Origin of the sequence: Yersinia thracica (genome assembly GCF_902170565.1) — a bacterium.
GTDB lineage: Bacteria > Pseudomonadota > Gammaproteobacteria > Enterobacterales > Enterobacteriaceae > Yersinia > Yersinia thracica.
The window spans coordinates 57,672-115,342 of the sequence record NZ_CABHXX010000030.1 but is presented as its reverse complement, the minus strand read 5'-3'; the positions used below and the strand labels follow the sequence as shown (position 1 = coordinate 115,342).

Here is a 57,671-nt window from a genome sequence, read left to right as displayed (position 1 = left end):
TTATTGGGGTTGGCACAGAGGGAGTTGTTTAAATTGCCGCCAGGAATACAGGCGGCGCTGATCAAAGCTTTGGATGAGTTAGAGGCTTATGGTCACGAGTTACGGGAGCCTGTAGTTCGGGATTTAGGAAAGGGATTGAAAGAACTGAGGGTCAGTGCAAAGGAGGGTGCCGGGCGTGGCTTTTTCTTTTATCAGGCTGACCGGCAGGTTTATATCATTCATATTTTGCAGAAGAAAACACAAAAGACTCCCAGAAGGACACTGATGTTGGCTTATCAGCGTATGAAGGAACTCAAACGGAGATTGCAGCCATGAAAAAACAAGATGATTTCGATATTATTCCTTTTTCTGAGGTTAAAGCAGCGGCTTTACATCATCCTCAGGTAAATGAAGCATACTCAGACTTACTGATTAGACAAACCATGATGACGGAGCTGAAAGCAGCCCGTCAGCAATGTAAGCTGACCCAACAAGAGGTTGCTCAGAGAGCAGGGCTGAGAAAACAAAATATTAGCCGGATGGAGAAAGGCATTATTTCGCCGAACCTGACAACGTTAAGTCGATATGCCGCAGCATTAGGGGGGACTTTTGTTTTCAAATTTAATCAAAAGCCCCATAGTGCAGATAAGAAATAATGGGTAATAAAGTCCCTCTATTAGCCCATTAATCTATTTCGCAGAAATAACCTGTATTATTTGGCTGCTTTATTTGCGAGTGTTTTTAACCGGCCTTTTATGGCAGTGACTGCCAAAGCTCGGTTATCCGCGAGATAACGGTCTTTAGCGGCGGGAGCGGAACTTTGAATCGCAATCAAAGACCACTTTTCGCCATTTTTCAACAGTAGGGGCGAGCCGCTGTCACCGGGTAATGTATCACACTGATGAGAAAGCACGCCTTGCTGTGCCCACCCTGTAATCAGACAATCTTCATGGCGATAAAGTGTGTCCAGGTGATCCAGGGGGTAGCCTGCTTGAGTGATTTTACGATCAACTTGTTTAAGTGCTTGAGTTAATTCGCTCGCAGTTCCATCCCACAGTGGCAGTGGTTTGATTGGAATAGTTTTTTTACTCGTTAATCGAATAAGTGCATAGTCATAAGCTGCGGCGGCGGGTGGAACTATCCAACCATCACCATCAGGCTTGAGTTTTTTACCCAATTTAGCATCAACCAGTGTTTCCAGGCTGGTTGTTTGGTACTTCCAATGACCATTTTGAGAAATAAATCGTAAGGCCACGGCCCGGTCAATTTTACCCGGAGGGGCCAATACACAATGACCTGCTGTCAGAGCCAGGCGAGGGGAGATTAATGTTGCAGTACAAAGGTTGCCGCTGGCCGTTTCAACTTGGCCAATAGCTTGCCATGGCCATTCGAGGCTATCAGTTACCGCTGTACGGTCATCTTTACCGAAGAACAGAGTTGTTTGATCTGCAATACTGGCGTCATCATTTTGCGTGTCTGTCGGTGGGTGGGCTAGAGCCGCAGAAAGAGGTAACAGACTTAATAGTAATAATGAAGATAAACGCATAAATAGTTAGCCTGCCTTATTATTCCCTAGAGGGTTATCTATTCACAAACCTGAGTTCGACTGATTAAACTGTTCATCATGAATGTCCTTACCGCTAACTATAGACATAATTAGTGATATATTGTGTTGCCAACATTTGATTTTTCAATAATTTTAGAGCGAAATAGGCATTGTTGTTATAAATAAAAAAACAATGTAATCAGCCCGCAAATAATTAATGTAGACAGAGTGATTTCAAATAAATAACGGCGCAGCATTATCAGCACTCCCGATAAAAAACACCCGGAGGACCGGGTGTTGAGTGAATTCAGCTGTTTGAAGAGCTGGCTTCAGCTTTTTTAGCCGCTATTTTACGGCCGGTACTGCTGCTGGGGCAGACTTAGTATGCGCCGCTTTTTTGTGGTGTTTTTTAGCCGCTTGCGCTTTTTGTACCGGGGCAGTTTTATCTGCTTTCTTCACCTCTTTCTTCACTTTTTTGTGATGCATGTTTTTGGTGACTGGAGCGCTATGGGCTACGGGTGCAGTAGCCATTGGAGCTGCTGGCGGGGCAACTGTGTCGGCAGCGAATGCTATGGAAGACATACCCAAAGTTGCAGCAACAATCAGAGCTAATACTGTTTTCATGATTTATTCCTCAGTGTTCTGTTTGTATATCGACCCGTTGGGTCGTTGTAATGAGAGTAGAGGAAATGATTAATGGCTTCCGTGAGTCATTGGTTTCGGCATGTAACCGATTGTACAGGGCTGATTGTTATGACGAATAGACCACTCAGTATGCAAATTATCACGTGCGTATGAGCACCGTTTATGGTGGATATTCAAAGGAATGAAACCGTCAGAGAAAACCGCTAATTTCTCACTTTAGTTACAACATACACTTAAAGGGTAAAGAGCTGAGCCTCATGAAACTAACTGCAAATTTGCAGCTAAACCAAAATTTATGTTTGGCAGGTAATACAGCCTCTCAGAGCGAGAGGCTGGCAATAGGGGCAATCGGATACTGAAAGGGATTATAAATAGCGGCGCTCTAAATGCTCGTGGAAAAAGCGAGGATTAAGTGGTTCACCTGTCGCTTTGGTGATCAGCTCTGCGGTTGAATAACGGCTACCCTGTTGCCAGATATTTTGCTGCAACCAATTGAATAGGGCACTAAGGTCACCATTGGCAATATTCTTATCTAATCCAGGGATAGCACTTCGCGCCGTTTGGAAAAGCTGGGCAGCATACATAGCACCCAGTGTATATGTCGGGAAATAACCAAAGGCACCGTCGGTCCAGTGAATATCTTGCATACAGCCATTACGGTAATTACCTTCGGTGTTAATCCCAAGATATTGCTGCATTTTTTCATTCCATAAGGCCGGGATGTCATCGACCTCGATTTCCCCGCTAATTAATGCTTTTTCGATCTCGTAGCGCAAAATCACATGGGCAGGGTAGCTGACTTCATCGGCATCAACTCGGATAAAACCGGTTTTAACACGTTGATTCAGAGCAATGAAATTTTGTTCTGCTAATGCGGGTTGTTCACCAAATTGCTGTATGACCAATGGGCGAATGACTTGCAAGAATTCTTTGCTGCGGGCTAATTGCATTTCAAACAGTAGGCTTTGAGATTCATGAATTGCCGTTGAGCGTGCATGTGATATTGGCTGGCCCAGCCATTCACGCGGCAAATTTTGCTCATAACGTGCATGACCTGTTTCATGAATAATCCCCATTAATGCACTGAGAAATTCTTGTTCATTATAACGTGTAGTAATGCGTACATCTTGCGGTATACCACCGCAGAATGGATGGACACTAACATCGACCCGGCCGCCATCAAAGTCGAAACCGAGCACTTTCATCACATTGAGTCCAAGTTGGCGCTGGTTTTCCTGGTCAAATGGCCCCTGTGGTATCAGGCAGGGTTCATCCGCTTGCTTAGCTGTCACTTTTTGCAAGAGATCAGGTAACCACTGTTTAAGATCGCCAAATATACGGTCCAAATCGGCACTATTGGTTCCCGGTTCATATAAGTTCAGCAATGCGTCATAGCGCGATGTTCCGGCGGCTTGAGCACGAATTGCCGCCTCTTCGCGGCTGAGAGTGACCACTTCACGTAGATTTTCAGCAAAACCATTCCAGTCATTTGCGATGCGCTGCTGTCGCCAGGCATGTTCGCAGCGGGCACCTGCTAGTGATTTCGCCTCAACCAATGCTTCCGGCAGCAACACGGCATTATTGTAGTGCCGGCGCATTTCACGCAAATTTGCTTGCTCGACATCATCCAGAGTTTCTTGTTCCGCTTGCTTCAACCATTCACCAACATCGTTGGCCGTTAGTATTTGATGTTGCAATACATTCAGCTCCGCCATCGCCTCTGAGCGGGCAAGATTACCTTTTGGCGGCATCATAGTTTGCATATCCCATCCGGCAATGGCCGACAAATGCTCAAAGCGAGAAAGGCGTGTAAACGTAGCGCGCAGGTGTTGATAAGCTGTGGTCATAAAAAACTCCATTAAACTTATAGGCCGACTTGTTTTATTAAGGCTAATATTTGAGCAAAATCATTGTGTAGGCAAAACCATTATTTAGAGTCATCTTGGTCGATAGTGAGTGAGTAAAGATCTTTTACTGGCCAACAAAATCGGAAACTCGCGCCTCCTAACGAACTGGCATCAACGGAAATACTCCCCTGATAAGCCAATGCAATGGAGTGAACGATTGCCAGGCCCAATCCACAGCCCCCGGTGGCGCGATCCCGGCTAGGGTCCAGCCGGACAAAAGGCTCAAATACTCGGGCGCGTTCTTCTAATGGAATCCCCGGCCCGTCATCTTCAACTTGTAAACAAGCATTATCGCCATCAAACCACAGCCCAATTCGCAGCCGTTGGGTCGAATAGCGCAGGGCATTATTGACCAAATTATCCAATACTCGCTCCATCAGGCGTAAGTCAACTGCGCCGAAATCGCCACAATGAGGAATATCGAGTTCTATCACGCGCTCACTATGAATTAAGCGCATATCCATAACTTTTGCAGTGAGCCAGGCCGGTAAGTCGATAGGTTCCAGATTGAGTGAGACTTGCGGACGGTCTAGCCGCGCATAGGTCAGCAGTTCGTCAATCAATGCTTCCAACTGGCCAATATCGCGATTCAAAGCCAGTTGCTCACTTTCAGTCAGGTTATCACTCATGGCTAATCGATAGCGCAGACGAACCAGTGGGGTGCGCAGCTCGTGAGCAATTCCATCAATAAGCAGTTTCTTGCTGACAATCAAGGTGCTGATGTTGTCAGCCATTTGGTTAAACGCGACACCTAAGCGGCTTAAACTTGAAGTGGGGTCAAAATGCGTGCGCTCGTCCAGATGGCCCGACCCTAGCCGCTGGGCGGCATTCTCCAATTTAAGCAAATCTTTCCAATGGGGGCGCATCCAAAGAAATACCGGTAGAGCCAAAGAGAGGCCAATCAGGATAAGTAAGGCCAAATCAAGCAGCCGCATTTGATGCAAATAAAATAAATAGGGGACTGGACCAACAGCAAGGACATAGTGGCTGCGGGGGATTCGTTGCAGGAAAGTATATTCATCATCCAAAGCAATAATTTCACCGGCACGCAGGCGCTTATTCAAGCGATTACCGAGATCTCGCTTATCGAGAGGTTCGATATGTAATTGAAATGAAAGGTTTAAATCTAAAGTGGCAATGGTTTTATTCCAATCTTTCAGTGGAATTTCCCGCAGCTCACTGCGCATCAATGAAAGCGAGCTTTTCATCAAATCATCTAATGACTGGCGACCAGCGCGTTCAGCTGTCACTTTATAAACCAGCCCAACCAACATCGCCATCACCATAAAGCAGACGAACAGTAATAAGAAAAACTGAATAAATAGCTTCCTCATTGCTGCACAGACTCCCAGGCATTCGGGGCGAACAGGTAACCTTTATTGCGGACGGTTTTGATTCTGAAAGGTTCGAGGGCATTGTCGTAAAGTTTGCGACGCAAGCGCGATATCGCAACATCGATACTGCGGTCCATCCCGTCATAGCTGACGCCACGTAAATTCTTCAATAATGCTTCCCGGTCCATGATCATCCCGGCATGGGTTGCCAGCTCCCACAGCAAGTCAAAATCTGAAGTTGATAAAGTAATTTCTTCATCACTGAGATTAACTTGTCGATTAACAGGATCAATGCAGAGCAAACCGAAGTGAATTGCATTATACCCAGTGAGTGGCGGGTTGATGGTTTCTTTGGTTTGTTGTTGATTATGCTGGCGTAAATGCAAACGTAACCGCGCCAACAACACCGCAGGGGGCGTTGTTTTCAGGATATAATCATTCGCCCCCATTTCCAGGGAAAGGATATGGTTCATATCACTGTCAAGCGAGGTCAACAGCACGATAGGGCCTTCATAGCTTGGCCGCAGGTCACGGCACAGCGTCATCCCATCTTTCCCTGGCAGCATGATATCGAGCAACACCAGGTCAGGTTGTTGCTGTTCAATAACGGCTTGTGCAGTATCACCTCGCGGTTCAACAAACACATCAATGTCATGTTTGCCAAGGTAGGCTGCGATCAGTTTTCCGACCTCCGGGTCGTCTTCTACAAAAACAATTTTGGTCATGTTTTTCAGTTTATAAAAGTGCCGGAATTCAGCATAGCGCGCTGTTGGTAGCAATACTATGCACGTTACTTGATTATTAATGCCAATGAGTTATCAATGCCTATGACTGATTGGTAGACAACCGGCAAAGCATTTCATTATATTAATGGGAGTGATTGTATCGTCATCTCTATTTAGTTGCGCCTATCGTTTATATATCAATATTTATGATTAATGAATAGCTGTGTCAATCAGCTAAGGACTGAGGGATGAGTGGCGAACACATTGGTGTGCCAGCGCACAATGAAAAAGTCTGCTTCGATTACACGGAATTTTTAGCGGTTTCTTGCAAGAAACGGTGGGGTTTTATTGATGCTATTTATGGCGTCATGCCGATTTTTGGTATGGTGGTAAAGTCGCAAACCGCATTGGAGAAAACGCCTCAGGAGCGGCTGACGGCCTTAGCGCTACAGGTATTATCGACCCAACTTAGCGATGAAACGAATATTATTCGATTGATTCGTCTCGCTGAACAGCAGGGGATAACTGTATTGGAGATCCAATTACCTTACCCTCTGGAAACTGCACAACTCGGTGAAATTAAACAAAAATTCCCGCTGTCGATGCGGCTAAGTCAGATGGGCGAATGCTTATCGGTGGACATATCGGGAGAATAAATCGTCTTTGTAGATGATGAGTTTATCTGCAACCAATATTCAAATGGACAGCCAGTGTCACTGGCGTGCCATTTTCGGGTGTTTCCGACTTAATGCATTACCATCCAGGTTGCTGGAATGGTCGCAATCAGCACCAGGCCAATCGCCGCGCGTTCCACTGTATTGAGTAGCCGAAGACCTTCATGCCCTTTACGTGCATAAATAAATACCAGTAAACCGGGGGCATATAATAGGGCGGATAACAGCAAATACAGCAAGCCAGCCGCATAAATCAGCCACAATCCATACAAACAGGCGCCACTGGCGGCAATAATCAATCGCCAGTCCTGACGTTTCAGGGCCACTTTAAATAAGAATGCACCCACCAGGAAATAGGGCACTAAAATCATCTCTGATGCAATGGTCAGCAAGGTGTTGTAGTTACTGCCCGTCAGCCAGATAAGAATCAGCGCCACTTGCACGGCACAGTTAGTCAGCCATAGTGATTTCGCGGGGGCATTGTGTTTATTCTGCTGTCGGAATATTTTAGGAAATGCCCCATGTTTAGCCGCCACCATAGGGACTTCTGCGGCCATAATGGTCCAGCTAAGATAAGCGCCGCACACCGAAATAATCAGCCCGGTGGCAATAATCACTTCCCCCCAAGGCCCGATCATCTCCACCATAATGCCCGCCATGGATGGGTTCCGCATACCCGCTAATTCAGCGCGCGGCACCACCCCAAGAGACAATAAAGTGATTAGCAGATAAACACATAAAGCTGAGATAACCGCCAGCATTGTCGCCCGGCCAACATCTTTTTTATTGCGCGCTCTGGCAGAAACAACAACAGCGCCTTCCACACCAATAAAGACCCATAATGTGATTAGCATAGTGTCTTTCACTTGCTGCCAAACCGGGGTGTGTAGGGCAATACCCGTAAAATCAACGCTAAAGGTATCGAGACTGAACGCCATGCCGGCTAAAACAATAAAGCCGCCGATGGGCAACAGTTTTGCCAGTGTCGCGGCCAGGTTGATACTGGCGGCAGTTTGAACGCCACGCAATACCAATGCATGAACCATCCACAACAGGAAAGATGCGCCCAGTAGCGCCTGCCAGGTATTTCCCTCGCCAAAGACAATGCTGCCAGACTTATCGGTAAAAAAGCTCAATGCGGCAAAAACAATCACCAAGTAAGAGACATTGGCAATGACGGCGCACAACCAGTAACCCCACGCGGAGAAAAAGCCAATAAGATCACCAAAGCCTTCTTTGGCATAGGTGAATATTCCGCCATCCAGATCTGGGCGCAGGCGCGTTAACAGTAACATGGCAAAAGCCAAAAAAACGATCCCCACCCCGGTAATACCCCAGCCAATGAGCAAGGCCGCTGGGCTGGCAACTTCAGCCATATTTTGTGGCAAACTGAAGACACCTGCACCCAGCATTGAACTGAGAACCAGCGCGGTGAGCGCCGTCAGGCCGAGTTTTCTTTCCAATTATGAATCCTGGTTTTTAGAGTATTAATGAATGGTTAATGGCTTGTAAGTAGCATTATATGAGGCTAATTTATCAATAATTGACAGATAATAGCCCTATAATTTTCGGGCGATTTTACGGAGTGGGAGGCGATCATGCAATGATTGGTTATGCGATTTGGGCAAAAAATTATTCAGTCGGCATTCATCAGGTAAATCGCCCGCGCTGACAGATAAAAAAAGGGTAGCTAATGGCTACCCTCAGACTGCTGACAAAATCAAATGAAGGGGAATCGTGCCGTTGGGGTCGTAGTCGCGTAAGCGACCGAAGCGCCCCTAGGTGCGGTAAACCCTTAAATCACTGAGTTATCCAGAGCTTTGTCATTAACCTGAGGGTAGCTAATGGCTACCCTCAGACTGATGACGAACCCCGATGACTCGATCTCGGGTGGTGAGAACGGGCAGAAGAGTAAAGCGTCCGCGCCAGGGATGGCGCGGCTCGAGCCTACATGGATGTATTGACGGCGTCTTTACGATCTGCCTGTTTTCACCGCTGCGGGCACTTTGTCAATAACCTCAGGACAGCCAATGGCTGCCCTTAGGATGACGATCGCCGCAAACTTATTTAAACAAGTCAGCGCTAATACTCAGGTTACCACCGCTTTGGTTCTGCCACTGGCGAGTAACATGATAATACTTCGCTCCTTTAGCCGCAGCGCGCTTAGCCACTTCATGGGAAACGTCGGTCATGCTGTTGTAGTGACCGCTGAAGGTAATAGAGTCAAACGGCACCATCTGCGCGGCAGTGGTATTGTTTAATTCCTGAATCTGAGTACCATCATTCAGCGTGACGGTGTAACGCTTACCTGTGGATGATTGCGTCTCAAAGAAACGGCCCACATCAGCACTTGGTGTACCTGAAGAGGCGACGCCCGGAATTTCAACATTTGCCGCAGCAGCGCCACCAGCCGCCAGTGCTGCGCGGCCAGCATCTGAATCTGCAGGAATCACATCTGGGCTTTGCACTGTGCGTTTGGCCGCATCTTCTTTATAAACATACGCCGTCACGAACTGGTTGCCACCTTGGTTAGCATCAACCTGGCGCACGATGAAGAAGGAGTATGCGCCTTTCTCTTTTGCTGCTTTGGAAATAGCATCGTTAATATCTGGCTGGCTACGGAAGAAACCACTGACAGAGACGGTGTCATAAGGTTGCAAAATGTAGGCTTCTGTTTTTGGTAATTCTTTGATGCCATTAAAGATACGATACTGAGTCTCTTTGCTCACTTCCTCGGCATCTTTATGATAAACATCGGCCGTTACACGCCAGTTGCCACCATTGCCGTTGCTGTTGAGATCTTGAATATAGAACGAATCAGCGCCCAACTTATCAGCACGACGGGATACTGCATCGGCGGCTTCATTGATTGCATTAAATCTGCCGGTAATAGTAATACGATCAAATGGCTTAATGGCTGCTGCTTGCTCTGGTGTGAGCTCTTTTGCCGCATGTGCAGCAGAAAGCGCCGAGAGTGATAGCAATGCCGACGCGATGATCGTGTATTTCAGCTTCATAAAAAATCCTTTCGCCTTGCGCATTAACGTTGATACATGCGGAACAATTGATGTGTAACAGAATAGCAGATGATTATTACATGTAATAATGGCGGGTGTCTCCGCAATTTATATGACTAAATAATTTATATGACTAAATATATGAACTCCGAAGTTAGACCGGCTAGCACTTTACATGAAGAATAGAGATAAGCTTTACGAATAATGGCTTTAACGTCATAAGCACGGATTATTTACATTATTCTAACCTGATGCCGTACCATCACTGGGTTGCCTTATTATACTAATGATTATTATTTTGGCTCAAACTTGCAGGACAAGCCGCTAGTAAATATTATTTTTATAGTGAATTATACAGAGTTCTTTCCGCCTGCCAGTTTTAGTGCAAAAACTGCTTCAGAACTGCATACAGATATGGATCATAAGTCACATTTTCAGTAGGTTATAGGGAGCCGTAACTAAGCAGGTTTGTCAGTAACCAAAAGAACTGAGCATATCCGAATTAATTGGCGTTACAGGTAGGTCGCTCCCGATGCACTGACATAAATCATTGATGTGAGTCAATGAGCGCCGCTAACACCCATAACTTCAATTAAGAAGGGTATGGCAATCTTCATCATTAAAGATAGGTAAAGGGAACATTATGCGTATTGGTGTACCAAGAGAGCGGTTGGCCAATGAAGCCCGTGTTGCAGCAACGCCGAAAACGGTAGAACAATTGCTGAAATTAGGTTTCACCGTGGCGATTGAAAGCGGAGCTGGCCATTTAGCCAGTTTTGACGATGCGGCGTACCAGGATGCGGGTGCCACCATTACGGATACCACCAATGTGTGGCAATCCGACCTTATCCTCAAAGTAAATGCCCCATTTGAGGACGAAATTGCCCTGATGCGTGCCGGAAGCACTTTGGTCAGCTTTATCTGGCCAGCTCAGAACCCGGAATTACTGCAAAAATTAGCAGAGCGTCAGGTCACTGTATTAGCGATGGATTCTGTGCCGCGTATCTCGCGCGCGCAATCCATGGATGCCCTCAGCTCAATGGCTAACATTGCGGGCTATCGCGCAATTGTCGAAGCTGCACATGAGTTTGGCCGCTTCTTCACCGGGCAAATCACCGCGGCGGGTAAAGTCCCCCCAGCAAAAGTGATGATTATCGGGGCCGGTGTTGCAGGGTTAGCTGCCATTGGCGCGGCAGGGAGCTTAGGTGCTATCGTCCGTGCTTTTGACACCCGTCCGGAAGTCAAAGAACAAGTCCAAAGTATGGGCGCTGAATTCCTCGAACTCGATTTTGAAGAAGAGGCTGGCAGTGGCGATGGCTACGCGAAGGTCATGTCTGAAGCCTTTATCAAAGCCGAAATGGCGCTATTTGCTGCACAAGCGGCCGAAGTGGATATCATTGTTACCACTGCATTGATTCCAGGTAAACCCGCGCCCCTCTTGATAACTAAAGAAATGGTTGCGTCGATGAAGTCCGGTAGCGTGATTGTCGACTTGGCCGCGCAGACCGGCGGTAACTGTGAATTGACAGTGGCTGATAAAGTGACAGTGACCGAGAATGGCGTGAAAATCATCGGTTATACCGACTTGCCAAGCCGTTTACCGACACAGTCATCCCAGCTTTATGGCACCAACCTGGTTAACTTGCTGAAATTACTCTGTAAAGAGAAAAATGGCGAAATCGATATTGATTTCGAAGATACCGTCATTCGCGGTGTTACCGTGGTCAAAACCGGTGAAGTTACTTGGCCGGCTCCGCCAATTCAAGTTTCAGCTCAGCCTCAGGCCGCTAAAGCAGCGCCGATTGTCAAAGAAGACGCAAAACCTTCATCGCCTTGGCCTAAGTACATCATCATGGCACTGGCTATCGTGCTGTTTGGTTGGTTGGCAAATGTGGCACCGAAAGAGTTTTTATCTCACTTTACGGTCTTTGCTCTGGCATGTGTGGTTGGGTATTACGTGGTGTGGAACGTCAGCCATGCGCTACATACCCCACTGATGTCAGTCACTAACGCCATTTCCGGCATTATTGTGGTGGGCGCATTGTTGCAGATTGGTCATGGCGGCTGGGTGAGTGTCTTATCCTTTATTGCCGTATTGATTGCCAGCATCAATATTTTTGGTGGCTTTACTGTCACCCAGCGCATGCTGAAAATGTTCCGTAAAAACTAGTTTTCCCGGTGAAAACTCAGTGGGTATAACACCATGACTTATAAGAATGAAGGGGTAACTGATGTCTAGTGGTCTCGTTACAGCTGCGTACATAGTTGCTGCGATTTTATTTATTTTCAGTTTGGCTGGGCTGTCGCGCCACGAAACATCCAAACAAGGTAACACTTTCGGTGTAACCGGTATGGCCATCGCACTTATCGCGACCATTCTGGGGCCAGATTCAGGGAATGTTGCCTGGATTATCATTGCCATGGTAATTGGTGGGGCGATGGGTATTTATCTGGCGAAGAAAGTCGAAATGACCGAAATGCCGGAACTGGTAGCGATTCTGCACAGCTTCGTGGGTCTGGCAGCCGTTCTGGTTGGCTTTAACAGCTATCTGGATCATGGTGCCGAGGTCATGGATGCGGTGATGGTGAATATCCATCTAACCGAAGTGTTCCTGGGTATCTTTATCGGGGCGGTAACATTTACTGGTTCAATTGTTGCCTTCGGTAAATTACGTGGAATTATCTCATCCAAACCGCTGATGCTGCCACAACGCCATAAGTTAAATCTGGTGGCGCTGGTTGTTTCATTCCTGCTGATGATTATGTTCGTCAAGACAGATAGCGTGGCCCTGCAAGTGGTTGCATTACTATTGATGACCGTGATTGCTTTGGGCTTCGGTTGGCATCTGGTGGCATCCATCGGTGGTGCTGATATGCCGGTTGTGGTTTCGATGCTGAACTCCTACTCCGGTTGGGCCGCGGCGGCCGCAGGTTTCATGCTCAGCAATGACTTGCTGATTGTGACCGGTGCGTTAGTGGGTTCTTCCGGTGCTATCCTGTCGTACATCATGTGTAAAGCGATGAACCGTTCGTTCATCAGCGTGATTGCCGGTGGCTTCGGTACCGATGGTTCTTCCACCGGTGATGCTGAAGAAATGGGTGAATACCGTGAAACTAACGCGGAAGAAGTGGCCGAGCTGCTGAAAAATGCCAGCTCGGTCATCATCACCCCTGGATATGGTATGGCGGTGGCACAGGCACAATATCCGGTGGCTGACATTACAGCAAAACTGCAAGCACGGGGTATCAAAGTGCGTTTTGGTATTCACCCAGTAGCAGGGCGCTTACCAGGCCATATGAACGTGTTATTGGCTGAAGCCAAAGTGCCTTATGATGTGGTGCTGGAAATGGATGAAATCAATGATGATTTCCCAAGCACTGACGTCGTACTGGTTATTGGTGCTAACGACACGGTAAACCCTGCAGCACTTGAAGATCCTCGCAGCCCGATTGCAGGTATGCCAGTGCTGGAAGTATGGAAAGCGCAAAATGTTATCGCCTTTAAACGGTCAATGAACACCGGCTATGCTGGCGTACAAAACCCATTGTTCTTCAAAGACAATACTCAAATGTTATTTGGCGATGCCAAAGACAGCGTAGAGGCAATTTTACGCGCGTTGTAATGGCGCTGTAGTCTTTGATTAAGGGCCACCGTGGTGGCCCTCAGACTGCTGACAAACCCCAATGACTCGATCTCGGGTGGTGAGGACGGGCAGAAGAGTAAAGCGTCCGCGCCAGGGATGGCGCGGCTCGAGCCTACATGGATGTATTGACGGCGTCTTTACGATCTGCCTGTTTTCACCGCTGCAGGCACTTTGTCAATAACCTCAGGGCCACCGTGGTGGCCCTTTTTTTTGGATTTAATCAGAGGAGCGTGTGAGAAAGGAGTTATTCGATATCTTCTTGGCCTTCATTATTTTCCACCGGGCAAGTAAAACCATCCGGTTTAATCGCTAACAAATCACATTTAAGATGATCGATCACATGCTCTGTTGTATTCCCAATAAAGGCGGCAGATAGTCCTGTACGCCCCAAAGTCCCCAAAACCACTACTCCAGCCCGTAAATGTTCAGCGAGATCAGGAATAACTTCTTCGGGCAAACCTTTTTCTACATGAGTGAATTTTTCATCAATACCAAACTGTTGGCGCAGTGCTTTCATTGCGACCAAATGCTGACCGCGAATAGCATCGTTATAGACACTCGGATCAAAATCAGGTAATTCGATGGCGATATTAATGGGGGTGACCGGATAGGCGCTTATCAAATGCACTTGAGTTTGGTTGAGACTTTCAGCAAGTTCTCGGGTTTCTTTCACTAAACGTAAATTGAGTGGGTCATGCAGCGGGTCTTCGCTTGAAAGGTTGACGGCCACCAGTGCCGTGCCACCTTCCGGCCAAGGTTGGTCTTTTACCATCCACACCGGGCAGGGACATTTACGCAATAAATGCCAGTCAGTCGGGGTGAAGATAATCGACTCCAGACGGTCATGTTGGTGCGCCATTTTTAGCAATAAATCGTGCTTAAATTTCAGGACTTCCTGAATCATGGCTTCGTAGGGCCGATTGTGCCATACCACTTTGATTTCAATCGGTATCCCTTCATCAAGATAAAACCGGCACTGCTCGTTTATCCAAGCTGAGCGTTGGCTGATAACCCCTTTGCGCATAGCGGTGCGCTCATCGGGTGACAGCAGGGTGGTCATATCATAAGACAAATCATAAATAGCTAAAAATGCTTTGATTGTGCCGCCGTTGCGCCGCACAAGATAGACTGCACGTCTTAATGCAGGTTGATCATCCTGATTGGGGTCAATAGCAACCAGAATATTCTGATACTTTGCCATAGAGTCTCCTTACAACCGTGAATTAACAGTATGTTAGTTAAAGAGTAAACCATGAAAGTGAAAGAGGACAGGCGAGAGAATGAACCAGAGCAATAATATATCTGTCAGCTTTAAAGTTGTAGTGTATTGGTTGCCCTTAATCCTCCGAATCACTGACGGGCCTTGACCTTACAATATAAGTCAGCTCACCGGGATTGATGAGCCTCATCCTTGAGACTCACTCTACATATTGGAACTTGGTGGGTATGCTTGAAATTAAAGACCAGGTCTTGGGTTACCCGCCAGCTTAGCCAGTGCTTCGGTATTCTCGATAGTAATATATTTACCTTTCACACTCAGAATATCGCTTTTCTGGAAACGGCCCAACAAGCGGCTGATAGTTTCTACCGTCAGACCCAAATAGTTGCCGATATCGCCACGAGTCATAGTGAGACGGAATTCACGTGGTGAGAAACCGCGCTGAGCAAAACGGCGAGAGAGATTATAAATAAAGGCCGCCAGACGCTCTTCTGCATTCTTTTTAGAAAGCAGTAAAATCATGTCTTGATCACCTTTAATCTCACCACTCATTAGACGCATCATTTGTTGGCGCAGATTTGGCATTTTGCCGGATAAGTCATCCAGTGTATCAAACGGGATTTCGCAAACCATTGATGTTTCGAGGGCTTGCGCAAAGCTTGGATGCTGTAGGTTACTGATGGCATCAAAACCGACTAAATCACCCGCCAAATGGAAACCGGTAATTTGCTCATCACCTTCTTCGGTAATGGTGTAGCTTTTGATGGTCCCGGAACGGATGGCATACAGTGATTTAAGCTCATCACCTGCTTTAAACAGCGCCTGTCCTTTCTGAATAGGTTTTTTTCTTTCAATGATATTGTCGAGCTGGTCCAGCTCGTTTTCATTCAAAGTAAAAGGAATACAGAGCTGGCTGATACTGCAATCCTGACAATGGATTGCACAACCACCAGACTGAATACGTCGGATTACGCGTTTTTCCGGGATCATAGGGTATTCCCAATAATATTGATATGCGTCAATTTTAACATCTTTTCTTGCGTCTGATAAGAGCAAGAATAGTTAGCGTGCTAAAAGATAGCCCTCATGCATTAATAGCCAGCGTTTTCGCTCGATACCACCGGCATAGCCAGTCAATGCACCTTGCTGCCCAATGACCCTATGGCAAGGGACAACAATTGAGATGGGATTCAAGCCATTAGCCATCCCGACAGCCCGCGAAGCTGTGGGGCGGTTAATGCGTTTTGCTAATTCGCCATAAGTCATGGTTTCACCGCAGGGGATTTTACGCAGTTGCTCCCACACCTGACGCTGGAAGTCAGTACCGGCTGTTTTCACGGGTAAATTATCTATAACACTCAGCTCACCGGCAAAATAGCGCTGCATGCAGTCACTTAACCCTCCGGGATTACGTTTCTCCACTAGGGTAAAGGTATGGGTGCCGTAATGATTGCGCAGCAGTTTCATCAGGCGCTCATAATGATCCGTCCAATCAATGGCGCGTAGCCGGTTTTCTTCGTCTGCAATTAATAACAGTTCACCCTGTGGGGTTGCCATCCGATCAATTAAAAACGTTTCCATAGTTCTCCACGACTTTGCGACCACGGCTTAAGTACAAATAAAAATTTGCCGAAGATTATTACATGAAAAATAACATCAATAGAGGACTATCAGGAACGAAAAGTAAAAACCTGCTGTTATTGCGGGGCTAATCGCATAAACCATAAAGTTTAGGTATAAGGTCGGGGTGGGCGAAGTGAGCATAAGCCGCTAGGATAAAAGTCTGTTATTTACGAAATCCATTCATATCAGGTATTCAATTCATGTCCAATGTTACTTTGATTCCTTTATTACGTGATGGCGAACCTCCGGCAGCGGCCATTGAACGCCCAGAGGGCTGCTCACCTTTTATCTTGCTGGCAGACCATGCCGGGCAGCGTATTCCCGCTCAACTTGGGGATTTGGGATTACCTGCCGGGGAAATTGACCGCCATATTGGCTGGGATATAGGCTCATTGGCTACCGCGAAATTACTTAGCCAATATTTGGATGCAACATTGATTCATCAGCGTTACTCGCGCTTAGTGATTGATTGTAACCGCACGCCCGGTATTGCCAGTTCTATTCCTGAAATTTCGGAAAATACGCGAGTCCCACGCAATATTGGTGTCACGGTGGAAGAGGCGCAAGCCCGTCGAACGGAGGTATTCCAGCCTTATCATGACTTAATTACACAGACACTTAATCAGCGCCATGATAGCGGCCAGGCCAGTGTCATTATTTCCATGCACAGCTTTACCCCGTCGTTTAAAAACATTTCACGCCCGTGGCAAATTGGAACTTTGTTTAACCGTAATCCTGAGTTTTCTTTGCAGTTAGTGGCATTTTTACAGCAAGATGGTGCCTTAAATGTCGGCGTTAACCAACCTTACGCCATGACAGATGCCACCGATTTCACTTTGCCATTTCATGCAGAACAGCGCCATTTACCTTATGTAGGAATAGAAATTCGTCAGGATTTTATTGCTCAACCCGATGGGCAGGAACAGTGGGCAAAGCGACTGGCGAGATTGTTACCACAAGTGTTATCCGCCTATAACCATTCAAAATAAGCCGCGATCCATTTATCAACCCAAGAAATATCTGTTGTGCGTTAATTATTTTTCTGAGTTTATGACTGGCCACTATTAATTGGTTATTATCGGTGGCTATAGTTATTTTTAATTCATCACTAATTCATTTATCACACAATAGTAAGGTTGAAAATCTCGTGGAATCCAAACCTGCGCGTATCCTGATCAGTGCCTGTTTGATGGGGAAACCTGTTCGTTATAACGGCAGCGCTCTGTCTGTCCATGATGAAATTATTCAGCGCTGGCAGGATGAAGGGCGGCTGGTGCTAGTTTGTCCAGAACTGGCTGCGGGAATGCCGGTGCCACGCCCACCAGCAGAAATTCAGCAAGGTAATGGCGAGGCGGTATTACAGGGGCAGGCGCGGGTGATTGAGCAATGGGGCAATGATGTCAGCCGGGAATTTCTGCAAGGGGCTTATCAAGCCTTGGAATTGGCTCGAAAACATCAGTGCACATTGGCCATCCTGACGGAAGGTAGCCCATCTTGTGGCAGTAGCCGTATCTATGATGGTCATTTTAATGGCACTCAACGTGCAGGACAGGGAGTAACAACAGCTTTACTGCGCCGCCACGGGATCAAGGTATTCAGTCATCTTCAACTTGAACAAGCTGATGATTTTTTGCGAAGCAGTTCGCAAATCAAGGTTGAAAATTAATCATATGTCATAAAATCCCGCTATACTGTATGAATGTACAGTTCAGGTGTGAGATCGTATCTTTAGTCACTTAATTTTTATTAAAACCATTGAGTCGAGGTAGCGATATGACATTTAAGATAGTCGAAAAAAAAGCGAAAAAGATTGTGGGTATCCGAGTTGTAGGGCCTTATCACGAGACCATTCCAAAAGGATTTGACCAACTATTATCACTTTATACCCAGCACCAAATTCCAGGAAAAGATTGGTTAGCACTTTACTGGGATAACCCAGAAACCAATCCACCGGCTGAATTACGGGCTGATGTCTCCTTATCCGTCGCTGATGACTATACCTTGCCAGTAGAACTTCGTGGCCAGCTAGAGTTACAGGTAATTCCCGCGGGTTTATATGCGGTGTATCACACCCGAGTAACAGATGATGATGATGGCTATGCCAAAGCTTGGGGGGAATTGTATCACCAGCATCTGCCACAAAGTGGCTATCGCCCAGCCGAGGGCGCTTGTTATGAGGTTTACCTCAATGACGGCAGAAGTGACGGCTATTTTGATATCGATATCTATCAATCCGTTGAAAAAGACCAATAAAAGTGGGTTGTAGCCGAGCTGGCTAGCTCGGCTGCTTATGGTGTTCGCGGCATTGCATTTCAACGTTATATCATTGTCAGGAACATGCTGTCAGGAATACTTGGCTCAGCCAGTCACTGAAAATACGCACCCGAGGTGACAATTGTCGATTGCGTGGATACAGAAAAGAAACCGGCATTGGGGGCGGGGCATATTCTGGGAGAATATCAATTAGTGTTCCGGCACGTAAATCTGACTCGATGTGATAACGTGGCACTTGAATAATTCCTAATGCTAGCCGTGCGGCAGTCACGAAACTTTCTGCACCACTAACGGATAGAACAGCCGGTAATTTTACATTTTGAATTTTCATATTTTGAATTTCAGCTGATGAATAGGGTTGTAGCCGTTGATATGAAAGCTCTTTTCTGGCGGAGGGCTGAAATTGTGTACCGATACAAAATTCTAATGGCATTAATCCGCCAGTTGCACTGGAACGAAACCCTACCATCTGATGCCCGGCTAATTCATTAGGTGTGAGTGGTGTTCCATGTTGCTGCAAATAGCGCGGTGCAGCACAAGTTACCTGTGGTAGCAGTGCCACGCGGCGGGCGACCATATCACTGTCTTGCAAATTGCCGACACGCAATACCCCGTCAAAGCCTTCACGAATCAAATCAACCAGCCTATCACCTTCGCTGATAAATAATTCTATATCGGGATATTTTGCTATAAAATCAGTAAGTTGAGGTAATACAAAATGACGAGCCAAGGTGCCTTGTACATCGATTCTCAGTAAACCCCGTGGTTTAGCATTAGCGAACGCCATTTCAGCATCTTCTATATCAGCAATAATTCGCAGGCAACGCTGGTAGTAAGCTTCCCCATCCAGTGTCGGGCTGACATGCCGGGTGGTGCGTTGCAATAAGCGGACATTTAACCGTTTTTCAAGCTGCTTAACGGCATCCGTCACACTAGAGCGAGGTAAATTTAAGTCTTGTGCGGTTTGGGTAAAACTGCGCTGTTCCACTACTCTGATAAACACACGCATTGCATCAATTCTGTCCATACTATTGTTCGGCTTTTTCGGATAGTGTTAACGAATAATAGGTGATTATCCGAATGAGTAAAAGTGGCATGCTCTGTGTACCGGTTTCAGTGGGTGCAGTTTTTGAAAACATGGATTGAGAACTGCCCATAACCCAGTACAAATAATGAAATACATATTCAGGAGAATATTATGACGAATACCACTCAGCAGGTTGCCATTATCACAGGAGCATCACGGGGTATTGGTGCAGCAATAGCCGAGCGTTTAGCCCATGAAGGTTATACCGTTTTTATCAATTACTCTCGGGCTGATGAGGAAGCCGAAGCTTTAGTGCATAAAATTCAACAAGCGGGCGGAAATGCATTGAGTGCCAAAGGGGATATCAGTGATTCTGCCGCTGTCGCTCAATTATTTGCTAAAGCAGAGGCCGCTTTTGGTGGCGTTGATGTCTTGGTCAATAATGCCGGCATCATGTCACTCAGCGCGATTGCCGATAGTGATGATGAACACTTTGACCGCCAGATTGCAATTAATCTGAAAGGGAGCTTTAACGGGATGCGGGAAGCCGCAAAACGCCTTAGAGAGGGTGGGCGAATTGTTAATTTCTCAACCAGTGTGGTGGGTTTAAAATTGGAAAAATACGCTGTTTATGCTGCGACCAAAGCTGCGGTTGAAACAATGACGGCAATCCTGGCGAAAGAATTGCGAGGCCGCAATATTACCGTCAATGCCGTGGCACCGGGGCCCACTGCAACTGACCTTTTCCTTAATGGAAAATCAGCAGAACTCATTGAAAAAATGGCAAAAATGGCACCGTTAGAAAGATTGGGTACACCAGAAGACATTGCTGCGGCAGTGGCATTTTTGGTGGGTAAAGACGGTGGCTGGATTAATGGGCAAGTGCTGCGCGCTAATGGTGGCCTGATTTAGCGCCATTCTGTGAAATGGGGGCGAAAGTTCAGGGGGATAGCTCTGAAAGATAAGGGATAATAATCAACCGCGGTTATTATAAAAGCATTGATTGTTATGAAGGCATTAATTGTTATAAAAGCATTGATTGTATAAATACGTGGATTGCCATAAAAACGGTGGTTGTCATAAAAGCGTCATTTGCCTGTTCTAGTATCCGTTGTAACCAATAAATACAATTTGTATTACTGTTTTACAACAAGGAACTCTACTGATGCAGAACCGCGTATCCACTTTGTCCGGCATAGCGCTATCTACCCTGATGCTGAGCAGCTCTCTATTTGCACCCAATGCTGTCGCGGCCGCCACCGGTTTATATGACCGCAGCGCCCACGGTGATATCACCCAATTTGGTGGCGCTCGCCGTTTGACCGAAGATCAAACTCAGGCTCTTCGTGATTCGCTGTCTAACAAAACAGTAAAAAATGTCATTTTGCTGATTGGCGATGGGATGGGGGACTCAGAGATTACTTCGGCGCGTAATTATGCCATGGGCGCGGGCGGTTTCTTTAAAGGCATTGATGCATTACCGCTGACCGGGCAGTACACGCACTATTCATTAGATAAAAAAACGCAGAAACCTGATTACGTGACTGACTCAGCAGCTTCAGCTACCGCCTGGTCTTCAGGTGTGAAAACCTATAATGGCGCACTGGGTGTTGATGTATTTGGGAAAGATCATGTCACGCTATTGGAACTGGCTAAAAAAGCAGGTAAAGCCACCGGCAACGTTTCAACGGCTGAACTGCAAGATGCCACTCCTGCGGCACAATTTGCTCATGTCACTGGCCGTAAATGTTATGGCCCGGAAGAAACTAGCGAAAAATGCAGCACCAACGCGCTAGAGAATGGCGGCCGTGGCTCTATTACTGAGCAAATGATTGAAGGGCGCGCAGATGTGACATTGGGCGGAGGTTCTAAATCATTCAGCCAACTTGCTAAAGCGGGTGAATGGAAAGACAAATCTTTGCGTGATCAAGCTCTGGCTCGCGGTTATGTAATTGTCGAAAATCTTGATGATCTAAATGCAATCAAACAGGCCGACCAACAAAAACCGCTGTTGGGGCTATTCAGCCCAGGTAATATGCCGGTTCGCTGGCAGGGGCCAAAAGCCTCTTATCACGGCAATATAGATAAACCACCCGTGGTTTGTGAAAACAATGCTGAACGAACTAAAGGCACACCGACCTTAGCCGTGATGACGGAAAAGGCTATCGACCTGCTGAAAACCAATAAAAATGGTTTCTTCTTGCAAGTTGAAGGGGCATCCATTGATAAACAAGATCACGCGGCTAACCCTTGTGGCCAGTTTGGCGAAACCGTCGATCTGGACGAAGCGGTTCAAAAAGCATTGGAATTTGCCCGCGCTGATGGCAATACACTGGTCATTGTGACTGCAGACCATGCCCATTCCAGCCAAATCATTGAAGCGGATGCTAAAGCTCCGGGTTTGACACAGGCATTAACCACCAAAGACGGTGCGGTAATGGCTATCAGCTATGGCAACTCTGAAGATGATTCTCAAGGCCATACCGGCACACAATTACGCATCGCCGCTTATGGCCCACATGCGGCAAATGTTGTTGGCCTAACCGACCAAACAGATTTGTTCTTTACCATGCGCGATGCGATGGCCCTTAAATAAATACCGGCCTATTGGCAGCAGATCCCAGTGCAGTAATGGCTGGGATTTTTCGTTTCTGTTATATATCCATCGTGTTTTTCAACCGCTATTGTAGAATTGGCGTTTATCAGCAGATAATTGATGCGGATGCTTTGATTAAAAAATCAACGATAAAAATTCAATTCTATCATCTGAACACAAATTACCCACCCCCAGCCTTATTTTTTAATTTAATTTATTCTAATCAGACACGAGACAAGCCGAAACTATGGGGTTTATCCTGTGGCTGCAGAGTCTTTACTAGCTGATTGCATAATGAACTGGCATAATTGATTTATTGAAGGTTTTGTCATGCTGTTGTGCCAGGCAAACTGTTATTAACATAAAATATTGACTTACTATTTAATATATAAATTCGACTTAAGTTAAATTTATCGGTTATCTCTATGGTTTTATGCTGCATTTTTCTGGTGTAAAAAGAATTTTTTATTAAAAATTGAGATTAAAGGCAGAATAAAAATTATTATTTTAGGATAGGGGCATATAAATCATCGTGGCGAAAAGAAAGTCTACCGGTACCGGCTGGGTTATCCTGCTGATAGTCGTTTTAGGGCTGATCACCGGTATCCCGAGAGAGGCGTGGATTGCACTGAGTGCGGCTATCTTATGCATGTATTTTGTCTGGCAAAATATCCGCAAGACTAAGGTGCATAGGGGCCAACCGGTTCAGCATAATCGGCCAGAGATTGCGGTGATACCGGATCTGGGCAATTATCAAATAGCCCCGTCACAGTTGGAACCAGAACAAACTACTGCACCCGATGAGGTGAATAAGAAGCCTGCCGCTGAACCTAAAGTAAAACAACCCGATATATCACGGGGTTCTCTCGCCCGTGCATCCTGGCTGCGTCCTGGTGAACTGGCCGTGGTTGCGGGAATAAATTTACCTGACGGTATGGTTTACATTGGTAATAAATACAAAAGTAACCGTACTGGCGCGGAACCCGCCTTTATTAATCCATCAATGGATGTTGCGTCAGAAGAAATAGATATTTCATTGCCTCTGATTGATAGTACACCTGATTATTCAACCTGCTCACCAGAGGCGCGGAAAGGATATTTACAATGGTTATCAGAGGGCCGCAAATCACCCAGCGCAGATATTAGCTATGTTTTCTTATTTTTTTATGGACTAGAACATAGAATACTCATTGATGCAGCTATAGATCCGATAGCAAAAAAAGAACTGCCTATTCTTGAATCTGAAATTAATCGTTTGCTAAAAATATACGGGAAAAATAACGCATTCAATCATTATGCGCAAAACTTATTAGTTTATATCACCAGGGTAAATATAGATGAGAAACTCTATCTTTCTGCCCCCCCGGCAACCCGCGAAGCTTCAACCGAACTGCCGCTGACATTATTAGTTGGATTGGGGCAATTAGCTCTTGACCAGAAACCCTTGCCGGTTGAGTGGGCGCTCGCGTGGGGGGAGGCCGACCCCGCTATTAACCAAAATATATCAATGGCACATTGTGCCGATGTTTTTGCCACATTATTCCGTCAGCGTTATCAAGAACAGTATGGCGATGGATTTTTATTACCCGTTAATAAAACAAAATTACAAATATTCTATCGTCCAGCATCTGCGGGCTTAATGGGGCAAGAATTCTTTCAGCAAATTACTGATCTACCCAATGTTGCTGTGTGCAAAACTCATCGCGATAAACTACGAGCAATATTTGAGGTATGTCAGCAGGAACTTGATATTTACAATCGTTTTGCCAGCATCAACCCGAAGAAAAAAATGTCATTGGAAGGGCAGTTATTAATGCCGGTGGCATTATGGTCGGTGGCATTAAAAACCGAATTAGAGAATATCAAAACCCGAGTGGGTTATGGTTTGCTAATGGTCACTTTGGGTGAATTGTTTCTTCAGCTCAGTACCGCTTGTGGCACCAAACCACTAGAGCGCTTGTCGCGCAGCCATGTAATGGCATTAACCTATGCACTAGCTTCTTTGCAAGTGGGTATCGAACCTGATGTCAGAGCGGATAACCGCACGCCGGTATTGCAAGACACTGTTGCATTGTTTCCTATTGAATCGCTGGTTGCAGAATCGGCTACCTTTGATGCCTATCGTGTCACTATGCTTACCGTCGAATTGGCTTGTGCTGCGGTGATGTTTGATGGGCGTATCGGCGAACCTGAATCCATAATATTGACCCGGCACATTGATGCATGGGGCTTTCTTAGTCCCGGCCAACGTATGCGCTTAAAAGCCTACCTGCAACCGGGTATACGAAAAAATAATACATTGTTGGCACTGAAAAATAATCTGGAGCCACTCTCGTTGGAGAATCGTCGTGTTATTGCGCGTTTCCTCGCACATCTACTGCAAGTTGAAGGGACAATTACACCTCAAGAAGTGAAGTTCCTTGAACGGGTATATAAACGTTTCGCTCTGGACAGTAAATGGGTTTATGCCGATTTGGATAGCCGTGCAACCCCAATGACATTGAGTTTACCATCGGCGGCTGTTGAAGTGGTGACAGATATCGACCCTGTGAACCTGCTGAAAAAAGAAAGCCAAGAATTAGCCAAATTATTGGAGAATTTATTTGTCACGGCCACTGTCGTGGCAGCGACTACGCCAGAGATTAATCCGCAATCTCTGGCAGCCATCACGGCTCATTTACCTGATAGCATTGTGACATTCTTGAAGTTACTGATTTCACGTGATTGTTGGGATCGTGAGAAATTAGTGGATATCACTGCGGATATGGAAATTAAACTTGATGACGCTTTGATTGAAATTAACCGGAAAATATTAGCCGCGTTTGATGCTCCATTAATCACCGGTGATGCCACTATCACGATCAACCGTGATATATCCGCGGCACTCCTTATTTGAAAGAAAAAGTTATTTGAAAGAAAAAGGATGCGTTAGGGATGGAGGGCGTAACTTGAGCTGGGCCACAATACTCGCTACCATAGCGCGCCTAATAATGCCAAATGTCAGAGAGATAATCGTGATGAAATACCAATGGATACTGTTCGATGCAGATGAAACTCTATTTCACTTTGATGCTTATCAAGGGTTAAAGCTCATGTTTTCCCGCTTTAATGTAGATTTCTCTGCACAAGATTTCGACCATTATCAGTTGGTTAATAAACCGCTTTGGGTTGATTATCAAGACGGAAAAATATCAGCGGCCGAATTACAAAGTACTCGTTTTGAAATGTGGGCCGAGAAGCTGGGCGTAACAGCGAATCGCCTGAACAGTGAGTTTTTAATTGCCATGGCGGATATCTGTGCATTGTTACCTGGTGCGCGCGAGTTAGTCGATGCTTTGAGTGGCAAAGTCAATATGGGCATCATTACGAATGGTTTCACCGAATTGCAGACCATCCGATTGGAGCGCACCGGGTTAAAAAATGTCTTTTCTCCGCTGATTATTTCGGAGCAAGTGGGGGCGGCTAAGCCCGATGTTGCGATATTTGAGCATGCTTTCAATTTAATGAATAACCCGGCGAAAGAAGATATTTTGATGGTGGGAGATAACCTCCATTCGGATATTCAAGGTGGTATCAATGCAGGTATTGATACTTGCTGGCTTAATATTCATGGCGCTGTGGCGGATGAAAATATTGCGCCGCGTTATCAAGTCAGTTCACTGGCCGAGTTACAAAAATTACTGCTGGCGTAATTGAGTTATATTTCATGAAATAAGGGCTGTTGACGATATAGTCTCGATAACAGCCCCTTTTATGTCACCGTTGATTGGCGACTAAGTCTTCAACCTGATCAAAAATCGGCATTTCAGAATCAAAGCGGCAAACCTGAAGCACATCTTCGAGTTTTTCTAGTTGGCTTATCATTTGTTGTAAGCGCTGATCATCTAAGACCTGCAACCAGATGCGGCTCTCTTCTCCACCGGCCAGCGGCATACATAATATTCCATCGACGTTAAATGCGCGGCGGGCAAATAACCCACAAATATGGGACATGACTCCAGGATGGTTGCGCACGGTGAGTCGTAGCGTGACGCGCGCAGAAATGACTTGCTGCGGGGCTATTGGCTGAGCTGTCATATTATTCACCTCCAATCATATCGATATTTGCCGCGCCCGGGGGCACCATTGGGTACACTTTTTCATCCACATCAATCAGTGCGTGAATCAGTACCGGGCCAGGGCGGTTTAAAGCCTCATGTAAAGCAGCATAAGGATCGCTGGCCGTATTGAGGTCACAGGTCGAGAAGCCAAACCCTTCAGCAATATGAATAAAATTAGTGCGATAAGGGTAATCCGCAGCAAAAATTCGTTTGCCGAAGAACAGTTCTTGCTGTTGATGGACTAAACCTAATGACTGGTTGTTCATCAAAATAATCTTAACGTTCAGCTGTTGCTCTGCTGCTGTCGCCATTTCTTGAATATTCATCATCAGGCTACCATCACCCGAAAAACACACCACTTTTGCTTGCGGCTTGGCCAGCGCGGCGCCAATTGCAGCGGGCAGCCCAAACCCCATGGTGCCCAGCCCACTGGAGGTCAACCACTGCTGAGGGCGATGCAGAGGGTATGCTTGCGCCACCCACATCTGATGCTGGCCAACATCAGTGGTAATGATAGTGTCGTCATCCAACGCAACGGCGGCCACACGAATCAAACCATAGTGGCACAATGGGTTACCGCTATTGGGCTGATTGAACGGAAATTCGCGCTGTATATCACTGACCATGCCGCGCCATTCATCGCGCGTTTGCCTGTCAACTAAGGGCAGCAAGTGGGTCAATACCTGCTTGATATCGGCATTCATCGCCAGATGTGGGCGGCGAATTTTGCCCAGTTCAGCGGGGTCAATATCAATATGAATGATACTGGCATCTGGGCAGAACTGTTCAGCTTTGCCGATAGCACGATCATCAAATCGCGCACCTAACACAATCAATAAATCAGCTTGTTGCATGATGAGATTGGTTGAGCGCGCGGCGTGCATACCCAACATGCCCAAAGATAATGGATGAAAAGAATGCCAAAATCCAAGATTGATCACAAAGTGACTCGATATGAGGCTAAAATAAGAATTAGTTAATTCATTGAAAAAAAAGAATTATCCGCACTTTTCTGACAATTATCGTGGCGGGAGAATTGTCAAAAAAAGTCTGGTTACTGGCTTGTCATGATTAATCCATTCCATTGAATGGCGTCTTGTTGATGCCTTGTTTAAATTTCAAACAGTAAGGTGGCAATTCTTAGCTTGTATGGAATAACTGGATAAGACGCAAAAGGGACTTATGTATAAATCATTATCTTTGGCTGTAATTGTCGTTTTAGCGGGTTGTGGCGCGAAAAATAACCCTCAAGAAAAAGTTGATATTGATAATTACACGGCTAATCGCATAACTGCTATTATAGAAACACAAGTAAAAACAACCGATAGCCGCCAACCCGGAGAGATTATTAATAAAGTCTCTGCTAATTTTCTGGGAACACCTTATAAGGCGAATATGCTTATTGGCTCACCGACAAAACCTGAAGAGTTAGTGATTGATTTCAGAGGGCTGGATTGTTTTACTTACCTCGATTATGTTAACTCGTTACGTAAGTCTAAGAATACAGCAGATTTTGTTCAGCAGCTTATTGCCACTCGCTATATTGATAGTGATATCAGCTATAAAAATCGAAAGCATTTCTTCACTGATTGGTCTCATCAGCAACCATTAAACGCACAAGATATTACTGCAAAAATAAGTTCACATGCTGTTACCGTGGTTAAATATTTGAATCAAAAAAAGGATGGCGGGGAGTTTATTCCGACATTGAGTACGGTTAAGCGCGATGTTGTTTATATTCCTGCTGAGTTTATTAATGAATCTGTTGTTAGTCAGTTAAAAACCGGTGATTATATTGGTATTTATACAAAAATCAATGGATTGGATGTGACGCACACGGGTATTTTTATCATGACCCCTGATGGGCCAATGCTGCGTAATGCATCTTCACTTAAAAGTAATATGAAAGTTGTTGATTCACCTTTTATTCAATACGTTAAAAATAAGCCAGGGATAGTTGTCCTCAGAGCACTATAAAGTTGACATTAATTTTATATGTATAAAAAGAGGAAATAGTATTAATTAATATATATTGACTGAAATTCAAATTACAAGGAGTTTAATATGTATATGATTGACTATAATAATTTTCGCGCTATCAAATCATTTAATTCCCGTGTGCGATTCTTGGTTTTGCACTACACCGCTGAGAATTTTGAAAACTCCATGAAATCCCTAACGGGTAATAACGTCAGTGTTCACTATTTGGTACCTGACCTTAACGATGAAAGTTATAAGAAAGCTGGGTTTAATGACATGCGGATATTTAACCTGGTAGATGAAAATGCGCGAGCCTGGCATGCCGGGGTCAGTAGTTGGGCAGGGCGCACTAATCTCAATGACACTTCTATTGGGATTGAAATTGTCAATTTAGCCACTGAACATGGCGGCATTTTTAACTTCCCGCCTTATCCGGAAAACCAAATTGCAGCAGTAAAACAATTGGCGGCGAATATTTTACAACGTTACCCAGATATTTCTCCGGTAAATGTTGTTGCCCACTCTGATATTGCTCCCACTCGCAAAAGTGACCCAGGGCCAAAGTTTCCTTGGCAAGAGCTATATAACGATGGCATTGGTGCCTGGTATGATCCGGATACTAAGGAAAAATTCACTCAGCAATTTACCCAGCACGGGTTACCGGCTAAAGCTGACTTACTGAGTCATTTTAGTACTTATGGCTACGATGTTTCTATTGCCAGCAATGATGATGGATATCAGCATCTGATACGCGCATTTCAATTGCACTTTAGACCCGATAATGACCAAGGCAATATTGATATTGAAACAGCCGCTATTTTATATGCTTTAGTGGAAAAATATTTTCCGGCGTCTTGATAGTGAGTATTTAACGCATTAATGACGATGCCCCCTCCTGCTGAATACGGGAGGGAGTTATTATAGTGATGATTTTTACTCGCTATGGGATTAATTAATGCTGGTTTTGTTTGACCAATATTAAGATAGCCGCCAACTGCTCACGATGCTGATCACTGATTTCACTGCTGGCAGAGTAACCCTCATTGTGAATAATCATTTCACCTAAACCGACCAACCAATCATAAATATAAAACGCGGTATTATTAGTCGGTGTCAGGGCCAATTTAGTCAGCCTTTGTGATGGACCCAATGGTGATGATGATTGAGGAGATTGAGCGAAAATCTTATAGCCTCTATTAATACGGCTATCTGGTCGTAGGGATTCATTGATTTGTAAAAAACCAAGCCAGGCGACGAAATCACCTAATAGGGTAAGGGCTCGAGACACTTGGCGATCCGCCTTAGTATCACGATGTAAGCCAACCTGTTCATTATCAGCCAGTATTTTGACTAATTGTCCGGTGATATTTAATCGGATACTGGTCGTTATTAGCTCTGTAGCCAGCAGTTCAATAGTCGGTTTGGCGATGCCCAATAACTCAATGAGGGGGGCATTATCTGGCAACTGCCTCAGGTGATTGATCCAGTAACGTTGTACATTTTTGGCATATTCTGTTTCATAATCGCCACTTGATTGCGTTGCTGCTGACGTCGGCAGTTCAGGCGCTAAAGGTGGGTCGCTGAATAAATCGATATCAATGCCAATACTGAACGGCTCGTGACGACTGACGACTGGGGTGATCAGCTCAACAGCACGATTTTGTTGTCGCAGATAGAGGGCGCGCAACTCATCACGCGAAGGCAATAACCGCTCCAGTAACTCGCCGTGTAAGCCAGTCCGGGTTTGTAGTGCTTTAAGCAATGTTTCGGCGATACGCTGCTTTTGTTGTAATTCGCTGGTTGCAGGTTGGGCCCAACCGACCAACAAATTCTCTGTCAGCTCTCGCTGGAGTTCATGGAGTTGCTCGGTAATACGCTCGGCCTTAATATCACGACGAATTTCTTGTGCCAGATAAGTCACCATGCGCTCAATACCGCGGGTATCCAATGCCAGCATCGTGCCCCAGCTATCACCGGGGTTTCCGACATAGCGTTGCACAGCTTCGTCATGGTTTTTCGCGCCAGCCGAGGAAACGCGTTGATCAAAAGGCGTCAGCGCCCAGATAAGTCCCGGATTCCTGCGCGAACGAACGCTTTTATTTTCGCCCTGAGACTGTTTAACCCAATAGTCCAGCGCCTTACCCACAACTTTTACTTCGGGACGGTTGTTTGCAGCAGTACAGACCAATAACAGGTTTATTTGTTGTTTATCCGTGTAGCGCTCAAGCAGGTAGGTATTCTTAGCCTGTGATAGCGAAGCCGCTAGCGGATAGAGTGTGTGCTCAACATGAGTTTGGACATCGAATACGTCGCTATAATCGGGGAACTCCAATAAGTCGACGGATTCAAACACCTTATCTGAATTAAGTGAATGGCTGGCCGCAGACCTGCGTAGCGGGATCTGTAGCTCAACTGACAACAGAGTTAGCTCCGCGAGTGACACTGTCACGGCGTCTTTTGCAATAATACTCTTTGCAACAGCATTCTCTACAACAGCGTCTTTCAGTGGCAAAACTTGAATCTGAGTGTCCGCCGGGGTGTTCAGGTAGTTGAGTGCGGCAACATTCATGATGCCGTTGGCAGGTAACAATGTATCGTCCACTAATACACTGAGTGGGGCCAATAATTGCGACGCGCCACCCACGTGCTGCAAGGTATAGGCAAAATGGCGATAAGCATCAGTCAGCGGTGGTGATTCGGCCCACAGCAATGAGAATAAAATAGCCCGATCATCAATACTTAAATAAGGTGCTAATTCAATCGCGATGGGCCAAAAATGCGTGTCTAATGTCTTCTGGCGTAATGCGTCATGGCGAATCAAATAATCCCAAAGACTAATGACTTCATCACGGGTAATACCTGCGATGGCTAACGGTTGCCTACGCATCACCAATTGTTGTAGATGATCGCTAATATGTTGTTCATCCAGTGAATACATGCGCATTTCTTGCTGTTTATCTCGCAGAAACGCACTTGCCACTATTTTGGCAAGATCCATTTCATTGAGTAGTGAAAGGTGCACTGGATAGTTTTCATGATTATTGACTGAATCATGGACAACTGAATGGCTAATAACGGCTTGATGGCTAAAGCGAGTCACCAATCCACTAGACTGATATCCGGGTTTAATTTGTTGCCAAAAGTTGAGTGTCTTCCCCGCGAGAGTCGTTTCCAATTGGCCATTTTCACCCGCAATCAATGCAGAAATTAGGTGCTGCTTCCCGGCAGTAGATTGCCCGAAAAAGCCAATGCTCATAGGGGCTAGCGCCATTTCAGACAGATGGTGTGCTTTGTTACGGTGGCGGCGCAGTTTAACCGCCAACTGATCAGCTTCTATGTCCAGACGAATGGCATGTTGGCGCGTATTGTTAATCCAATCAATCGCCTGATCAATGCCTTGAGTCACCTGCTTAAGCTGGCTCTTGAGCTGCTGGTTGGTTAATGATTTCATTTTTTAAATACGCTCCCACTATCAATCCAATAATGGGTTGATGCTGAGCCATTGCTGGCGAGTGTGTTTAGCTTGAGACGCAGATGATGCAACGGGACACGGCTGCCATCTTGCAGTACGGCGTCAGCTATCTCAAAACGTTCCGGGCCACCATTTTTATCAGTAAGTGGCTTATCACCTTTAGTGAGTTTCAATCTGACATGCAGCACGCTATCACCGGCGATTTTGCGAGCCAATTCTTGATCCACAATTGACAAAATATAGAGGGGGGATGGCGGCCAACGGTCATTATCAAGCTGGCGGAATCCAAGGCATAATGTGCCTCTCACCTGAAAATAAGTGTCGGATGGCAAGGCAAAATCAGCACTATCTAGATCGATATCACGATAGTAAACATTTTCATCCGTCAGGGTATCGTTACTGCCCAGCATACCAAGGTAGCGGATGGTCGAATAAGGTTGGAAATCGCCGGCTTTAAAGTAAAAACCCGCCAGCCGTAAATCGAGTGCCAGCAAACACAGCATCGCACCCACCGCGGCAGTGGATTTCGGGTTATCGATTCGGCCCTGTTTGTTAAACGGATACCAATCGCTGGTATGGTATCCATCCAGCGAAAGAATACGATTATTGGGCAGCGGTTGTAGATGGCGGAATAAAGCCTGAATACCGGGGAAGCGCGAAGGGCGACCAGTCAATAGCAGCACGTCACAACTATAGAGCGACACCACTTCGGACAGCGAACGCAGGTTTTGCGTAATACTCATCCGGTTAGACAAAAACTCGCCGTGCAATTTACTTAATTTTAATACCAGCGGGACGTGCAAGATATCAAATTCCCCGGCATCGGCGGGCAATTCACGCTGAACTTCACTGTTAATGTATTCCAATACTTTCGATGTCGGGTACTGGGATAATAACTCACCAAAGCTGGCGTCAATTTCTGCATTAGTCTCCAGTGGGTCAAAGCTTTCATAAGCTTCAAGAATTGCTCGCCCGACTGGCATAAATATTTGTAACGTAGCTTGTTGGCGCAGTGCCGATTGCCCATCCATCCGGCCATCATTGCCGAACAATTTATCCATCAGGGCATCAGTATTGATAACCGCTGCTTTCTTAAGCCGCGCTTGAAGTGCCGGTAAAATATACAGCTGAATAACATCCAGCAAAATATCGTCACCAGCGACTTTAAAACCTTCACGGAACAGCAGGCGGGGGCTGATTTTAACATTATTACCGATGCCATCGTCTAACCAGTATTGTGTGATGGCCAGATCAGTGGTGCCGCCACCAATATCAATTGAGGCGATGCGTAAGGTTTTTCCCGCCGTTTCTCCGGCTTCAAGTTGCTTGTCTGGCCGCGCCATACTGGCAAAAAAGGCCGCAGTCCGGCCACCGAAGTTAACCTGGGTTTCGTTATACAGATAAACCATCTGGCCACAGGTGGCTTCATCCCACTCCATCTGGACAGTCGGTACCGGGACTTGGCTTTTGGCGCGGTCTTGTTCGGAGACAAAGTTATCATCTGCCGGATGCCAACCCATTGATTTCCAGACCAGAGCAATAGCTTCATTCATCCGACGGCGGAAAATTTCTCGCTCAGGTTTGGGCATGGCTGACGGCAACGTCAGAATAATGGCCCGTAACTGCCGTGGGGCATTGGCATGGGTCATTTTCAAACGTTGGGCGGCGCTATTCATGTGCATCAACGCCTGTGTTAGCAATTCAGATAACATAAAAGTCATCAATGAACTGCGGCTATAATGTGGCGAGAATACCGGCAGCCGATCATCCATCGGCATGCTATACAGGGGCTGGCCGTCATCATTAACCAAGTTAATCAGCGGCAGTGCGGTCGCCAGCGGCTCGGAGGGTTGTGTCGATGGTGGTTGTGTAGATGATGGTTGTATAATGGGCGTTTCATTAAATCGCCAACCTGGGGTATAGGTTTCTTCATCCCACAGGTAGCGGCGTGGGCTGGAAATACCAGTAGAACCCTCGGTGCCCAAGCGGTGTAGCGCCATGCGGCTGGCTTCGCTGCCAACACGGGTAATTGACGGCCAAATAAAAGCGTCATCACGGCCACTTTCCACTGAAAAGTTCTGCTTGCCGAATTTTGCTGGTGAAAATTCAACTCGGCTTTCAAACAATTCGTTATACAGATGGTGAGGCTCACTCAAATCGCGGATTTGTAATTCATAGGTTTGTTTCAAACCATGACTTTCATCGCTACTTTCTTCCACTAAAATACCGCAGGTATGTGAATTACCGACATCAAGAATAAGGTCGACGCTCACGGCGGGTTCTTGCAGGGTACTGGTATTGATTTTAATTTCGGGTACACCGACCTGGCTACCCAGTAATTCTAATAAGTTAAGGTAGTGGGCTTGATATTCAAACTCGCGTAATGATGCACTAATATGGCGAGCGGTGCGTTCTTCCTGTTCAGAGGCTTGCTGAATAAAGACTTCCCGCAACCAACCATCAACCCAGGTCAAATCAAGGAATTCGGCTAATTCTTCATTATGGTAAGCCAGCGCAAAACTCAATCCTGTTTTAATATCGTTTTCGTTGGGGGCCAAATATTCGTTGGCATGGCCTTCAGGATAAACTTTGGTATCAAAGGCCAGCGTGATCCGTAATGTATTGCCATCCTGATCCGGGCTATCCAACACTAAAATTTGCACTCTGGCCCAATTATCCGGCCCACTGACGAAAGTGCGCGGCGGATTAAAACGCAGGAAAGGCAGGGGGAGCCAAATTTTATTCAGCAGCTTCAATGATTGTTCTAGCGGGAAACTAAATTCAGGTTTAACAATCTCAGGGGCCGCCCCCGGCACCATCAGCGAATACTTGCCATTATGCTCATGATAATTCAGGCGCAGTAGCGGGCCATTGGCACTTTTACGCACAAATTTATTCGGCAGTTCGCTATTACATTCAGGTTTTAAGGCGAAGTCCAAAAACTGGATACCACTATTCTGAATCAGCGAAATTTTCTGTTTATAGTCAGTGATCGTTGCCAGCATAATATTATTTAGTCTCGCGCTTCATCGTCATTGGAAGTGTGGTATTGGCATCATAACGGCCTTTGCAATCGGCAATGCCGGTAATGCCTTGCTTACAGACGATCTCAGGGATTTGATATTTTGAACCATCACTACACTGCGCCTTATAACGGCTGTTGATCACCAAATTGCCCGATTTCATTAACCCGGCGGTAATATTAGCCTGGCAGGTGACATTGTCACCGTGGGTAATTCTTACCGTGCCTTTGCCATTTTTAATCTGATATCTCAAGCTGGGCGCTTTACCGGTTTGGGCCGCTTTAATATCGGGGCTGACGCGCCAATTGCCATTAAGAAATGCCGTTGACCCCACTTTGACCGCCTCGAAGGGGAGTATCAATGCGCTTTTGCTCTGTGCCGCAGTTAACTCTGGCACTGCAACAGGTTCTGCTACCACCGGTTGCGGGGGAAAAATGGTGGCATTATCCAGCGGAAGTTGCGGCTCAAGGGCGGGCTGGATAATCTTGATGGCCGGGGCACTGACCTCTGGTGCGCTCTTCTCCTCAGCCGTTACATCGGCCACAATTTTATCCTCAGCCACCGCTGGCGAAACGCTCTCTGGCATACCGCCACTAAATTGCACAATTAAGGCAATGATTAAGGCCAGCACTGGCAATAGCCAACTGAACCGCAACCAGCGGGTCAGTTTTTTCTCTGGTGTGGATAGCGGAGTGGGTTCTATGGCTGGGGCCGGTTGTATCACGGGAGCAATATCGGTCGGCGGTGGTAATTCGGCAGCGGCAACCGGTGACGTTATCGGCGCAGAGGGCGCAGCACTTAGGGGGATAATCGTTGGCTCAATGGCTTCAGCGGTTTGCCGTAAGCAATCAAGTGGGTCCGTCCGTGTTTTCTGATCCCGGCTGACAAAGCCCCAAAAGGTCAACACCGGCTTGCCCGCCACCAGATAAACATGATTCTGATCAGGGAATTGCATGGTTTTCGCCAACAACACCCCTAATAATCGGTGGGCGGCTTTATCTGATTGTTGTGCGCGCTGGCATAAATCATTGGCGCTAGACAGACAGGCTGACAATTGCTTTATGGCGGATTTTCGCTCAGTGGTACTGGCCGCAACCCATGAGGTGACTTTACCCTCAATAGGGGCATACCAATCAATGCGATCCCCACGCTCATTGAGCTGAGGAATCGCCAGGCAATCAGCAATAGCTTGCTGTTTTTTAAGGCGTAATGCCTCTCTAATCTGAAACGCAGAAGCATAAACTGGTTGTCCGTTTTCGCCCAACGCCAGAATATCGTCCAAACTACCACTGCGTAAAAATGATTTCGCCACGCAAAAGAGACCTTTTCAAAGCAGAAAATAAAGTGTTATCTGCGACAGTCACTATTTTAAGGTGGATGAGGGGGAATCAAACGCAGGAATAAGTGGCAAAATAGGGCGTTGTTTATAAGAAAAGCGTGGAGGACAAAAAGAAGGGATACATCAAAGCTGTTTGTCATACATGACAGAAATTGCCGGGTAGAATTGATACAGTCACTCTATTAATCCTCATATTTCTATTGCTGCCCAACTTTATTGAGTAAGCTAAACACCGCCTTTACGCGTATTGAAAGGAGATACCTTGAATCAATCACAAGCTACAACTCATCTCTCGGCCACTGAGGCGATAGAGAGACTGGAGACGTTATACGAGGCGGCGCTGAGCGCATTGCGTGATGCTATCAGCGCATATATTCGTGATGGCGCTTTGCCTGATGTGGGTGACCGGGCGAAGGGCTTCTTTTCGTATCCGCAACTGAGTGTCAGTTGGGATGGCCGCTTCCGTGACCATCAACGCACCCGAGCTTACGGGCGCTTCTCACGCACCGGCCAATACAGCACCACCGTCACTCGGCCTGCGTTATTCAGGGAGTACCTGACTGAGCAACTCACATTGCTGGAAGCTGAGTATGGTGCAGTATTCGAAGTGACACCGTCACAACAAGAGATGCCTTATCCCTTTGTTATTGATGGCTCCGACCTTATTCTCGACCGCTCGATGACGGCAGGGCTGGCTCAGCACTTTCCAACCACCGATCTGGCTAAAATCGGCGATGCCATCACTGATGGTATTGATATTGCTGGCGCTGATTTCCCGCTATCGCATTTTGATGCGCTGCGCACCGATTTTTCACTGGCGCGGCTCAAACACTATACCGGCACACCGGCAGAACATATTCAGCCCTATATTCTGTTTACCAATTACAGCCGCTATGTTGATGAATTTGTCAGCTGGGCTTGTGAGCAAATTCTTGATCCCGCCAGCCCCTATAAAGCGTTATCCTGCGCTGGCGGGAGCTACATAACCGCCGAAAACGCGGACCCGGAGAAGACAACCTCCGATCTGGCGTGGAAAAAATATCAAATGCCTGCCTATCATTTAATCGCTGAAAGCGGGCATGGCATCACCTTGGTGAATATTGGCGTTGGCCCATCCAACGCCAAAACCATTTGCGACCATCTGGCGGTGATGCGGCCACACGCGTGGCTGATGATTGGGCATTGTGGTGGTTTACGTGAAAGTCAGGCGATTGGCGATTATGTCCTGGCCCATGCTTATTTGCGCGACGACCATGTGCTGGATGCAGTGTTGCCACCGGATATTCCGATCCCCAGCATTGCTGAAGTTCAGCGGGCATTATATGACGCCACCAAAGCGGTGAGTGGTATGCCGGGCGTTGAAGTCAAACAACGGCTGCGTACTGGGACCGTGGTCACTTCCGACGATCGCAACTGGGAACTGCGTTTTTCTGCCTCTGCCTTGCGTTTTAATCTCAGTCGGGCGGTCGCGGTTGATATGGAAAGTGCCACGATCGCGGCGCAAGGTTATCGGTTCAGGGTGCCTTACGGCACATTACTCTGTGTCTCGGACAAACCTTTGCATGGCGAAATCAAACTGCCGGGGCAAGCGAATCATTTTTATGAGGGCGCTATTTCCGAACATTTGCAGATTGGTATTCGGGCCATAGATTTACTGCGGGCGGAAGGTGATCAACTGCATTCGCGTAAGTTGCGCACCTTTAACGAGCCGCCGTTCCGTTAATATCCTGTGTGATCGCGGGCAAGATATCCATTGATATTCTGCTCGCTATTCACTTGCCACCATCTTAATAAAATTATCGCGCACTAAATCTGCCATTGTATTATTCCAGGCGATACCCACTTGCCAACTGAGATGATTTCCACTGAGTGGAATGATATTCATGGTTGGCGGCGCGATATGCACCACACTCTGTGGTAATAGCGCAACGCCGATACCAGCAATCACCAGCGCCAATATGGTCTGAATATCCTCAACTTCTTGCATGGCGGACGCATACAATTGATTTGATTGCAAAAATAGATCAATTTGTGCATTTAACCCACGGCCACGTTCAGTATATAAACGCAGTAATGGCAGGTATTTTAACCACTCATCGAGACCGCGTGTTTTATCTTGCGGCACGACCAGCACCAAGCGGTCTTCAAATAAAGGGTGAAAATCTAATGGCGCTTTTGGCGGTACGCGAACAAAGCCTATTTGCAGTTCACCGCGAGTTAATAATGCATATTGTTCCGCTGAGGGAATATCTTCCAATGTGACGGAAATCGCGGGGAATTGCTGTCTGAATTTCGCGATATAGTGCGGCGCGGTATAGAACGTCGATAAGCCAAATCCTATCGCAATAAACCCCTCAATACCCTGAGCCACTCGGGCGGCATGTTGCAGAAAAAACTCAGATTGACTGACCGTTTTCTCTGCCTCCGCGAGCAACTGTTGCCCACTGGGGGTGAGTGCTGCGCCATGTCGTCCACGGGTAAATAAGGGGATATTCAACATAGATTCCAATAGGTTAATCTGCTTGGTTAGTGCTGGTTGTGTCACGCAAAGGGCTTGCGCAGCCTCCCCGTAGTTGCCTTTTTGCGCGAGCATAACAAAGGCTTTTAGCAACTTTATATTCACTTTTTCATTCCTATTGGTAATCAAAAAAGGAAAATCATTCATTATAAAGTTATCAATACTGCTGCTGTAATAGCAATGATAAAAATCAGCAATGGATATCCGAGGAGGATAAAGTGACCGAATCTGTATTGATAACAGCTGCAACGGTACAATTCCAACATCAGGCCAATAACAAGCAATATAACTTGTGGATCATTGAAAAATTTATTGAGCAGGCGGCTCTGAAAAATATCAAAATATTGGCTTTTCCAGAGATGTGCATTACGGGGTATTGGCATGTGCCTAAATTGACCGCAGCACAGGTTAAGGCCTTAGCTGAGCCAATCGAAAGCAGCCCATCCATTGCCTTAGTGCGGGCATTAGCGGTGAAACATCAAATGTTGATTGGCGTCGGCCTGATTGAACAGGCAAATGACGGGCGTCTCTATAATGCGTATGTCGCATGCATGCCGGATGGATCTTGGCATACTCATCGTAAATTGCATGCTTTTGAGCACCAAGCTATCAGTAGCGGTGATTCTTACACGGTCTTTGATACGCCGTGGGGGGTAAAAGTGGGCATTCTTATCTGCTGGGATAACAATCTGGTGGAGAATGTTCGCGCAACCACTTTGCTCGGGGCCGATATATTATTAGCGCCTCATCAAACCGGCGGAACGCATTCACGCAGCCCTTATGGTATGAAGCCAATTCCCCTCGAACTGTGGCAGCAACGTGCTGAAAGAAAAGAGGAAATGACGGCAGCCATTCGCGGGAGCAATGGCAGGGAATGGCTGATGCGCTGGTTACCAGCCCGCGCGCATGATAATGGCCTGTTTATTCTGTTCAGTAATGGGATTGGGGCGGATGATGATGAAGTTCGTACCGGCAATGCCATGATCTTGGACCCTTATGGCCGCATTATCAATGAAACATGGCAAGCGGCTGACACCATGGTCAGTGCCGAGTTGGACCTGTCTTTAATCCCACTCAGCACCGGACGACGCTGGATCTATGGCCGTCGGCCCGATTTGTATTCTATTTTGACTCAGCGGCAGGGTTACGAACGCGATGCTATTTCAGCACGTTTTTCAGATGATATTCCTAACCTAAAAAATAAATAGATTCACAACAACAGGGGGCTGGGAAACCAGCCTACCGGCGAACTCCCGTACCAATACTGATACTGGATATGCCGCTCGAACCGCCACTCACCCCTACATGGCCGGTATTGGCGCAGGCCACCAGTAATAAAGTGAGCATCACGAGAGTTAATTTTTTCATTTGACGCCCTTAGTTAGATAAATATAAGCCGCCTGGCATTATAACATTCATTATATCACTACCGTCCATAATGACAGCCTATGGAGACTCGAATTCCATACTGAGTGACAGCGGAATAAGTCGCCTTGTCAGCGATATACAGCGCAAATGGTGAGTTGCACCAAGCTTATTCAACCCGATTGGTGACGGTATCTGTTTAATAATCAGATCATTGTTTTGCACCTAATCGAGAGAATCGCTTATGCACTTTACTCAAGCTATTGCCAGACTCCCTGCTGATACTTGTGGTCACGGCCAGACCACCTCCCAATTGGGCGCGCCGGATGTTGCCGTCACCGGTCAACAATTTCTGGCTTATGTAGATACTTTGCTGCGACTGGGTCTGAAAGTGACCATCTTACCGGCGGCACCGGCCTTCCCGGATGCCCACTTTGTCGAAGATACCGCGGTGGTTATGCAGGAACTGGCGGTGATAACTCACCCCGGCGCGCCCAGTCGGCAAGGCGAAGTGGACACCATAGAGCCACTGTTTACCGACCGCCCGGTTTTTCGCATGAGTCACCACGGGCACCTTGATGGCGGTGATGTGTTATTGGTGGATAAACAGTTTTTCATCGGGCTGACATCGCGCACTGATGAAGCGGGCATTAGCGAATTTACTGCGGCGGTGGAGCGCTATGGCTATCGCGTGACCGCCATTGAAGTGAGTGCCGGGCTGCACCTAAAATCTATTGTTAACTATGTGGGCCGCAATACCTTGCTGCTAACCGAAGATTACCAACATCATCCTGCCTTTGCCGACTTTACTACTATTGTAATTCCCGAAGCGGAGTCTTACGCCGGTAATACCTTATGGATCAATGATACGCTGATTACGCCGCGAGGTTATCCTGATACCTTGGCGCAAATTGAAAAACTGGGGATGCCCATTATTCAACTTGATACCAGTGAATTTAAAAAAATGGATGGCGGCTTAACCTGCCTCTCACTTCGTTTCTAATCTTTGCCAACACTGGGACTTTAATGATGAAAAAAACATTAGCTGCATTATTGACTGGCTTGATACTTTCCGCGCCCGTGGCGGCTCAAACAATAGAAACGATCAGTTTTGGTGTGGATGGCGGATACCCACCTTTTGATGTTCTGGCCCCTAGCGGCGAGATCACCGGTTTTGATATTGATATCGCGAATGCTTTGTGTGACAACCTGCATGCCAAGTGTGTTTTCGTCAAGCAACCCTTTGAAAGCATGATTGCGGCCCTGAATGCGCGTAAGTTTGATGCCATTATTGCGTCGCTAAGTATTACCGATGAGCGCAAAAAAGAAGTCGATTTCACTGACCGCTATTACCGCAGTGCCGCGCAATTAGTCGCGCGCAAAGGCAGCCCATTATCACCGGATGTTGCCAGCCTGAAAGGAAAAACCGTCGGGGTTCAGACCGGGTCTATCCATGAAACTTACGCGAAAAAACATTGGGGCGGGCAAGGGGTCAAAATTGTCTCTTACGCCAATCAGGACAATGTCTATCTCGATCTGCTGTCAGGGCGCATCAACGCCTCGTTACAAGATAATATTCAAGCCGCCAGTAGCTTTATCGACACCCCGCGCGGGCAGAAATTTGCTTTTGCTGGGCCAGTCATTCAAGACGCAACTATCTCCTCCGATGTCGGTATCGCCGTCGGTAAAGATAATCCGGCCTTGCGCGATGCGCTTAATGGGGCCATAAAGGCGATTCGTGCTGATGGCACCTATGATGCCATTCAGAAAAAGTATTTTAGTTTCGATATTTACGGCGAGTAATTTTTTGCCGTGATTTTTGCGAGCACCGGGCAATGGTACCCACGCCCGGTTGCTGTTGGTTAGCCTCGGGAGGTCGATAATGGTCACAGACTATTTGCCGTTACTGGCACAAGGGGCGGGGTTATCACTGTGCGTGATGCTGCTATCACTGGCTGTCGCGCTCACACTTGGCCTTATCAATGCGGTTATCAAGCTTTTTGGCCCGCGCTGGTTACGTTGGGTCTCAACCGGTTACACCACCTTAGTGCGTGGTATTCCTGAACTGGTAATTATGCTGCTGCTATTCTTTGGTGGCGAAATGCTGGTGAATGGTTTTCTCGGCTTGTTGGGATTGGGGCCGGTGCGCTTCAATACTTTTATTTCCGGCGTACTGGCCATCGGCATTGTCTTTGGCGCCTATTACACGGAAACTTTCCGTGGTGCTTTTCAAACCGTCGATCGTGGTCAGTTGGAAGCCGCAATGGCTTACGGCATGCGCCCCAGTCAGGTATTCCGGCGCATTATGCTGCCGCAAATGCTCAGTTTTGCCATTCCCGGCATCAATAATAACTGGCTCGGTCTGATGAAAGCCTCGGCCTTGATATCCATTCTGGGATTGGAAGATATGGTGTGGCTGGCCGAGCAGGCAGGGCGCGCGACACAAAAACCTTTCCTGTTTTACTTCCTGGTGGCGATGATTTATATGGTCATTACCGCGTTGTCCAGTTGGGGCTTTAGTCTGTTGGCGCGGCGTTATGCGCTATCGACTTCAACGGCGGCGAGGGCGCGCTGATGAATCTGCCAACCCTACTGGAAGCCATGCCGACATTTCTCTACAGCGACGGCTCTGAAACTACCGGTCTGGCGATGACGGCCAAACTGTTTTTACTCTCGGTGTTCCCCGGTTTATTGCTGGCGCTAGTGATGGCGGTCGGGCAAGCATTCGGCCCACGCCCGCTGGCCTGGCTTATCCGCAGTATGACTTATTTCTTTCGTAGCACGCCGCTCTACCTGCAACTCATGCTTATTTACTATGGTTTGTCGCAGTTTGATATTGTGCAGTTGGGCTGGCAGGACGACCAACCTTTTTGGTTGCTATTTCGGGATGCCACTTTCTGCGCCACACTGGCCTTGGTGCTCAATACCAGTGCTTATGTCGCGGAGTTATTGGCTGGCATGATGGTGACTTTCCCGCGTCAGGAGTGGGTGGCGGGTGAAGCGTTTGGTATGAGTCAGTGGCAAATCATTCGCCGTTTGGTGTTACCGGCGACATTACGCCGTGGTATTCCGGCGTTGAATAACGAAATGGTGTTCTTGCTGCATGCCACTTCTCTGGCCAGCACCGTCACCTTGCTCGATATCACTGGCGTGGCACGGGCTTTCTATGCCGCCACTTATTCACCCTTTATTCCGTTTTTGATAGCGGCTGCGCTTTATTTACTCTGTACCTTTATCTTGATTTTCTTGTTTTCGCGCGCAGAACGGCGCTGGCTAGCCTTTGCCCGCCATGATTGAATCCGGCGGGCAACCCAGCTTTAAGTATTTTTAACAGCTTTAGCATTTTTAACAGCGTTAAGCGCGTTTGATAGCTTGTAACTCAGTGATGGTGACAATTTTATCGACGCGGAATTTTTTGCTGGTGAGCCAGGTGTCGGCCAATAGTCGGTAATGCTCCATATTGCGGCAGCCAATGCGCACCAAAAAATCAAAACTCCCGCCGACCAACCAGCAATCCAGCACTTCGGGCGTTTTACGCACTTCTTGCTCGAAAGCCGCCTGTGAGTGTCCGTGGTCGGCCAAGGCAATTTGTGCTTGGATAACAAAGGTATGCTCAGGTTCCGGCAGCTCAATAATCGCGCTGTAGCCACGGATAATACCGGCACGCTCCAGCAGCCGAACCCGCTCCAGACAGGGGCGGGCGGTCAAATTGACCTGCTCGGATAGCTTCTGATAAGAGATACGGCCATCCTGGCTGAGGATTTCAAGGATTTTTTTGTCAATTCGGTCAAGCCGGGGTTTCTTTTCCACAGATAGGACGTCCAATGAAAATCAATAACCATAAGTTACCTGAACATGCCCTGAGTGGGCAGCGTCAATTAACCAGTTTTCATTTCGGCCAGCCGGGTGTGGGCGAGAAAATCTACATACAGGCTGGCCTACATGCCGATGAACTGCCCGGAATGCTGGTATTACATTATCTTAAAAGATTACTGAGCCAGGCGGAACGGCGCGGAGAAATTCAGAGTGAAATAATTATTGTGCCAATCGCTAACCCTGTTGGTATGGCGCAAGTGCTACTAAACAGTGGAATAGGCCGCTTTGATTTGGTCAGTGGCCGCAATTTTAATCGTGATTTTCCCAATCTGGCCCAGTTAGTCCATCAGCAATTGGGCGCGGCCGTATTAAGCGAAAAAGAGAATCTGCGGCAACCCATTCGCCGTGCCATGGTGGCGGCATTGCAAGATTTACCGGCGCGGAGTGAAGTCGATGCCTTGCGCCAACACTTGCTAATGTTGGCCTGTGATGCCGATCTGGTGCTGGATTTGCACTGCGACGACAATGCTATTTTGCATCTGTACGCTGACCCGGCCTGGCGAGAATCAGCGGATATTCTCGCGCGTTTTTTGCATATCGACACCGTGCTACTGTCACAAGACAGCGGCGGCGGTTCTTTTGATGAGGCTTGCGGCTTGCCGTGGCACCGCTTAACGGCCTATTATCCTGACCTGGTTCCAGCTTGTATGGCGGTGACCGTTGAATTGCGCGGGCAGCAGGATGTCAGTCACCCATTAGCCAGTGCTGATGCCGAACGCCTGTATCAATATTTACAGCATCGTGGTGCGATTGTCGGCGAACGACCCGCGATCCCACCACGTGAAGTAGTGATGTTACCGTTCTCTGCGGGAGAGATAGTTAATGCCCCTGCCAGTGGCTTGCTGTTGCTATTGCGTCAGCCGGGTGAATGGGTTGCTAAGGATGAAGTGGTCGCTGAAATCATTGACCCAATAACGGATACAGTCAAAGCGGTGCGGGCCAAAGCGGGCGGAATAATCTATGCCAGCAGACGCGCGCCCTTTGTGACCTTGGGCGCTGAAGTGATGAAAATTGCCGGAAAAACCCCCTACGCAGGCGGTGGGGGGTTAGCATCCTAAATCAGTGATAAGTGGTCAAAATCGGATGCATCATGACGTTCAGCTAACTGTTCTTCTGGTGCACCCCAAGTTTTATTGACGATACGGCCGCGCTGTACTGCAGGGCGCTTGGCAATAGCTTCAGTCCAACGTATTAGGTTAGTGTATGATTTCACGTCCAGGAATTCACCCGCTTCATATTGCAAGCCCAATACCAGGTTGCCGTACCATGGCCAGATAGCAATATCCGCAATAGAATACTCATCACCGGCGATATATTCATGAGTCGCGAGCTGGGTATTGAGCAAATCAAGCTGACGTTTGGCTTCCATGGTGAAACGGTCGATGGCGTATTCGATTTTTACCGGTGCATAGTGATAAAAATGACCAAACCCGCCGCCTAAATAGGGGGCTGCGCCCTGTAACCAGAATAGCCAATTGAGCGCTTCGGTTCTTGCCGCAGGGGATTTTGGCAGGAAATGACCGAATTTATCCGCTAAATAAAGCAAAATGGCGCCAGATTCAAATACCCTGACCGGCGGGGTGGTTGAATGGTCCATCAAGGCTGGGATCTTTGAATTTGGATTGACGGCAACAAAACCACTCGAGAACTGATCACCCTCACCGATACGAATCAGATGAGCATCATATTCCGCGTCTTTTTCGCCCAAAGCCAGCAACTCCTCCAGCAGAATGGTGACCTTCTGACCATTCGGCGTCCCCATGGAATACAGCTGCAAGGGGTGTTTACCCACCGGCAGGGTAGCTTCATGTCTGGTGCCCGCCGTCGGGCGGTTGATCTTCGACCAAACACCGCCGCTGGCGTTGTTTTCTGTCCAGACTTTCGGTGGCTGATATTCGTTATCTTTCATCATGGATGACCTTTTTGCGAATGAAGGCGAAAATAATATTCACAGTGATTATGCATCATCCATAAAGAATAACAGGGATAATATTTCTGTCACCCCAGCTCCCTATAGTGAAATTTCGCCCATAGGGGCGCTATGCCCTCCGCTCCGGTTATAGGCGACCCGGTATGAGAAATGGATCAATGACAACCGCTGTCCCGCCACCAAAATCGAGAAGTTGTTTGTTCAAATTCAATTGAGTGCAATAGTCTCTCGGCACTGGAGGATCTTCATTATTGTTGTTAACACCAGCAGCCAGACCATTACCTAAGCTAACCATCCAGTGACCATTCCACGAAAGCTGATGTTCAAAAATATGGACGATGTGCCCGCGAGGTATCATTGGAAGTCTGTTCGTGGGACTAAAGGCACCATTCCAAATAACAGTACCTCGACCGAAAGCAGCAGTTAATGCAGATTCGGTATTTGCATTACGGTATTTCAGAAGCCAAGGCAACGACACCAAACCACTCTTAAATAGCCATAGCATTACAGCATCATAGCATGTTGGCGTAAGGCGTTTTCCCGCAAAATCTTGCCTGGTCGCAGCCAAATAATCATCAGTATCAGGGAATGATGGTCTCCAACGCTGAGCAGCATTTGCCAAATTATCTTGATTGTTAGTCGTCGAAATGAACATTCTTAGCCCGTCGCGAATTTGCGCTTCTGCTTTGTTTTTCCAAAAACGGAGACTCAAATCCTTCCAATTAGAGGGCAAACGATTTTTTGGTGTTAACACCGAAGCTGTCCCCGACATACTTGGCCATAACCCAGAGTTAAATACGAATTGACAGGTGAGTAAAGCCATCAGGGCATGGTACTGCAGGGGACCCTGCTGACTTAAATGTAAAGAAATGCAGCCCCAGTTAGCCGATGTGCTCAGATCCTGATTAATCCCTGATTCGTGACCATGTATCAATGCTTCTATCTGAACCGCCAGACTAAAACCAATGTTTGATTTAATGTATCCTATGGCGGTATCTAAGTTGTTCTGTTTCAACTTTAATTTGTCCTTTTTGCATTCCTGGTAGAGCCGTAAGCGCTCGATAGATTCCCGTCTCCGCCTGCAGACGCTTTACACACGCCAAGCACCCTTTATCCTATTTTGCGCCGGCAACAGTGAACCGTTGCTCAATAACGTCCCTGATTTCCTGGATAAACTTCATCGGGGTCAGGCTATCACGATGGTGGGAGCAAACAGAATTACTGAACTAATAACTGACTCAATTACTCCTGAAAAGCCCGTGCAGTTCATAGCGCGGGCTTTTACTCTTCAATATCCTGCTTCATACCGCACTTTTGATGCTTCTTTAACCTGTCTTTCAAGAAGATTAAGTGTCGTGGATAATACATTCTCTTGCTCTCTGAACCACTTATCTTTATCGGGTAAAGAAGTGGCCAGTCGCCATGAATCTTCTTCCTCAAGTGTGTTCAGCTCGTGCAATATCACATCAATTTGTTTCCTGACATCATTAATTTTTCTGCGAAGCCGTTCAAGGTCATCAATAAGGTCGCTGGCCATCAGTGGCTCAAGCCCTTGCTTTAAACTCTCCAGCAAAGCATGAATTGTCGGGAAATCCCCTTTTTGGCGAGCTTGATTAAGCTGAACCATCAGCTGATGGGCTTTTTCTTTAAACTCATCCGCCACTAAATCTGGATGGCACAGCCGGCTAGCTTGCCGCCACAATCGCTTGAGTTCCTGACGTTGTTCAGAAGAGAGTTTCTTATCGTTATGGAGCCGCTGTTCGGCATCGGTTTGTTTTTCCTGATAACTTTCGTATTTTTCTTTGGCTTCTTCACGGGCTTTGCGCGTTGACTCAGTATTGCGGGTGCAAAAACTGTCTTCCAATTCTTTGAGCTCCGCCAGCAATGCGGTAATCAACTCGGCTTGTTGCTGAATCCGATTGCGAATCTCAATAGTTTCATTCGAGAGGGTGGAGAGTGACAGCCAGCGCTGTTTTAGCGCAGCAAGCTCATCTATAGCTTGAGAAATATACTGTTGGCAGTTGCGATAATCGCGCTCTCTGCGACGGGCTTCCGCCTCGGCTTTACGCAAGGTACTTTCCGCCAACTGTTTGCGCAAATTGAGAATTTGCTTCATCAATGGGCCAAGGCGCACCAGGTAAAGGTCATTAAAATCATCTAGCAACTGAATGCGTTCATTACGTTTATCAATTAAATCGCTTAGCTGTTCTTCCAGTGCTTTCAGCTCAAGCTTGCAAGCTGACAATTCGATATCTTGCCACTGCGTGACACCTTGCTTACTGCCCAACCATGCTGAAATAGCCTCCAGAGCATGGGTGAATTTTCCCTGTTCGATCGCTATGACGATAAAAACAAGCACAGCATCCTGAGTCTCACTTTTAAGATAAGGGAGTTGATGCCGAATAATGTCGTCATCTTCAAGCTCAATACCGCTTTTAATGATCTCCAGCCGTTTAATGAGTTTTTTCATAAATATAGAATTTGCTGATAGCGTAGACAGGATAGCTACATACTAAACAACGGCTTCGCATTGTTCCAGATGAATGAGGAGTGATCCTGTCCTGATAATAAGATAGTTAAGCGGGCATGTGCGATAAATCACATTCAACGCGTCGATGGCAAAATCAAAGTGAATCTAAAGGGCTGAGAGAGACGATTTCCCAACACGGCTACGTGAATTCTGCATCATAGGGTACTTCCACTGTGGCGATCCCCGCGGGGGAACTTGTAAGTTCTGCTCTTTTTACTTGATATTATTTATTTGAATATGGGGTTAGCTCTGAACGCTAGGTTTTACAAACTTAGGCGGGATATATAAATCTAAACCTAAGTGACCACAATATTCTCTAAACATATTTATGGATCTAACACCGGACTTTTCGTATATCAGTCTTAATTTGTTTTCTATTGTCCTATGCGATAAAGACAGTCTTTTGGCAACCATTTTAGAAGTCATCGGCTGTAATATGAAAAAAATTATCTCAAGTTCTTTCTCGTTGAACAGATCTGTGGGCGGAGTCAGGGTTAATACTGAGGGGGTGCGGCGGTCGACATATTGGGAAAGAGAAATAAAATTTAATTTACTGGCATTTGTTAATGTCCCTATACATTCACCAACTTTATTGTAAATCGGAAACCTGGGTAAATAATAAGGTTCTAATATTTTGTTTCGTCCATAAAAATTGGTTGAAATAATGGCGACTCGTTTTCCACTTTTTTCCGCTTTTCTATCATTTGCTTGATATTGTTCAGCAAATTCTGCCCAATCTGCAGGACATTCGTTATCTAATCTTCCCTCAATATCAAAGTCAGCGGGTAAACTTAAAAAGTCCAGACCCGCTTGATTTACATACACATAACGGGATTCGCAATCTCTTATAACCCAAGGTTCATTACTGTATTCCATAATAGAAATCAGCGGCAGTGAATTCAGGGACTCTACAATTAATTTTTTGGCATTCAGTGGCTTATTTTTTTCATCCATGACTAACTCAGCCTCTCAACTTTTGCTTTACTAAAAGTAAAAATTAATTCGACGATTGATTCTAACTATTTAAATCCTACTCCAGCAAACTCACAACATCAAGAAAGTTTCATTTATTAATCCTTTTATAAATTAATTTATCTGCCTAAGTATTCTTTGCAAGAAGAATATTATATTTAATATAATGCTAATTATTATATTAAACTCAATTTTTGCTTAGTCAGCGCATTCTTGACGGTGAAATAGAAGGCGCCATAAGGCCACATGTGGTTATCCGGCAATTTCTGACGACGTAGGCCGCAACTCAACATCTGCGCAGGGCCGCCAGCCGCTTAACTTATGCGCAGGCCGTTTTGTGGATTGAGCCGTTATTAGGTTTACTGGATGAAGCCAACAAAGACCGGCAAAGTATTAGAGAAATAGAACGCATCAGGGCAACACCCGCACCGCAATTATAAAAATCATGCCCGCACATCGCGGGCTTTTTTTAATCCACTTCTGACGGGCAATCATGCTGCCAGTTCTACAGATTTCACGTAGCGCTATCGGACAAGAATGAGGGAGGGGCTTTAATTTGTCGTTTTGCTATTTGTCGCTAAAGTATGGAGCACCGGAGCATGACGCTACTTAACGGGTGACGAGCGGGTTAGTAGAAGAAACCCTTAGCGCATAAGCCGGTTCACTCATAGATATTCAATTTAACATAATATACATTATGCGCACCGTGGTAAGAATGGGCAGAATCTGGGGTTTTGTAGTCATGAATGTTCAGGTCGCTCAGCTTTCTCTATTGCTTACTTCAGCGGTTGCGGCAGCGTCAAGACCCACAGTTCACTGAGCGATTCCGGTTTCTCCAGCGGGCGCAGTTCAATACGGGTCGACACAGCTTTGCCGTCCAGGCTCAGATTACCCTGTTTATTCAACTTATAATCGCCAATTTTCTTCGCCTTTGGCTCCGCGTCTACCAAACTGGCCTGCAGGCCAAAATCGTTATCGTTAATTACCGCCAATGTGCGATTGTCGATCAGCGACAACCCTTCGACCTTCTCCTGTTGCCAACCTAACTTGCGCAGATCTACCACTTCCCGTTTCTGCGCCAACTTCACGCCGCGTTTGGCGAGTTCTTTCGCATCATCAAATTCCAATGCTTTGCCTTTGCCATCGAAAGCCGACAGGTCGGTCGCCAGGCTGAGATCAACCAGGTAGATCTTGTTGATCATCTGTTTGTCCTTATCACTGCCCTGCTCAACCAACAAAATATGCTGGTTGTCTACAGCCACAATGTCTCCCACTTTGGCGTCTTTGGCCTTTTTATAGTTGTCGATATCGATCGGATAACCGTACATTGCCGTTTTGCCAGTGGTGGGATCAAAACTGATCAGGCGTGTGAACTGTGCCTTGCTCTTGCTTTTGCCCTCAACATCGAGCGTGCTCTGCACGGCAGCCAGAATGCGCCCGTCCGGCAAGCGAGTAATACCTTCAAAACCACGATTAGGTTGACGCCACTTGATAATATTCGGCAATCCGCCAGCCACCGCCTGCTCGCCCTGCTCCGGTGACGGACCGTATTTGGCAAGGATCTTGCCTTGGCTGTCGATATGGATCAGGAACGGACCATATTCGTCACACAGCCAATAGCCGCCTTTGCCATCCGCCGTAATACCTTCGGTATCCAGTCCACGCCGATCGCCCTGCAAGATTTTCAGCGTATCACTCAACGCGACTTCATTGGTTGAACCAATTAGACCTGCCGGTAGTGGCAACCCGCTAATAGGCCCTTGCTGGTCATGCAGTGGGCGTGAATTGCTGGCAACCGCCTTACCACCACCGACACGAATATCCATCAACAGCGGGACGAAATCAGGGTTGGCGAAAATTTTGGCTTCCTGTTCACCGACCGCAGGCGCATCGGCATTGGGGCCACGGTCGGTCACTGTGGTCAACAGCAGGTCATCGCCTTCACGACCATTGAATACCAGACCCGAGCCGATGCCTACCGGTAATCCCTGCGGGAAGTTCTTAGCGAACGCGCCCTGATAACTTACATGCTCACCGCCGGGAAAACTGACAATATAGCGTGCGACTTCGACCTCAGTGGCGGCATAAGACAACAGAGGAAATAACGAACTGATTAACAGTGAAACCGATTTTATTTTCATGGTTCTGGCTCAAAATTAAGGGTGTAGGGTTGGCAGCTTTCTAATATATTAGCCTCACATGACAATGCAATGACAAACAATCTTTCCGTTTCCCAGGGCGACCAATCCAGTCTGATTAAACGAGATTCTTGTATGAGCTTTATTATCGTGACAGTGTCACACACCTCGGCTCTTTTTAAACCCTGTAGAATCTAGTATGCTCAAAATATGTCAGCGATTTTCCGGATTTGAAACGTGATTTCAGTGGTTGAGATTTTTTATTTATATCGATTTAAATCATAAGTTATTTAGATAGCCACGCGATACGGCAATGGCATCCTGCTGTACTTAAGAGTATGTTAATCATATCAATTATATTATTGGCACTGAAAAATAAGGAATGCACATGATCGTTTTCGTCACAGGCGCGACCTCTGGGTTTGGTGAGGCTATCACTCGCAAGTTTATCAGTCACGGTCATCAGGTTATTGCAACGGGGCGGCGTCAGGAACGGTTGGAAGAATTAAAGGCCGAATTAGGTGAACCGCTGCATATTGTGCGGTTAGATGTCCGTAATCGCGCGGCTATTCAACATGTTATTGATGAACTCCCTGCGGAGCTGAAAAACATTGATGTGCTGGTCAATAATGCCGGTTTGGCGTTGGGGCTGGAGCCTGCTCACAAAGCCAATGTTGAAGATTGGGACACGATGATTGACACCAATACCAAAGGTTTGGTGAATATGACCCGAGCTTTGCTTCCTGCCATGGTGGCGCGCGATGTGGGTCATATTATTAATATCGGCTCTACCGCGGCTAGCTGGCCTTATGCCGGCGGCAATGTTTATGGTGCGACCAAAGCTTTTGTTAAGCAGTTTAGTCTGGGGCTGCGCGCCGATTTGCATGGTACCCATATCCGTGTAACGGATATTGAGCCAGGCATGGTCGGTGGCACTGAATTCTCGGCCGTTCGTTTTAAAGGCGACGGGGATAAAGTCAATAAAACCTATGATGGCGCTAACCCGTTGACACCTGAAGATGTCGCTGAAGCAGTATATTGGGTGGCCACATTACCTGCTCGCGTGAATATCAACACACTGGAAATGATGCCGGTGAGCCAATCTTTTGCTGGATTAAGTATTCACCGCGAAGGTTAAAGGTAGCTGATATTCAGGCGGGGGTGTTTACTGCCCCGTCCTGAATATATAGGCATAAACTCTGATACTCATTCATCACGAATCTTCATCTTTTCGCAGAGATTGCAGTTATCGATTGAACACTTTATATCATTATACAGCCTTGATGCAGTTTTCTATGCTCTGTTTGGAGAATGGCTGTCGTTCCCCGTGACCGACAGTACCTGGTTGTCTGATCCACAACCCCATAACAGGAGTACACTGCAATGTCATTCGTTCAATTTGCTTCAGACCCTACCTTAACGGCGCCCCAAATTCCTGATGCCACCCGCAGCGGCGGTTTGGGATTCTATCCTGCTGGCGGGCAAATTCCGGTGCTACTCACCCCCGGCCACGCCGATATGCATATCAATGATGTGGTTATTTTGTTCCTGCAGGGGGCGGGTGATATTGGTTATCGCGAAGTTAGTCGTCGGGTACTATCCGCTATTGACCTGGAGACCGGCAGTTTGCTGCTGCCCGTCTCCGCAGACGGTCTCCGCTCAGGAGCGGCCAATTTTTACTATACATTGGGTGCTGCCAGCTCTTTCCCGCTGACCGTGAGAGTCAAAACCAGCGTGCCCGGTGGCCCGCCCGTTCTGAAAGATAATCCCTATGTGAATGAAGCCTTGCCACCCATCGCCGGGCTACCGGCTATCATCAAGGCCAGTGATATTCCGGGTAGCGGGCTGGCGGTCACTATCGCCAGCTACCTCAATATGCACGATGGCGACACTGTTTATCTCACCTATGGCAATACCCGTGTGGTACGCCATATTGCCGAAGAGGACGTTGGTCTCCCTCTGAAGGTGGTGATCCCGGCCGCCACCTTGTTTGGTCAGGGAGACTGTACCGGACTGGTGGTGCGCTATGAAATCTGTGATCAGGTCAATAACTGGTCCCGCTGGTCGCCGGCGGTGCGGGTAGACGTGCGCACTCTGTCACCCGGGGAACTGCTCCCCATACCCTGGGTTCGGGATGATGTAAATGGCAATCTTGACCTGTCCACTTTGGGATTGCAGGATCTGGCCATCTTTTTACCGAGTTATCCTGATATGGCTATCGGCGATATCGTCAATCTTCGCTGCTCCGGAATGGTGCCCGCGTCGACCGACTGTGGTGAAGAGTCCACCTGGTTACCTGGGCAGGGTCAGGGCCTGACGGTTAACACCGCAGATATCCAATTCCCCTTGCAGTTTACCATTGCCAATAGCTGGCTACATATGCTGCCTCTCGGCAGTCTGTTGCTCTCTTATTCCGTCGAAAAGGCCGATGGCTCTATGCCTAACTCGCGTAGTTTAGGGCTGACGGTGACAGGGGCCGGCGTGGGTCTCGGTCTACCGGCGCTGACAGTGGAAAGTGCTGTGGGGGATATGCTTGACCCGGATCTGGTGTTGTCCCCTGCCCTTGAAGTGACGCTGCCCCCCTATCCGATGATGGGCCATGGTGACAAGGTCATTTTCACCTGTTTGATCAATGCCGCTCAAAGGCTTGGCAATATGGGTTCGTTCCCAGTGCTGCTGGAAGAGGTGCGTTACCTTGAAAGCTATCCACCATACAGTCCGCTCAATTTCTCGCTGAATAAATCAATGCTGGAACACGAGGTCAATAATAAAGATCTGGGGTCAATTATCCTGATGTACCGGGTGGTGAGAAATGGCAATGTCCACGTCTCGCCACGTCAGGTATTCCGGTTGCCAGAGGCGCAGTTCCGCTTACCGCGCCCAATGATTTCCCCGGCCGCTCTGGACGGAAAGTTGAATCTCAGTGATTACCCGAATGGGTGCGTGATCACTATTCTGCCGTATCCGGGCATGGCACGGGGAGACAGTGTGTTCTGTTACTGGAATGGATTTGGCGCAGCCGGAACATATGAGGATGAACAACCGGTGACGAAAAATACGGTCAACAGCCCACTGAGTTTCGAGATAAGTGCGGCGGTAATGCGTGCCAGTGCGGGGCATTCGGTAAAAGTTAGCTATATGGTAGACCATATAGATGGCGAAGTTAGCCACTCAGAGGTATTGCAGCTAGAGGTGCTGCCGCTCGCGACTGTAAAGAGTTAACACTCTCGCTGGATCGTCAACATGCCAAACGTGAGCAGAGCATTCAATTGGTGCTGACTGCCAGTGATGGGAAAGGAAAACCGCTGAACGGAGCCAATCTGGCACTGACACAGTTGTCGGCGACCAATCGTCAGGGAGTAAGCTACCCCGCAACGTTATTGCTAAATGGTGAAAAGACCTATAGTGGTACTACTGGGGAGGATGGCACTGTCATGCTGATGCTGACCGACCCGGTGGGATTAGGACTGGAAAGCACACTGACGTTCAGCCTGCTTGGTGACGCCGGGGAGGTATCCGCGACAGCAAGTCAGTCGGTGATTTTTACCATAGTGACCAGCCCGGACACCGACAAGGCTAACTTCTGGGGACATATGAGCGATACGATAGTCGTCAGGAATGTTGCGTTTAAACGTCCACCGTTGGCTGCCGAATGGGCAGGTGTTAGCCGAGAGGTGAATAATGAAACTTGGTCATGTTGTGAGTGGTTTGCTGCGAATCAGTCCGGTGTACTGGCGAGCAGAGAACAATTGCTCGACTTACAGAACAGTTACCCACTTGATAAGATTGAGACTTTTTATGGCTGGCCACTCCAACAATCGAGCACTGGTCTTTTTTGGTCGTCAACAATCGGCATTAATCAAGTTAATCACTATGCAATTAACCTGTCTAATGGTGTATCCGGTGAAAAGAATAACAGGGATCTTTACTGGCCGGGCTGGTTATCAAAATAGTAAAATAGGTTAATTATCACCCCCTAAAACGCCTGATGAGATTCATCGGGCGTTTTATTCTTTCTCATGCTGATGTCGCGCTCATCTGCGAACTCTTAATTTACCCGCCAGCCAGCAACAATAATTAACATGCCCGCCAGCGCTACTGCCGCTCCGACCCAATCGAATACGGAGAGTTTCACACCATCAACAACACGTAGCCAAATTAATGCCATCGCGACATAAACGCCGCCGTATGCGGCATAGACTCGCCCACTGGCAGTAGGATGCAGGGTTAATAACCAAACAAACAAGGCCAAACTGGCTGCCGCAGGTAATAATAACCAAATGGTTCCGCCTTTTCGTAACCACAAATAAGGTAAGAAACAGCCAATAATCTCAGCCAATGCGGTCACAAAAAACAGCAATGTGGTTTTTATCACATTTAGATCTCTTTTATTGTTGACAATGAGTTACGTCAAAACAGTTGTGGGAATTAACATTAGGTTACTCTAATTCGAGTCGTATGCCGCTGGAAGTATGACGGGTATACGTATTATCAACAAGATTATCACTGACTAGTCTATGTGCTGCGAGCAATGGTATAATTTTCTATCTGCTGATAATGGCCTGATGAATTAATATCACCGACTCATAAAGGACTTAAGACGATGAAAATAAGTAGCCTGCCACGCCTGATGCGCGCGCTCCTCCCTTTAGCTGTGCTGGCTTTACCGCTGACGTGGCAAACCCCTGCGTTGGCGCAATCGGCCACTTGTACTCAAGGTAGCACCTGTGTTTCTGTTGGCGGGAACAATGACCCCATGTCAAAAGAACAAGCACGCCAAAGCCAACAACAATGGGATGAAACCCATCGCCTGCGTAATAAAGTGAATAACCGGGTAGAAAAGAATTTCGATAAAGATGACCGTGCTGAAGATGCGAAAGATAATTGCGAAAACAGCGAAAATCTCAATGCTTATTGGGAACCTAACACCCAGCGCTGTCTGGATCGTTTGTCCGGTCGTAAGATTAATCCATAATAGACAGTATTGGCTCAGATTAACTTGAGGTTATGTGAACCAGGGCTATCCTTACGTTAGGCAAGCTATTCATCCACATAAGGTTTTTATGATGAAAAAAACGTTTATTATCAGCACATTGTTATTATCTTTGGCCCCATTGGCTGTTTTGGCATCCTGTGAAAGCGTCAAAGCGGATATCACGCAAAAGATTATCAGTAATGGCGTGCCTGAATCTGGTTTTAAATTGGATATCGTCCCTAACGATCAGGTACAACAAGCGGGTGGACAAGTGGTTGGGCATTGTGAAAATGATACCCAGAAGATTGTTTATACCCGTATCACTGACGGCGAATAACGTTTTGATTTTAGGGTGCACTTTTCGGTGCGCCCTTTTCGTTCGTAGCTAATTTGGCCCTACCCTAAAATTTACTGGTCATTAGCGTGATGACCAGTAACAATATCTATCTATATAACTCTTTATGATAAAGATATGGGGCCAGCCGCGATATGTTAGTCAGTTTTTTGCTATGAAACGGCCCGCTCATTGGTATTACTACCGCGCAATGCTGCGCCGACTGATGATTGCCATCATGCTGGGCATCATGTCCGCGGTGATTGTTTGGTTATTTCATCAGGCAATGTTGGGTCTTGAGTGGGTATTATTTGCTCGGACGGATGGCAGCCTGGTTGCGGCGGCCTCTTCTATTAATGGCTGGCGGCGTGCAGTAACGCCGGCTTTAGGGGGGCTGGCCGCAGGCTCATTATTATGGCTATATCAGCGTTATCGACATCAAAAGCCCAGCGCCCCTACCGATTATATGGAAGCCATTGAAATTGGTGATGGTCGATTAGATGTTTCCGCCAGTTTGATCAAATCCCTGGCCTCATTATTGGTGGTTTCCAGCGGCAGTGCTATTGGCCGTGAAGGTGCGATGGTGCTTTTGGCGGCATTGTTTGCTTCTGTTTTTGCGCAGCGCTACGCCAAACCCAAAGAATGGAAATTATGGGTCGCTTGTGGTGCCGCCGCCGGTATGGCCAGCGCCTATCATGCACCCCTGGCGGGGAGTTTATTTATTGCCGAGATTCTGTTCGGTACTTTAATGCTGGCCTCTCTCGGGCCGGTGGTTATTGCGGCCGTCAGTGCATTACTCACCACCAATTTATTACACGGCGGTCAGGAAACACTGTATCAAGTACAAGCACTGCCATCTCCCTGGCCGATACAGTATCTCCTAATGGCATTATTAGGAGTATTAGCCGG

The 57,671-nt window shown here is 47.0% G+C and carries 53 protein-coding genes and 1 pseudogene (2 of these 54 cut by a window edge); 28 read left to right on the top strand and 26 right to left on the bottom strand.

The genetic code is table 11. The features are described 5' to 3' along the window. Positions 1 to 315 carry the 3' portion of a type II toxin-antitoxin system RelE/ParE family toxin gene (locus FTA91_RS04030; protein ID WP_050115441.1) on the top strand. It extends 15 nt beyond the left edge of the window, so 315 of the gene's 330 nt are visible here — the last part of the coding sequence; its start codon lies beyond the left edge, outside the window; it ends in the stop codon at positions 313 to 315. Continuing rightward, on the top strand, positions 312 to 635 hold the full coding sequence (locus FTA91_RS04025) for a helix-turn-helix domain-containing protein (protein ID WP_050115443.1): 324 nt from the start codon (positions 312 to 314) through the stop codon (positions 633 to 635). Before FTA91_RS04030 ends, FTA91_RS04025 begins: the two co-directional genes overlap by 4 nt. A gap of 56 nt (positions 636 to 691) precedes the next feature. Here the strand turns inward: FTA91_RS04025 and FTA91_RS04020 are convergent, their stop codons facing one another. The 6 genes from FTA91_RS04020 to rstA form a co-directional block, all read right to left on the bottom strand. Next, the gene (locus FTA91_RS04020) at positions 692 to 1,525 is read right to left on the bottom strand and encodes a trypsin-like serine peptidase (protein ID WP_145535979.1); all 834 of its coding nucleotides are present in this window, start codon (positions 1,523 to 1,525) and stop codon (positions 692 to 694) included. A gap of 176 nt (positions 1,526 to 1,701) precedes the next feature. Then, a complete protein-coding gene (ydgU, locus tag FTA91_RS20615; RefSeq protein ID WP_456294433.1) occupies positions 1,702 to 1,782 on the bottom strand; it encodes a small membrane protein YdgU in 81 nt (26 codons plus the stop codon). An 88-nt stretch (positions 1,783 to 1,870) separates the two neighbouring features. After that, positions 1,871 to 2,149: an acid resistance repetitive basic protein Asr gene (gene asr, locus FTA91_RS04015; protein ID WP_145535978.1), complete on the bottom strand. Its 279-nt coding sequence runs from the start codon at positions 2,147 to 2,149 to the stop codon at positions 1,871 to 1,873. A 386-nt stretch (positions 2,150 to 2,535) separates the two neighbouring features. Then, positions 2,536 to 4,017 carry a carboxypeptidase M32 gene (locus FTA91_RS04010; protein WP_050115449.1) on the bottom strand — a complete coding sequence of 494 codons (1,482 nt, stop codon included), beginning with the start codon at positions 4,015 to 4,017 and terminating at the stop codon, positions 2,536 to 2,538. An 80-nt stretch (positions 4,018 to 4,097) separates the two neighbouring features. Beyond that, complete coding sequence (gene rstB / locus FTA91_RS04005) at positions 4,098 to 5,411, bottom strand: two-component system sensor histidine kinase RstB (RefSeq protein WP_050115451.1); 1,314 nt, start codon at positions 5,409 to 5,411, stop codon at positions 4,098 to 4,100. Further along, positions 5,408 to 6,136: a two-component system response regulator RstA gene (rstA, locus tag FTA91_RS04000; protein ID WP_050115454.1), complete on the bottom strand. Its 729-nt coding sequence runs from the start codon at positions 6,134 to 6,136 to the stop codon at positions 5,408 to 5,410. Before rstA ends, rstB begins: the two co-directional genes overlap by 4 nt. A 248-nt stretch (positions 6,137 to 6,384) precedes the next feature. Between rstA and FTA91_RS03995 the strand changes: the two genes are divergently transcribed. Beyond that, positions 6,385 to 6,792 (top strand): hypothetical protein, encoded by a 408-nt coding sequence (locus FTA91_RS03995; RefSeq protein WP_050115456.1) that lies wholly within the window; start codon positions 6,385 to 6,387, stop codon positions 6,790 to 6,792. An 89-nt stretch (positions 6,793 to 6,881) separates the two neighbouring features. Here FTA91_RS03995 and FTA91_RS03990 read toward each other — a convergent pair whose 3' ends face one another. Continuing rightward, a complete protein-coding gene (locus FTA91_RS03990) occupies positions 6,882 to 8,273 on the bottom strand; it encodes an amino acid permease (RefSeq protein ID WP_050115458.1) in 1,392 nt (463 codons plus the stop codon). Between the two features lie 600 nt (positions 8,274 to 8,873). Further along, positions 8,874 to 9,827, bottom strand: a complete 954-nt coding sequence (ydgH, locus tag FTA91_RS03985) for a DUF1471 family protein YdgH (RefSeq protein ID WP_032819727.1) — start codon at positions 9,825 to 9,827, stop codon at positions 8,874 to 8,876. 261 nt (positions 9,828 to 10,088) lie between these two features. Here ydgH and FTA91_RS20535 point away from each other — a divergent pair, with 261 nt between their 5' ends. From FTA91_RS20535 to pntB, 3 genes are all read left to right on the top strand, one after another. Continuing rightward, positions 10,089 to 10,268, top strand: a complete 180-nt coding sequence (locus tag FTA91_RS20535; protein ID WP_050114675.1) for a hypothetical protein — start codon at positions 10,089 to 10,091, stop codon at positions 10,266 to 10,268. A 202-nt stretch (positions 10,269 to 10,470) separates the two neighbouring features. Next, positions 10,471 to 11,997: a Re/Si-specific NAD(P)(+) transhydrogenase subunit alpha gene (gene pntA / locus FTA91_RS03975; protein WP_050114673.1), complete on the top strand. Its 1,527-nt coding sequence runs from the start codon at positions 10,471 to 10,473 to the stop codon at positions 11,995 to 11,997. Between the two features lie 61 nt (positions 11,998 to 12,058). Then, positions 12,059 to 13,450: a Re/Si-specific NAD(P)(+) transhydrogenase subunit beta gene (gene pntB / locus FTA91_RS03970; protein WP_145582982.1), complete on the top strand. Its 1,392-nt coding sequence runs from the start codon at positions 12,059 to 12,061 to the stop codon at positions 13,448 to 13,450. 265 nt (positions 13,451 to 13,715) lie between these two features. On the opposite strand, the gene uspE is transcribed toward pntB, so the two are convergent. The 3 genes from uspE to ogt form a co-directional block, all read right to left on the bottom strand. Beyond that, positions 13,716 to 14,672, bottom strand: coding sequence for a universal stress protein UspE (gene uspE, locus FTA91_RS03960; protein WP_050114668.1), 957 nt, complete (start codon positions 14,670 to 14,672; stop codon positions 13,716 to 13,718). 255 nt (positions 14,673 to 14,927) lie between these two features. Then, the gene (locus FTA91_RS03955; RefSeq protein WP_050114665.1) at positions 14,928 to 15,680 is read right to left on the bottom strand and encodes an FNR family transcription factor; all 753 of its coding nucleotides are present in this window, start codon (positions 15,678 to 15,680) and stop codon (positions 14,928 to 14,930) included. 72 nt (positions 15,681 to 15,752) lie between these two features. Then, positions 15,753 to 16,271 (bottom strand): methylated-DNA--[protein]-cysteine S-methyltransferase, encoded by a 519-nt coding sequence (gene ogt, locus FTA91_RS03950; protein WP_145582978.1) that lies wholly within the window; start codon positions 16,269 to 16,271, stop codon positions 15,753 to 15,755. A 242-nt stretch (positions 16,272 to 16,513) separates the two neighbouring features. Here ogt and FTA91_RS03945 point away from each other — a divergent pair, with 242 nt between their 5' ends. The 3 genes from FTA91_RS03945 to sbmC all read left to right on the top strand — a co-directional run bounded on the left by FTA91_RS03945 (position 16,514) and on the right by sbmC (position 18,566). After that, complete coding sequence (locus tag FTA91_RS03945) at positions 16,514 to 17,302, top strand: N-formylglutamate amidohydrolase (protein ID WP_050114660.1); 789 nt, start codon at positions 16,514 to 16,516, stop codon at positions 17,300 to 17,302. A gap of 158 nt (positions 17,303 to 17,460) precedes the next feature. Further along, entirely contained in the window at positions 17,461 to 17,979 is a 519-nt protein-coding gene (locus FTA91_RS03940; RefSeq protein ID WP_050114657.1) for a 2-thiouracil desulfurase family protein, read from the top strand. Positions 17,980 to 18,086: 107 nt separating this feature from the next. Beyond that, entirely contained in the window at positions 18,087 to 18,566 is a 480-nt protein-coding gene (gene sbmC, locus FTA91_RS03935; RefSeq protein ID WP_050114654.1) for a DNA gyrase inhibitor SbmC, read from the top strand. Positions 18,567 to 18,642: 76 nt separating this feature from the next. On the opposite strand, the gene FTA91_RS03930 is transcribed toward sbmC, so the two are convergent. After that, positions 18,643 to 19,614 (bottom strand): LysR family transcriptional regulator, encoded by a 972-nt coding sequence (locus FTA91_RS03930; RefSeq protein WP_050114652.1) that lies wholly within the window; start codon positions 19,612 to 19,614, stop codon positions 18,643 to 18,645. Between the two features lie 171 nt (positions 19,615 to 19,785). On the opposite strand from FTA91_RS03930, the gene FTA91_RS03925 reads away from it, so the two are divergent. From FTA91_RS03925 to yjjG, 4 genes are all read left to right on the top strand, one after another. Continuing rightward, entirely contained in the window at positions 19,786 to 20,526 is a 741-nt protein-coding gene (locus FTA91_RS03925) for an SDR family oxidoreductase (protein WP_145535973.1), read from the top strand. Between the two features lie 253 nt (positions 20,527 to 20,779). Beyond that, positions 20,780 to 22,210, top strand: a complete 1,431-nt coding sequence (gene phoA, locus FTA91_RS03920; RefSeq protein WP_050114646.1) for an alkaline phosphatase — start codon at positions 20,780 to 20,782, stop codon at positions 22,208 to 22,210. Between the two features lie 532 nt (positions 22,211 to 22,742). Continuing rightward, positions 22,743 to 25,106 (top strand): tellurite resistance TerB family protein, encoded by a 2,364-nt coding sequence (locus FTA91_RS03915; RefSeq protein WP_050114643.1) that lies wholly within the window; start codon positions 22,743 to 22,745, stop codon positions 25,104 to 25,106. A gap of 121 nt (positions 25,107 to 25,227) precedes the next feature. Further along, on the top strand, positions 25,228 to 25,902 hold the full coding sequence (gene yjjG, locus FTA91_RS03910) for a pyrimidine 5'-nucleotidase (protein WP_050114641.1): 675 nt from the start codon (positions 25,228 to 25,230) through the stop codon (positions 25,900 to 25,902). Positions 25,903 to 25,966: 64 nt separating this feature from the next. Here yjjG and ilvN read toward each other — a convergent pair whose 3' ends face one another. Further along, positions 25,967 to 26,287, bottom strand: a complete 321-nt coding sequence (gene ilvN / locus FTA91_RS03905) for an acetolactate synthase small subunit (protein ID WP_145582976.1) — start codon at positions 26,285 to 26,287, stop codon at positions 25,967 to 25,969. A 1-nt stretch (position 26,288) separates the two neighbouring features. Then, positions 26,289 to 27,221 (bottom strand): annotated as a pseudogene (locus FTA91_RS03900) (thiamine pyrophosphate-dependent enzyme); the annotation flags it as partial. A 271-nt stretch (positions 27,222 to 27,492) separates the two neighbouring features. Between FTA91_RS03900 and FTA91_RS03895 the strand changes: the two are divergent. Both FTA91_RS03895 and FTA91_RS03890 read left to right on the top strand, forming a co-directional pair. Then, entirely contained in the window at positions 27,493 to 28,287 is a 795-nt protein-coding gene (locus FTA91_RS03895; protein WP_050114635.1) for a DUF1460 domain-containing protein, read from the top strand. Positions 28,288 to 28,374: 87 nt separating this feature from the next. Beyond that, a complete protein-coding gene (locus FTA91_RS03890; protein ID WP_050114632.1) occupies positions 28,375 to 29,148 on the top strand; it encodes an N-acetylmuramoyl-L-alanine amidase in 774 nt (257 codons plus the stop codon). 94 nt (positions 29,149 to 29,242) lie between these two features. Here FTA91_RS03890 and FTA91_RS03885 read toward each other — a convergent pair whose 3' ends face one another. Genes FTA91_RS03885 through FTA91_RS03875 form a run of 3 tightly spaced genes read right to left on the bottom strand, consistent with a single transcriptional unit; the run spans position 29,243 to position 36,097 of the window. Then, complete coding sequence (locus tag FTA91_RS03885; protein WP_145582975.1) at positions 29,243 to 31,741, bottom strand: putative virulence factor; 2,499 nt, start codon at positions 31,739 to 31,741, stop codon at positions 29,243 to 29,245. Beyond that, positions 31,738 to 34,767, bottom strand: coding sequence for a virulence factor SrfB (locus FTA91_RS03880; RefSeq protein WP_145582973.1), 3,030 nt, complete (start codon positions 34,765 to 34,767; stop codon positions 31,738 to 31,740). The genes FTA91_RS03885 and FTA91_RS03880 overlap by 4 nt, the downstream gene beginning before the upstream one ends. A 4-nt stretch (positions 34,768 to 34,771) precedes the next feature. Continuing rightward, positions 34,772 to 36,097, bottom strand: a complete 1,326-nt coding sequence (locus FTA91_RS03875) for an SrfA family protein (protein WP_050114627.1) — start codon at positions 36,095 to 36,097, stop codon at positions 34,772 to 34,774. A gap of 289 nt (positions 36,098 to 36,386) precedes the next feature. On the opposite strand from FTA91_RS03875, the gene FTA91_RS03870 reads away from it, so the two are divergent. After that, positions 36,387 to 37,847, top strand: coding sequence for an AMP nucleosidase (locus FTA91_RS03870; RefSeq protein ID WP_050114625.1), 1,461 nt, complete (start codon positions 36,387 to 36,389; stop codon positions 37,845 to 37,847). Between the two features lie 45 nt (positions 37,848 to 37,892). Here FTA91_RS03870 and FTA91_RS03865 read toward each other — a convergent pair whose 3' ends face one another. Next, entirely contained in the window at positions 37,893 to 38,747 is an 855-nt protein-coding gene (locus FTA91_RS03865) for a LysR family transcriptional regulator (protein ID WP_145582971.1), read from the bottom strand. 113 nt (positions 38,748 to 38,860) lie between these two features. Here FTA91_RS03865 and FTA91_RS03860 point away from each other — a divergent pair, with 113 nt between their 5' ends. Further along, positions 38,861 to 39,850, top strand: a complete 990-nt coding sequence (locus FTA91_RS03860) for a nitrilase family protein (protein WP_050114623.1) — start codon at positions 38,861 to 38,863, stop codon at positions 39,848 to 39,850. Between the two features lie 31 nt (positions 39,851 to 39,881). Here the strand turns inward: FTA91_RS03860 and FTA91_RS20395 are convergent, their stop codons facing one another. Beyond that, the gene (locus tag FTA91_RS20395; RefSeq protein WP_259275165.1) at positions 39,882 to 40,010 is read right to left on the bottom strand and encodes a hypothetical protein; all 129 of its coding nucleotides are present in this window, start codon (positions 40,008 to 40,010) and stop codon (positions 39,882 to 39,884) included. Between the two features lie 241 nt (positions 40,011 to 40,251). Between FTA91_RS20395 and FTA91_RS03855 the strand changes: the two genes are divergently transcribed. The 4 genes from FTA91_RS03855 to FTA91_RS03840 all read left to right on the top strand — a co-directional run bounded on the left by FTA91_RS03855 (position 40,252) and on the right by FTA91_RS03840 (position 43,304). Further along, entirely contained in the window at positions 40,252 to 41,010 is a 759-nt protein-coding gene (locus tag FTA91_RS03855) for a dimethylarginine dimethylaminohydrolase family protein (RefSeq protein ID WP_145582969.1), read from the top strand. Positions 41,011 to 41,036: 26 nt separating this feature from the next. Beyond that, a complete protein-coding gene (locus FTA91_RS03850) occupies positions 41,037 to 41,810 on the top strand; it encodes an ABC transporter substrate-binding protein (protein WP_050114695.1) in 774 nt (257 codons plus the stop codon). Between the two features lie 79 nt (positions 41,811 to 41,889). Then, entirely contained in the window at positions 41,890 to 42,582 is a 693-nt protein-coding gene (locus FTA91_RS03845; protein ID WP_145582967.1) for an ABC transporter permease, read from the top strand. After that, on the top strand, positions 42,582 to 43,304 hold the full coding sequence (locus FTA91_RS03840; protein WP_050114619.1) for an ABC transporter permease: 723 nt from the start codon (positions 42,582 to 42,584) through the stop codon (positions 43,302 to 43,304). Before FTA91_RS03845 ends, FTA91_RS03840 begins: the two co-directional genes overlap by 1 nt. A 57-nt stretch (positions 43,305 to 43,361) precedes the next feature. Here the strand turns inward: FTA91_RS03840 and FTA91_RS03835 are convergent, their stop codons facing one another. Continuing rightward, positions 43,362 to 43,817 (bottom strand): Lrp/AsnC family transcriptional regulator, encoded by a 456-nt coding sequence (locus FTA91_RS03835; RefSeq protein WP_050114617.1) that lies wholly within the window; start codon positions 43,815 to 43,817, stop codon positions 43,362 to 43,364. Between the two features lie 14 nt (positions 43,818 to 43,831). On the opposite strand from FTA91_RS03835, the gene FTA91_RS03830 reads away from it, so the two are divergent. Next, a complete protein-coding gene (locus tag FTA91_RS03830; protein ID WP_145535968.1) occupies positions 43,832 to 44,941 on the top strand; it encodes a succinylglutamate desuccinylase/aspartoacylase family protein in 1,110 nt (369 codons plus the stop codon). Here the strand turns inward: FTA91_RS03830 and yghU are convergent. From yghU to FTA91_RS03805, 5 genes are all read right to left on the bottom strand, one after another. After that, complete coding sequence (gene yghU / locus FTA91_RS03825; RefSeq protein ID WP_050114612.1) at positions 44,938 to 45,792, bottom strand: glutathione-dependent disulfide-bond oxidoreductase; 855 nt, start codon at positions 45,790 to 45,792, stop codon at positions 44,938 to 44,940. The genes FTA91_RS03830 and yghU overlap by 4 nt on opposite strands. Before the next feature lie 148 nt (positions 45,793 to 45,940). After that, positions 45,941 to 46,828: a hypothetical protein gene (locus FTA91_RS03820; RefSeq protein WP_050114609.1), complete on the bottom strand. Its 888-nt coding sequence runs from the start codon at positions 46,826 to 46,828 to the stop codon at positions 45,941 to 45,943. Between the two features lie 273 nt (positions 46,829 to 47,101). Further along, a complete protein-coding gene (locus FTA91_RS03815; protein WP_050114607.1) occupies positions 47,102 to 48,283 on the bottom strand; it encodes a DnaJ family molecular chaperone in 1,182 nt (393 codons plus the stop codon). A 303-nt stretch (positions 48,284 to 48,586) separates the two neighbouring features. Continuing rightward, positions 48,587 to 49,297 (bottom strand): helix-turn-helix transcriptional regulator, encoded by a 711-nt coding sequence (locus FTA91_RS03810; protein ID WP_050114606.1) that lies wholly within the window; start codon positions 49,295 to 49,297, stop codon positions 48,587 to 48,589. 794 nt (positions 49,298 to 50,091) lie between these two features. Continuing rightward, complete coding sequence (locus FTA91_RS03805; RefSeq protein ID WP_145582965.1) at positions 50,092 to 51,456, bottom strand: esterase-like activity of phytase family protein; 1,365 nt, start codon at positions 51,454 to 51,456, stop codon at positions 50,092 to 50,094. A gap of 385 nt (positions 51,457 to 51,841) precedes the next feature. Here FTA91_RS03805 and ydfG point away from each other — a divergent pair, with 385 nt between their 5' ends. From ydfG to FTA91_RS03790, 3 genes are all read left to right on the top strand, one after another. Then, positions 51,842 to 52,591, top strand: coding sequence for a bifunctional NADP-dependent 3-hydroxy acid dehydrogenase/3-hydroxypropionate dehydrogenase YdfG (gene ydfG / locus FTA91_RS03800; protein ID WP_050114599.1), 750 nt, complete (start codon positions 51,842 to 51,844; stop codon positions 52,589 to 52,591). Positions 52,592 to 52,836: 245 nt separating this feature from the next. Beyond that, a complete protein-coding gene (locus FTA91_RS03795; protein ID WP_145535965.1) occupies positions 52,837 to 54,675 on the top strand; it encodes a hypothetical protein in 1,839 nt (612 codons plus the stop codon). A 50-nt stretch (positions 54,676 to 54,725) separates the two neighbouring features. Beyond that, the gene (locus FTA91_RS03790) at positions 54,726 to 55,406 is read left to right on the top strand and encodes an adhesion domain-containing protein (RefSeq protein WP_174634417.1); all 681 of its coding nucleotides are present in this window, start codon (positions 54,726 to 54,728) and stop codon (positions 55,404 to 55,406) included. Positions 55,407 to 55,501: 95 nt separating this feature from the next. Here the strand turns inward: FTA91_RS03790 and FTA91_RS03785 are convergent, their stop codons facing one another. After that, complete coding sequence (locus tag FTA91_RS03785; protein ID WP_050114590.1) at positions 55,502 to 55,828, bottom strand: YnfA family protein; 327 nt, start codon at positions 55,826 to 55,828, stop codon at positions 55,502 to 55,504. A gap of 228 nt (positions 55,829 to 56,056) precedes the next feature. Between FTA91_RS03785 and FTA91_RS03780 the strand changes: the two genes are divergently transcribed. The 3 genes from FTA91_RS03780 to clcB form a co-directional block, all read left to right on the top strand. After that, the gene (locus FTA91_RS03780; RefSeq protein ID WP_050114588.1) at positions 56,057 to 56,428 is read left to right on the top strand and encodes a DUF1283 family protein; all 372 of its coding nucleotides are present in this window, start codon (positions 56,057 to 56,059) and stop codon (positions 56,426 to 56,428) included. Positions 56,429 to 56,519: 91 nt separating this feature from the next. After that, positions 56,520 to 56,765 (top strand): DUF1161 domain-containing protein, encoded by a 246-nt coding sequence (locus FTA91_RS03775; RefSeq protein ID WP_050114585.1) that lies wholly within the window; start codon positions 56,520 to 56,522, stop codon positions 56,763 to 56,765. Positions 56,766 to 56,937: 172 nt separating this feature from the next. Next, on the top strand, positions 56,938 to 57,671 hold the 5' portion of the coding sequence (gene clcB / locus FTA91_RS03770; protein WP_145535962.1) for a voltage-gated ClC-type chloride channel ClcB. The gene runs 562 nt beyond the window's last position; only the first 734 of its 1,296 coding nucleotides appear in the window; it begins with the start codon at positions 56,938 to 56,940; its stop codon lies beyond the right edge, outside the window.

Bases quoted from the DNA above. Each gene is read 5' to 3' on its own strand.
- FTA91_RS04025 (WP_050115443.1), top strand. From the start codon at position 312: ATGAAAAAACAAGATGATTTCGATATTATTCCTTTTTCTGAGGTTAAA.
- FTA91_RS04020 (WP_145535979.1), bottom strand. From the start codon at position 1,525: ATGCGTTTATCTTCATTATTACTATTAAGTCTGTTACCTCTTTCTGCG.
- ydgU (WP_456294433.1), bottom strand. From the start codon at position 1,782: ATGCTGCGCCGTTATTTATTTGAAATCACTCTGTCTACATTAATTATT.
- asr (WP_145535978.1), bottom strand. From the start codon at position 2,149: ATGAAAACAGTATTAGCTCTGATTGTTGCTGCAACTTTGGGTATGTCT.
- FTA91_RS04010 (WP_050115449.1), bottom strand. From the start codon at position 4,017: ATGACCACAGCTTATCAACACCTGCGCGCTACGTTTACACGCCTTTCT.
- rstB (WP_050115451.1), bottom strand. From the start codon at position 5,411: ATGAGGAAGCTATTTATTCAGTTTTTCTTATTACTGTTCGTCTGCTTT.
- rstA (WP_050115454.1), bottom strand. From the start codon at position 6,136: ATGACCAAAATTGTTTTTGTAGAAGACGACCCGGAGGTCGGAAAACTG.
- FTA91_RS03995 (WP_050115456.1), top strand. From the start codon at position 6,385: ATGAGTGGCGAACACATTGGTGTGCCAGCGCACAATGAAAAAGTCTGC.
- ydgH (WP_032819727.1), bottom strand. From the start codon at position 9,827: ATGAAGCTGAAATACACGATCATCGCGTCGGCATTGCTATCACTCTCG.
- pntA (WP_050114673.1), top strand. From the start codon at position 10,471: ATGCGTATTGGTGTACCAAGAGAGCGGTTGGCCAATGAAGCCCGTGTT.
- pntB (WP_145582982.1), top strand. From the start codon at position 12,059: ATGTCTAGTGGTCTCGTTACAGCTGCGTACATAGTTGCTGCGATTTTA.
- uspE (WP_050114668.1), bottom strand. From the start codon at position 14,672: ATGGCAAAGTATCAGAATATTCTGGTTGCTATTGACCCCAATCAGGAT.
- FTA91_RS03955 (WP_050114665.1), bottom strand. From the start codon at position 15,680: ATGATCCCGGAAAAACGCGTAATCCGACGTATTCAGTCTGGTGGTTGT.
- ogt (WP_145582978.1), bottom strand. From the start codon at position 16,271: ATGGAAACGTTTTTAATTGATCGGATGGCAACCCCACAGGGTGAACTG.
- FTA91_RS03945 (WP_050114660.1), top strand. From the start codon at position 16,514: ATGTCCAATGTTACTTTGATTCCTTTATTACGTGATGGCGAACCTCCG.
- sbmC (WP_050114654.1), top strand. From the start codon at position 18,087: ATGACATTTAAGATAGTCGAAAAAAAAGCGAAAAAGATTGTGGGTATC.
- FTA91_RS03930 (WP_050114652.1), bottom strand. From the start codon at position 19,614: ATGGACAGAATTGATGCAATGCGTGTGTTTATCAGAGTAGTGGAACAG.
- FTA91_RS03925 (WP_145535973.1), top strand. From the start codon at position 19,786: ATGACGAATACCACTCAGCAGGTTGCCATTATCACAGGAGCATCACGG.
- phoA (WP_050114646.1), top strand. From the start codon at position 20,780: ATGCAGAACCGCGTATCCACTTTGTCCGGCATAGCGCTATCTACCCTG.
- yjjG (WP_050114641.1), top strand. From the start codon at position 25,228: ATGAAATACCAATGGATACTGTTCGATGCAGATGAAACTCTATTTCAC.
- ilvN (WP_145582976.1), bottom strand. From the start codon at position 26,287: ATGACAGCTCAGCCAATAGCCCCGCAGCAAGTCATTTCTGCGCGCGTC.
- FTA91_RS03895 (WP_050114635.1), top strand. From the start codon at position 27,493: ATGTATAAATCATTATCTTTGGCTGTAATTGTCGTTTTAGCGGGTTGT.
- FTA91_RS03890 (WP_050114632.1), top strand. From the start codon at position 28,375: ATGTATATGATTGACTATAATAATTTTCGCGCTATCAAATCATTTAAT.
- FTA91_RS03885 (WP_145582975.1), bottom strand. From the start codon at position 31,741: ATGAAATCATTAACCAACCAGCAGCTCAAGAGCCAGCTTAAGCAGGTG.
- FTA91_RS03880 (WP_145582973.1), bottom strand. From the start codon at position 34,767: ATGCTGGCAACGATCACTGACTATAAACAGAAAATTTCGCTGATTCAG.
- FTA91_RS20395 (WP_259275165.1), bottom strand. From the start codon at position 40,010: ATGAAAAAATTAACTCTCGTGATGCTCACTTTATTACTGGTGGCCTGC.
- FTA91_RS03855 (WP_145582969.1), top strand. From the start codon at position 40,252: ATGCACTTTACTCAAGCTATTGCCAGACTCCCTGCTGATACTTGTGGT.
- FTA91_RS03850 (WP_050114695.1), top strand. From the start codon at position 41,037: ATGAAAAAAACATTAGCTGCATTATTGACTGGCTTGATACTTTCCGCG.
- FTA91_RS03845 (WP_145582967.1), top strand. From the start codon at position 41,890: ATGGTCACAGACTATTTGCCGTTACTGGCACAAGGGGCGGGGTTATCA.
- FTA91_RS03840 (WP_050114619.1), top strand. From the start codon at position 42,582: ATGAATCTGCCAACCCTACTGGAAGCCATGCCGACATTTCTCTACAGC.
- FTA91_RS03830 (WP_145535968.1), top strand. From the start codon at position 43,832: ATGAAAATCAATAACCATAAGTTACCTGAACATGCCCTGAGTGGGCAG.
- yghU (WP_050114612.1), bottom strand. From the start codon at position 45,792: ATGAAAGATAACGAATATCAGCCACCGAAAGTCTGGACAGAAAACAAC.
- FTA91_RS03815 (WP_050114607.1), bottom strand. From the start codon at position 48,283: ATGAAAAAACTCATTAAACGGCTGGAGATCATTAAAAGCGGTATTGAG.
- FTA91_RS03810 (WP_050114606.1), bottom strand. From the start codon at position 49,297: ATGGATGAAAAAAATAAGCCACTGAATGCCAAAAAATTAATTGTAGAG.
- FTA91_RS03805 (WP_145582965.1), bottom strand. From the start codon at position 51,456: ATGAAAATAAAATCGGTTTCACTGTTAATCAGTTCGTTATTTCCTCTG.
- ydfG (WP_050114599.1), top strand. From the start codon at position 51,842: ATGATCGTTTTCGTCACAGGCGCGACCTCTGGGTTTGGTGAGGCTATC.
- FTA91_RS03795 (WP_145535965.1), top strand. From the start codon at position 52,837: ATGTCATTCGTTCAATTTGCTTCAGACCCTACCTTAACGGCGCCCCAA.
- FTA91_RS03780 (WP_050114588.1), top strand. From the start codon at position 56,057: ATGAAAATAAGTAGCCTGCCACGCCTGATGCGCGCGCTCCTCCCTTTA.
- FTA91_RS03775 (WP_050114585.1), top strand. From the start codon at position 56,520: ATGAAAAAAACGTTTATTATCAGCACATTGTTATTATCTTTGGCCCCA.